Raw genomic sequence first — 57472 nt, 5'->3', positions numbered from 1 at the left:
CGAGACCCGTGGCGATGTCACGCTTCCCGCCTACCGCGGCGACATCGTGAACGGCTACGACTTCACCGAGGCGTCCCGCCGCGCCGATCCCGGCCGCCTGCTGCAGGGATACCACACGGCCGCGTCGACGCTGAACCTCATCCGCGCGTTCACGCAGGGTGGCTTCGCCGATCTGCGCGAGGTGCACTCGTGGAACAAGGGCTTCGCGCAGAACCCGGCGAACCAGCGCTACGAGCGCATGGCGGCCGAGATCGACCGGGCCATCAAGTTCATGGAGGCGGCCGGCGCCGACTTCGACGAGCTCACCCGCGTCGAGTTCTTCACCGGGCACGAGGGCCTGCTGATGGACTACGAGCGCCCGATGACCCGCATCGACTCCCGTACGGACACGCCGTTCAACACCTCGGCGCACTTCCTGTGGATCGGGGAGCGCACGCGCGAGCTCGACGGTGCGCACGTCGACTACTTCTCGAAGATCCGCAACCCCATCGGCGTGAAGCTCGGTCCGACCACGTCACCCGAGACGGCGCTCGCGCTGATCGACAAGCTCGACCCCGACCGCGAGCCGGGCCGTCTGACGTTCATCACGCGCATGGGCGCGGGCAAGATCCGCGACGCGCTGCCGCCGCTGCTCGAGGCCGTCCGCGACTCGGGCGCGCAGCCGCTGTGGGTCACCGACCCCATGCACGGCAACGGCATCACGACGCCCACGGGGTACAAGACGCGTCGCTTCGATGATGTCGTCGACGAGGTCCGCGGCTTCTTCGAGGCACACCGGGCCGTGGGCACGTTCCCCGGCGGCATCCACGTCGAGCTCACCGGTGACGACGTCACCGAGTGCCTGGGCGGATCCGAGCACATCGACGAGGCCGCCCTCGCGACCCGCTACGAGAGCCTGTGCGACCCGCGTCTCAACCACATGCAGTCGCTCGAGCTCGCCTTCCTCGTGGCCGAAGAGCTCGAGAAGCGCTGACCACGATCCATCAGACAGAAAGGGTCCTCTCCGTAGTCGGAGAGGACCCTTTCTGTGTGGCGGCGGCGGCGACGGGCGGCCGGCGTGCGGCCGCGCGCGATAAGCGCGGGGACCGCCCGCCTCCTAGAACGCGCTGCTGCGGATCTGGAGGGTGATCTCGGTGCCCTTCGGGCGCTGCGCGCCGGCACCCGGATCGGACCCGCTGACCTCGGTGAAGTCGTTGGGGAACGCGTTCCAGATGCCGTTCCAGGTCGGTTCGAAACCGGCATCCCGGATCACCTGGGCGGCCTCGTCGCGGCTCATCCCCTCGACCTCGGGCACGGGGAACAGTTCGGGTCCCTTCGAGACGATCAGCTGAACAGTATCGCCGGGGCGCCGATTGCCCTCTTCGGCGCGGTCGGTGACGCCGATGACGACATCCTTCGCGACCGAGTCGCTGAAGACGAACTGCGAGTCCGGGTTGACCTCGACGCCCTTGTCGCGCAGCGTGTTCGTCGCCTGATCGACGCTCATTCCCGCGACATCGGGGAACGCGCCGGCGGAGACGTACAGCTCGACCGTGTCGTCCTCGCGCAGCTCGCAGCCCTCGGCGCACGCATAGACCTCGCCGCCGTCGCGAGGCGTCACGAAGGCGTTGATCACGCGCCCGGCCTCGGCGTCGGAGAAGAGCTGCAGGGAGGTCTCTGTGACGTTGATCCTGATGTCCGCGAGGTAGTCGCGAGCTTCCTGCTCGGTCTTGCCGTTGAGGGTCTCCACCGTGTGCGACGCCGGACCCGAGGACACGAAGACGGTGATCTCGGTGCCCTTGTCGAGGCGTTCGCCCTCGCCGGGGTCCGTACGGATCGTCTCACCGGCGGCGATGTCGATGGAGCTCTCCTCGCCGCGCACCGGCACGAACCCCTCTGCAGTCAACGCCGATGCGGCGTCGTCGTACGACAGACCGGCCACCCCGGGGACGGCGACGAGTGAACCAGGACCGGACCCGAACCACCAGCCGACACCACCGGCGACGGTCGCGAGAAGCAGCACCAGCGTCAGAAGGAACGCTCCGCGCGCGCGACGTCGTGATGAGCGGCGACGCAGGAGCGTCGCGTTGTCGACGGCAGCCGTGACCGGGGCGGTCGGGTCGGCGATGACCATCGTGCTCGGCATGACCTTGGTGAGGTCCGCGGAGTCGGCCTGCGAGCGCTGCGACGTCGTCGCAGCGGCGACGGCGGGTGCGATCCCGAGCCCGCGCTCGATCTCGCGCAGTCGCTCCAGCATCTGCTGCGCATCGTCGGGACGCTCATCCGGCGATTTCTCCGTGGCCCAGAGCACGAGTTCGTCGAGCTCCTCCGGCACGCCGGGATTGCGCACGCTCGGGCGCGGCACGGACTCGGTGGCGTGCTGGAAGGCGATCTGCATGGGCTGCTCGCCCTTGTACGGCTGTTCGCCGACGAGCATCTCGTACAGCATGATGCCCAGCGCGTAGATGTCGCTTCTGGCGTCGGCAGTGCCGCGAGTGACGAGCTCGGGTGCGAGATAGGCGATGGTTCCGAGCAGCTGCTGTCCGGTGGCCGTGTTCGCGGTGGTCGCACGGGCGAGACCGAAGTCGCCGATCTTGATGCGTCCGTCTTCGGCCAGCAGCACGTTCTCGGGCTTCACGTCACGGTGCACGATCCCGGCGCGGTGCGCTGCGGAGAGGCCGGCGAGGACGGCATCCATGATGGTGATCGTCTGCGGGATCGTGAGCCGCTTCTGCTCGCGCAGCAGTTCGCGCAGCGTGATGCCGGGAAGGTACTCCATCACCAGGTATGCGAGTTCGCCGTCCTGGCCCTGGTCGAACACGTTGACGACGTGGGGATCGGCCAGCCGCGCGGCAGCACGTGCCTCTTGGATGAACCGGCTCTGGAAGGCGGAGTCGTCGCTCAGGTGCGCGTGCATGACCTTCAGAGCGATGCGCCGCTCGAGGCGGAGATCGGTGGCGACATAGACGGTCGCCATGCCTCCACGGGCGATTCGGGCGCGCACGCGGTACCGACCGTCGACAAGCCGCCCGATGAGGGGGTCGGCCTGCTGATTGGTCGTCACGTCAAGATTCTATGGAGAACTGCCTGAAAGCCCCGGGAGCGGCTCGCCCCTTGCACCTGCGGGTTTGCCCGGAAGCGCGTCACCCGTGGACACCGAGCCACTGGTGGGCCTGCGTCTCCCACTGGCCGTAACGATCGGGGTACGCCGAGATCTGGACGGCCTGCGCGGCATCCGTGAACGACATGCTCTCCCAGCCTGAGATGTCGAAGAGCCCCCGCGAGGCCTGCCCGTTCGGATCCGACGAGCCGCCGAAGAAGACGCGGGTGCTCCGGTCGGCGTCGACCGCCTGCTCGGGCGAACCCCAGCCCATGCTGGGGCGCTGCTGGAAGAGGCCGAGGGAGTCGCGGTCACCCCACGACAGATTGCGCATGTTGGATTCGACCATGGCGGTGGCGAGAGCGATCGCGATGGCGCGGTCGGGCGCGCCGAGCTCGCGTCCGACGCGGATGATGAGCGAGGCGTTCGCGGCCTGTTCGGCGTCGAGGTTCGCGAACAGCTGGGGAGGGGGCGTGGCCGCCGCCGGGGCGGGCGTCGGAGCCGGAGCCGGCGCCGGCGCGACGGTCAGCGACTGGCCGGGGTAGATGATGGCTCCGGAACCCAGGCCGTTCAGCGCGAGGAGCTGCGCGACGGTCGTGCCGTACTTCTTCGCGATGGCGAACAGGGTGTCTCCTGCGGCGACAGCGTGCGCCTGGCCACCGGTCGCGGTCGGAACGGGGGCGGCTGTCTGCGCGGGGGATGCCGGTGGTGCGGCCGACGGAGCTGACGCGCCGCTGAGCGCGAGCTGCTGGCCGGGGTAGATCACGGACGACCGGTCGAGGCCGTTCGCGGCGAGAACAGCGTCGACGCTCGTCCCGTGCTTCTGCGCGATGCCGAACACGGTCTCGCCGGCGACGACGGTGTGCGTCGCCGTCGGTGCCGCCTGAACCGGGGCCGGGGCCGGCGAGGGGGCACTCGCTCCTGCCAACGACAGCGTCTGCCCCGGGTAGATCACCGAACGCCAACTGAGTCCGTTCCAAGCCAGGACCTCGACGGTGCGCAGACCGAACCGGTTCGCGATCGACGAGATCGTGTCGCCCGGCCGCACCGTGTACACGGCAGGAGGCGCCTCGGTCGGCGCGATCCGCGTCGGCGTCGACTGCAGTCGTTCGATCGGAGATGAGACCGCGTCGGCGGATGCGGGGGTGGCAGCGATCCCCGCAGACAGCGTGCCCAAGAGGGCGGCGGGCACCCCGAGCTGAAGAGTGCGCGTTCGTCGCGCGACGGCAGGCGTTCTCACGGGGATCCCCCTTGTTCGGCGTCCGCCCACGCTGACACGGATGTAAACGGATGTCAACAGGAGTGACGGATGGTGCGGATGGTGCCGATGTGAACCGAAGCCCCGATGCGGAAAGTGCGATCGGCGCTCAGAGGTGAGATAGTTGCAACGTGTCTGTGCCGTCTGAAAGCAACCCGTCTGAAACCTCGCAGCCCGAGGCTGCGTCCGCGAACGCTGTGAGCGCCGCCGGCGTCACCGCCACCGAGTGGCTCACGATGCCCGACCTCGTGGAGGTCCTCGACGAGGCCCTGGGACGTGTGCGCAGGCTCATCGACGAGCACTACCTCGTCGGCTCGCGCCGCTCCGGCGTGTTCGCGGTTCCGTCGGTGTTCATCGTCGACAACCACCCGCTGCCCTCGCTGCGCGGCACGATCATCGTGCTGCAGGATGCAGGCTTCTCCGACGACGAGGTCATCGACTGGCTCCTCGCTCCCGAGGAGGAACTGGGTCGCTCGCCGATCGATGCGCTCCTGGCCGGACACAAGAGTGCTGTCCGCAGGGTCGCCCGCACCCTCGCCTGAACCGAGGTCTCTGAAGCGGTTCGCGCTCAGGCCGAGCGCACCGTCGCAGCGCGTGCGAGGTCGCGCAGGTCTCCGACAGCGGTGGTGTCGAGCCGCGCTCCGGAGAGAGCGCGATCTGCTTCCCGCGCATAGTCGTCGATCATCCGCTCCACGCGCTCCAGGGCGCCGGAGGCCGTGATCGTCGCCTGAAGGAATGCGACCTGCTCGCTAGTGAGGTCGGGATCGCCGAGCATCTCATCGAACAGGGTGCGAGCGGACGCGTCGAGAGTCTGCCTCGTCAGAGCGACCAGCACGGTGCGCTTGCCCTCGCGCAGGTCGTCACCGGCAGGTTTGCCGGTCACGGCGGCGTCGCCGTAGACGCCGAGCAGGTCGTCGCGCAGCTGGAAGGCCATCCCGACCGGATGGCCGAACTCGCGAAGCGCCAGAAGCTGGTCCTCGTCGGCATCCGCGATCGCTGCTCCGAGCACGAGGGGCTGCTCGATGCTGTACCTCGCGGATTTGAGGGAGACGACGCGAAGCGCACGCTCGACGTGCGAGTCCGTGGCGTGGACGCTCCAGGCGGACTCCTCCGCGATGTCGAGGAATTGGCCCACGGTGACGTCCCGGCGCATCCGTCCGTATTCGCGGCGGACCGCCGAGGCATGGGGGAGCGGCTCGATCGCATCCTCGAGGAGGTCGTCGCTCCAGGCCACCAGCAGGTCACCGAGCAGGATCGCCGACGAGCGGCCGAAGGCGGCGGGGTCGCCTCGCCATCCGGCTGCGACGTGCGCGCCTTCGAGCGCGCGGTGGGCCGCCGGACGTCCCCGCCTCGTGTCGGAGTTGTCGATCAGGTCGTCGTGCACCAGTGCGGCCGACTGGAAGATCTCCAGAGCCGCGCAGACATCCCAGAGGCCCGTCGATTCTTCGGCGTCGCGGTCGCGGAAACGTGCGACCGACTGCCATCCCGCGTGGCAGAAACGGGCCCGCAGGCGCTTGCCACCCACCAGGGTGTCGGCTGCCGAGTCGATCAGGCCTTCGGCATCCGGGCCGTATTCGGCCGACTCGCCTCGCATCCGGTCGAGGAAGAGGCGCAGGCGTGCGGCGACGGCGTCGGAGACAAATGAGGGGGACGGCACGACTCCCAGCATACGTAAAGCCAACGGAGGCCCTTGAAGCTAGCCCGCAGCGGCATACCGCGCGTAGAATGGACGGACGAATACCCGAGGGGGACGAAATGCCACTCTCCGAACAGGAGCAGCGTCTGCTCGACGAGATGGAACGCCATCTCCTCCACAACGACGCCGATGTCGTCACTGCGCCGTCTGGTGACCGCGCTCTCAGCTACCGCAACCTCGTGTACGGAGCCCTTCTGCTCCTCGCCGGTGTGGGCGGGCTGATCGTCGGAGTCGTCCTCGGGGATGTCTGGGGAGTCGTGGTCGGAGTGATCGGATTCGCCGCCATGCTCGGCGGCGTCATGATCGCTGTGACCCCCGTCCGCAAGCCCCTCTCCGCTGCACCCCGCGAACGCGCGGCGAAGCAGCAGAGCTCAGCGTCCTTCATGGATCGCATGAACGATCGATGGGACCGCCGCCAAGACGGCAACTGACCCACACACCTTCACGAAGGCCCGGATGCTCTGAGCATCCGGGCCTTCGTGCGTTCGGACCCGTATGCCGGCCCGGGGCTGCGTCGTGATGCCGGGCTCCGTCCTCCACTCACGCTCCACCGTCCTCCACCGCCCTTGAGCCGCGGAATTCCGCGGCCCTTTGTCGTACGCGAACTCACAGGAGCGGTCTGGACAGCGATTGACCGTAGGTTTGTGGAGGAAAGTGGAGTAAAGTGGGGCGCACCTCGAGTTGGCCGGACGGAGAGGGGGTGATGGCTGATGTTGCTGGGAACGCATTCTCCGAAGTTGGACGACAAAGGACGGGTCATCCTTCCTGCGAAGTTCCGCGAAGACCTCGGTGGCGGCATCGTCGTCACCCGAGGGCAGGAACGCTGCCTCTACGTCTTCAGCACGGCCGAGTTCGAGACGATGCACGAGCGGATCCGCCAGGCGCCGCTCGCGAACAAGCAGGCGCGTGACTTCATGCGCCTGTTCCTCTCCGGTGCGAGTGCGGAGATGCCCGACAGTCAGAACCGCATCACCATCCCCGTGCACCTCCGTCAATACGCGGGGCTGCAGAAGGAGCTCATCGTCACCGGAGTCGGCGCCCACGCCGAGATCTGGGATGCGGAGAGCTGGAACACCTACCTCGCAGCAGGCGAGGAGACCTACGCAGATCTCGAGCAGGAGGTGATTCCGGGCCTCTTCTGACCACGGCTGTGATGCCCCGCCGCTCCTGCCCCGACACACTTCCCCGGTGCCGGGTCGTGAAGCGGAGGGGGATCAGGGCCCTGGTCACCGAGATACAGAGATCACCCGAGAAAAGATCATGAACCTCCGCGACATCCACACCCCCGTACTCCTCGAACGCTGCGTCGAGCTTCTCGCCCCTGCGCTGCAGGCGGACGGAGCGGTGCTCGTCGATGCCACCCTCGGCATGGGCGGTCACTCCGAAGCGCTGCTCGAGCGGTTCCCGAACATCCGCCTCGTCGGCCTCGATCGCGACACCGACGCTCTGCGCATCGCGGGGGAGCGTCTCGCTCGTTTCCGTGATCGGGTGACGCTGGTGCACACGGTCTATGACGAGATCGGACTGCACGCTCAGGGCGCCTCGGGCATCCTCTTCGACCTGGGCGTCTCGTCGCTGCAGCTCGATGAAGCCGAGCGCGGCTTCGCCTACTCGAAGGATGCGCCGCTGGACATGCGGATGGATCAGACGAAGGGCGTGACGGCCGCCGAGGTGATCGCGACCTACACCGAAGGCAACCTGCGTCGCATCTTCGAGCGCTATGGCGAGGAGAAGCTCGCGGGACGCTATGCGCGCTTCATCATCGCCGCACGCGAGAAGAAGCCGATCACGCGCTCCGGCGAACTCGTCGAGATCCTCCAGGCGGCGACGCCCGCAGCTGCTCAGCGGGCCGGGCACCCGGCCAAGCGCGTCTTCCAGGCGCTGCGGATCGAAGTGAACACCGAGCTCAACGTACTCGCGGATGCGATTCCCGCAGCCATGGATGCGCTCGCGGTCGGCGGACGCATCGTGGTGATGTCATACCAGTCTCTCGAGGACCGACTCGTGAAGCAGGCCTTCGCCGCCGGTGCAGCCTCCACCGCACCGCGGGGACTCCCCGTCGAGCTGCCGGAGCACGCGCCGCGTTTCCGCATCATCACCAAGGGTGCGGAGCTCGCCGACGACGCCGAACGCGCTCGCAACCCCCGCGCCATCCCCGTCCGACTGCGTGCCGCAGAGAAAGTGCGTGAGAGCTCATGAGTCTGAACGTCGCAGCGCCGAGGCCGAGGGCGCTCCCCGAGGCACCCGAACGCGCACCGCGTCGGCGTCTCGAGCCGGTGACGGGAACCCCCGTCCGCCGCAAGCCGAAGCTCGCCTACGCGCTGGTGGCGCTCGCAGGAGCCATGGCCATCGGAGGCGTGCAGATCGGCCTCTCGCTGGCGATCACCCAGGACTCCTTCGTGCTGGCAGGCCTCACGTCGCAGCAGCACGAACTGGATCTGCGGACGAACGCGCTGCAGGAGGATCTCACCGGGATGAGCTCTCCCCAGTCGCTCGCCGCCAGTGCCGCATCCCTGGGCATGGTCGTGGCAGGGGCCCCGTCCTACCTCCGCCTGAGCGATGGAGCCGTCTTCGGCCAGGGAACCGGCGCGACCGGCTCGTCGACCATCGATCCGAACGGCGCCGGCGCGGTGAGCAACTCTCTGCTGAACGACGTGCCGGTGAACGCCTCCACGGCAGACGACCCCGCGCCCGACGGAGCGGCCGGGCACTCTGCGCAGGAGCTTCCGCCGGCGATCACCGACGGACTCCCGAGCCCCAGCACTCGCTAGACGACCACACCCACCATCGAGACCTGACGGAGAGAGTCCATGACGACACGAGCCACCCGGACACCCCGGCGACGCACGGTCGTCGCTCTCGCGGTGATCCTGGCGATCCTGGCCGCCTTCGTCGTGCGGCTCGTCGACATCCAGGTGGTGAAGGCCGACGAGCACGTCGCACAGTCGCTCGAGTTCATCGCGCACCGCACCGCGATTCCCGGTGAACGCGGCTCGGTGGTCGACAGCGACGGATCCGTGCTGGCCGAGAGCGTCATGGTCTACGACGCGCAGCTCAGCCCCCAGGTCATCCGCCTTCTGGAGGAGGACGAGAAGAACCCGCCGCCACTGCCCTGGGCTGAGGCGTCGACGCGCATCGCCGAGATCATGGGGCTGGATGCGGACGAGCTGCGTGCCGATGTCGCCGCTGCCCTCGCCGAGAACCCCGATTCGCAGTACCTGCCGCTGGTCAAGGGCCTCAGCACCGAGAAGTACATCGAGCTGCGCGACCTCAAGGTCGGCTCGTATCTCGTGATGAAGCCGCGCGAGGTCAGGGTCTACCCGAACGGCGCCGTGGCGGGAAACCTGCTCGGATACCTCGACGGGACCGGCACTGCGCAGGCCGGCATCGAGAAGATGGACGAGAAGTGCCTCGCCCCCACGGACGGCGAGGAGTCGTACCGCACCGGCAAGAACTCGGTCGTCATCCCCGGCAGTGAGAGCAGGGTGGACGCGGTCGACGGCGGCACCGTGCAGCTCACGATCAACAGCGACCTGCAGTGGTACATGCAGCAGATGATCGCCGAAGAGGCGCAGGCCCAGGGCGCCAAGGGCGGCACCGTCACCGTCGTCGAGGTGGGCACCGGAAAGATCCGCGCCGCGGCCGAATGGCCGACCATGGACCCGAACGATCTCGACGCCTCAGCGCCCGAGACGTGGGTGAGCAAGCTCTTCACCTACCCGTTCGAACCGGGATCGACGTTCAAGGCCGTGACGGCCGCTGCGGTGATGGAGAACGGCGGTGTGACGATGACGAGTCCCACGGTGTCGGCCTCCTCGCACGAGAAGTTCGACAACGGCGCCGTGATCAACGACGCGTTCGTGCACCCGACCTTCCAGTACACCCTCGCCGGCGCGCTCATCGATTCATCGAACGTCGCGCTGTCGAAGTTCGGCACGATGGTGAGCCCGGATGTCCGTCACGACTACCTCGAGCGCTTCGGCGTCGGCGAGACGACGATCGGCTTCCCCAGTGAGACCTCGGGGGAGATCCACCCCACGAGCGAGTGGGACAACCAGTCGCTCTACACCACCACGTTCGGTCAGTACTTCACGGTCACGGCGCCGCAGCTCGCCGGCGCCTACCAGGCGATCGCCAACGGCGGCGAGAAGATCGGTCTCTCGCTGATCGAGTCCTGCACGGCCGCTGACGGCACGGTGGTCACGCCGGGTGCTCCCGAGTCCGAGCAGATCATCAAGCCCCAGACCGCGGCCGACCTCACGCGGATGCTCGAGAACGTGGCCGTCCAGGGCGGCAATGCCGACCGCATCCAGGTTCCCGGCTACCGGGTGACCAGCAAGACGGGTACCGCGCAGATCCCGGACGGCAAGGGCGGCTACAAGTCGGGCGTCTACTACACGAGCATGGTGGGCTTCGCGCCGGTCGACGATCCGCAGTACGTCGTGGTGGTGACTCTCGACGAGCCGACTAGAGTTACATCGTCTGCTGCTACCGCTTCTGCCTTCCAGAAGGCGATGACCCAGACCATGAAGACCTACCGCGTGATGCCGTCCTCCAGCCCGATGGACGCACTGCTTCCGAAGTTCGAATAGACGGCGCCCCGCCGCGCCTGGAGACGTCATGATCGCCCTGTCGCTTGCTGAGATCGCCGCCGTCCTCGGGGGTGATCTCCGCCTCGCCGGTTCTGCCACCGCCGACACCGTCATCGACGGTGTCGTGGACACGGACTCGCGCACCATGGCCCCCGGCTCCGTGTTCGTCGCGAAGCCGGGCGCGGAGACGGACGGACACCGGTTCGTCGGCGCTGCGCTCGCTGCGGGGGCAGCGCTCGCGATCGTCGAGCACCCGGTCGACGAGGAGATCACCCAGATCGTCGTCCCTGACGTCATCGTCGCCCTCGCCGATCTCGCCCGCGAGGTCGTCGCCCGCGTTCGCGCAGCCGGAGACCTCAAGATCGTCGGGATCACGGGGTCGAACGGCAAGACGACGACGAAGAACTTCCTCGCCCGCATCCTCTCCGACGAAGGCGAGACGGTCGCCCCCATCAACTCGTACAACAACGAGGTGGGCGCGCCCGTCACCATGCTGCGCATCACGTACGGCACGCGGTTCCTGGTCAGCGAGTTCGGAGCCGACGGGCCCGGCAGCATCGCCCGCCTCGCCGGACTCGTCGAGCCGGACGTCGCTGTGGTGCTGATGGTCGGCATGGCGCACGCGGGCGGCTTCGGCGGCATCGAGGCGACGGCCAAGGCCAAGTCCGAGCTCGTCGCCGCCGCGAGGCCCACGGGTACGGCGGTGCTCAACGTCGACGACTCACGCGTCGCGGCGATGGGCGCGCTCGCGACGTCCCGCGGGATGCGGGTCGTCGGCTTCGGTCAGAGCGACGCGGCCGATGTCCAGGCGCACGACCTCGAGGTCACGGCATCCGGCACCTCGTGCATCATCGAAGCGGCGGGGGAGCGTCTTCCCCTCCGCCTGCAGGTGCTCGGCGCCCACCACGTCGGCAACGCCCTGGCGGCCATCGCCGCCGCAGGCGTTCTCGGGGTGTCGACGGCCGACGCGATCGACCGTCTCGAGACGGTCGAGATCGCGGAGCGCTGGCGTATGCAGCCCATGGGCAACGACCGCGTGCGCATCATCAACGACGCCTACAACGCCAGCCCGGACTCGATGGCCGCAGCCCTGCGGACTCTCGCGCAGATCACCGGTCCCGGCGAGCGGACGGTCGCCGTGCTCGGCGCCATGAGCGAGCTCGGCGAGACCGCGGGCGAGGAGCACGACCGGATCGGTCTGCTCGCCGTGCGTCTGAACATCCAGCGCATCGTCGTCGTCGGCCCCGAGGCCCGCCGCCTCTTCATCTCCGCGATCGGCGAAGGATCCTGGGACAGCGAGGCCGTGTTCTTCGCCGACCAGGATGCCGCGTTCGAGTACCTGCGCTCCGAACTCCGCGACGGCGACCGGGTGCTCGTGAAGTCCTCCAATTCCGTAGGGCTCCGGCACCTCGGCGATCGTCTGGGAGAATTGTTCTCGTGAGATCTCTCATCATGGCGGCGGCCATATCGCTCGCCTTCACTCTTTTTCTTACTCCCGTCTTCCTCCGGCTCTTCCGGAAGTGGGGCTGGGGCCAGGTCATCCGCACCCCGGAGGCCATCGAGAACCCGAACCACGAAGCCAAACGCGGCACGCCGACCATGGGCGGCGTCATCTTCATCGTCGGCACGATGGTCGGCTACTTCACGGCCACGTACGTCGGAGGCGGAACTCCCGCGCTGTCCGCGCTTCTCGTGATCTGGCTCATGGTCGGCTTCGGGGCAGTGGGCTTCATCGACGACTACATGAAGGTGCGCAGTCAGCGCAGCCTCGGGCTCTCGGGGTGGCGCAAGATCATCGGGCAGCTCGTCGTGATGATCCCGTTCGGCATCGTCGCGCTGAACTTCCCGAACGCGTTCGATCAGACTCCGGCATCCGGCTCGATCTCGCTCTTCCGCGACATCCCGTGGTTGAACCTGTTCGCGTTCACCGCGATCCTCGGCTGGGCGCTCTATCTGCTGTGGATCTCGATCATCGGCGTCGCGACCTCGAACAGCGTCAACCTCACCGACGGGCTCGACGGTCTCGCAGCCGGCGCCGGGGTCATCGTCGTGGGGGCGTACAGCCTCATCGCGTTCTGGCAGTTCAAGCAGTCGTGCGTGGGCGAGGGTGTCGAGACCGCCGCGCTCGGCGGATGCTACGAGGTCCGCGACCCGTTCAGCCTGGCGATCATCGCGGCCTCCTTCGCCTCGAGCCTGATCGGCTTCCTGTGGTGGAACGCTCCCAAGGCGAAGGTCTTCATGGGCGATGTCGGCTCGATGGCGATCGGAGGCGTCATCACAGCGATGGCGATCCTCACCCGCACCGAGCTGCTGCTGTTCGTGATCGCCGGCGTCTTCGTCCTGGCCTCCGGATCGGTGATCCTGCAGCGCGCCTACTTCAAGATCACGCGCGGAAAGCGACTCTTCCTGATGAGTCCGTTCCACCATCATCTCGAGATGCGCGGATGGTCCGAGGTCACGATCGTGGTCCGCATGTGGATCATCGCGGGCCTGCTCGCGATCTCAGCAGTCGGACTCTTCTACGTGGAGTGGCTGACTCGTGTCGACTGACGAGAGGCTCGCGACTCTGACGAGCTGGAACGCCGACTGGTCGGGCCTGCGCGTCGCCGTTCTCGGGCTGTCCATGACCGGCTTCTCGGTGGCGGACACGCTCACCGAACTCGGTGCGGACGTCCTGGTGTTGACCGAGTCGGCGGAGGAGGAGTATGCCAAGCTCCTGCCCGTGATCGGTGCTCGTCTGGAGCGGGGAACGCTGGACCGGGTCCCTGAAGCTCTGACCGAGTTCGCGCCGGAGGTCATCATCGCCTCGCCGGGATTCCCTCCCTCGCACACCGTGATCCGCTGGGCGCAAGATGCCGGCATCGCGCTCTGGGGCGATGTCGAACTCGCCTGGCGTCTGCGCGACAAGGTGACCCGCGCCGACGGCTCCCCGGCCGACTGGGTGCTCATCACGGGCACCAACGGCAAGACGACGACGACGCAGCTGACCGCGTCGCTCCTCGTCGAGGGAGGTCTGCGTGCGGCGCCGTGCGGCAACATCGGCGTGCCCGTTCTCGACGCGGTCCGCGACCCCGCCGGTTTCGACGTGCTCGTCGTCGAGCTCTCCAGCCACCAGCTCTGGTACCTCGGACTCTCCGAGACCGAAGGCGAGCTGTATCCGCACGCCTCGGTGTGCCTGAACCTCGCGGACGACCACCTGGTGTGGCACGGCAGTGCGCAGGCGTACCGCGATGCGAAGGCCCTGGTGTACCGCAACACGAGAGTCGCCTGCGTCTACAACAAGGCCGACGAGGCGACCAGGCTCATGGTCGAGGACGCCGAGGTGGTCGAGGGTGCCCGCGCGATCGGATTCGATCTCGGCATCCCCGGCCCCAGCGATGTCGGCGTGGTGGAGGGGCTGCTCGTCGATCGTGCGTTCTTGGACGACCGGGCCAGCAGCGCACTCGAGCTCACGACCGTCGCCGACCTGCGAGAAGCCGGCCTGGCCGCCCCGCACATCGTGCAGAACATCCTGGCGGCGAGTGCGCTCGCTCGCTCTCTGGGCGTCGAGCCGCGCGCCATCCACTCGGCTCTGCAGTCGTTCCGTCTCGACGAGCATCGGATCCAGGTCATCGCCCGCCATCGCGGCATCACCTGGGTCGACGACTCCAAGGCCACCAACCCGCACGCTGCCGCGTCATCGCTCCGCGCATACCCCGGTGCGGTCTGGGTGGTCGGCGGCGACCTGAAGGGCGTCGACATCGGCGAGCTGGTCGCCACGGCCGGGACCACCGCCCGGGCGGCGGTCGTCATCGGAGTCCAGCGCTCAGCCGTCGTCGCCGCATTCGAGCGACACGCGCCGGGGGTTCCGGTGTTCGAGGTGGATGCTGGCGAGACTGGTCAGGTCATGAATCGCGTCGTGCAGATCGCCGCGGGAATCGTCGATGGCGAGGGAACAGTCCTGCTGGCCCCCGCCGCCGCGTCCTTCGATCAGTTCTCCAGTTACGCGGATCGAGGACACCGCTTCGCCGAAGCGGTGCGGGACTGGATAGACCGGGGGAGCACCGATGACGCAGGTCGAACGCCCCCCGCGCTCTGATCCCGGCAGCCCCGGCTCCCGCGGTCTCGCGGCGAGAGTGTCGCTCGGGCGTCGTTTCACCCCCGTGTCGACCGAGTTCCTGATGATCGCATCGGCGGCGCTGATGCTGACGATCTTCGGCCTCGTGATGGTGCTCTCGGCGACGAGCGCGACCGCGGTCTCGAAGGGCGAGAATCCGATGGACGGCGCGCTTCGGCAGGGCATCTTCGCCGTGCTCGGCGTGCCGCTGATGTTCCTGATCTCCCGACTCCCGATCCCGTTCCTCAAGCGCATGGCGTGGCCGGCACTGTTCGGATCCATCGCGCTCCAGCTGCTGGTCTTCACCCCGCTCGGCATCGAGGACGGCGGAAACCGCAACTGGATCATGATCGCCGGGTTCACCCTGCAGCCGTCGGAGTTCCTCAAGCTCGCCCTCGCGCTGTGGATCGGCTACGTCCTGATGCGCAAGCAGACCATGCTCGGCACCTGGCATCAGGTCTTCATCCCCGTGGTGCCCGTGGGAGCCCTGGCGATCGGGACGGTGATCGCAGGCAAGGACCTCGGCACCGCGATGGTGCTGGTCATCATCCTGCTCGGCTGCCTCTTCTTCTCGGGGGTGAAGCTCCGGCTGTTCATCCTGCCGGTGCTGCTCGGCGTCGTCGCCGTCATCGCGCTGGCCGTCACGAGCCCTGACCGCATGCGTCGCATCACGGCGACGTGCTCCGACATGTCGGCGTACACCGGCGACTGCTACCAGTCGATCCACGGAATCTGGGGAATGGCGTCGGGAGGAATCTTCGGCGTGGGTCTCGGTAACTCGCAGGAGAAGTACGGCTGGCTGCCCGCCGCCGGCAACGACTTCATCTTCGCCATCGTCGGCGAAGAGCTCGGCCTGATCGGCTGCATCGTCGTGCTGGCCCTCTTCACGCTGTTCACCATCGGTGCCTTCCACATCATCCGCAAGACCGCCGATCCGTTCATCCGGGTCGCAGCCGGCGGGATCACCGTCTGGATCACCGGTCAGGCCGTGTTCAACATCGGCGTCGTGATCGGACTGTTCCCCGTCATGGGAGTGCCGCTGCCGTTCATGTCGCAGGGAGGCACGGCTCTCCTCGCCGTCCTCATCGCGTGCGGAGTGCTGCTGTCGTTCGCGCGCACGATCCCCGTCGCCGAGGGTCGTTCGGCGGCACGGACCCCTTCAGCAGGGCGGGGTAAGGTCACACGGTGACCACGTACCTTCTCGCCGGCGGTGGAACCGCCGGTCACGTCAACCCCCTGCTCGCCGTCGCCGATGCGCTGCGCGCCCGGGACGCCGATGCCTCGATCCTGGTGCTCGGAACGGCCGAGGGGCTCGAGTCCCGACTCGTGCCGGCTCGAGGGTATGAGCTCCTCATCGTCGACAAGGTGCCGTTCCCGCGTCGGCCCGACAAGCAGGCCGCGTTGTTCCCCGCCAGGTTCCGCCGCGCCGTCGCCCAGGTGCGCGATCACATCCGCGCTCACCGCGTCGACGTCGTCGTGGGCTTCGGCGGCTATGCCTCCGCCCCGGCCTACGTGGCAGCAGGCCGTGAGCGCGTGCCGTTCGTCGTGCACGAGGCCAACGCGAAGCCGGGCCTCGCGAACGTGCTGGGTGCTCGACGCGCCGCGGCCACGGGAGTCGCATTCGCCGGAACCCCCCTGCGCGGCGGCGAGGTGGTCGGCATGCCGCTGCGTCGAGAGGTCATCGAGCTCGACCGCGCGGCCTCTCGCGATGAGGCCGCCGCGCACTTCGGGCTCGACCCGGCGCGCCCGGTCCTTCTCGTCTTCGGCGGGTCGCTGGGGGCCCAGAGGCTGAACGAGGCCATCGCAGACTCCTGGGGCGACATCCTGGCCGCCGACTGGCAGCTGCTGCACGTCACGGGCGAACGCAGTGATCTGGCCGACCCCGAGGTGCCGGGATACACCATGCGCCGATACGTCGACCGGATGGACCTCGCCTTCGCGCTCGCCGACCTCATCGTGTCCCGTTCCGGCGCAGCCACCGTGAGCGAGATCAGCGCCCTGGGGATCCCCGCGCTGTACGTGCCGTACTCCGTCGGCAACGGGGAGCAGCGACTGAACGCGGCGTCCGCCGTGGCAGCCGGGGCCGCTCGTCTTCTCGACGACGCCACCTTCGACGGCGACGCGGTGCGCCGCCTCGTGATCCCCGTCATGAACGATCCGCAGCAGCTCACGGCCATGCAGTCCGCCGCCGAGCAGGTGGGCACCCGCACCGGCACGGAGAACGTCGTCGCACTCGTGGATCGCGCCCTCCGGTCCTCCTGATCTCACCGTCGACACGGCTCCTCGACGCCGAATCGTCCTCACCGAAAAGTAGACTGAAACCGACATGATCAGACCTGACCTCTCCCTCCCGATCCCCGAGTCGATCTCCTCCGCGCACTTCATCGGCATCGGCGGATCCGGCATGAGCGGCCTCGCCAAGATGTTCCTCGACGCGGGGATCCGCGTCTCGGGAAGCGATCGAGCCGACAGCGACAACCTCCGCGCACTCGCGGCCGCCGGAGCGGATGTGCACGTCGGGCACGACGCGGCGCATCTCGGCGATGCCGACACGGTCGTCCACACCGGAGCGATCTGGCCGGAGAACCCCGAGTTCGTCACGGCGAAGCAGCGCGGGGTGCACGTGATCCACCGCTCACAGGCCTTGCACTGGCTGATCGGATCGCGTCGACTGGTCTCCGTGGCCGGCGCGCACGGCAAGACGACGTCGACGGGCATGATCGTGACCGCGCTGCAGCAGCTCGGAGCCGACCCGAACTTCGTCAACGGCGGTGTGATCGAGCAGCTCGGCGTCTCGAGCGCCACCGGATCGGGTGAGCTCTTCGTGATCGAGGCGGATGAGTCCGACGGCACGTTCCTGCTCTACGACACGGCTGTCGCGCTGATCACCAATGTCGACCCCGATCACCTCGACCACTACGGGTCCGACGACGCGTTCCACGACGCGTTCGTGCGGTTCGCCGACGCGGCCACGGAGGCGGTCGTGATCTCCAGCGACGACGCCGGCGCCCTGCGAGTGCGAGCGGGGCTCTCGCACCCGAACGTCGTGACGTTCGGGCAGGCGGAGGATGCCGATGTCAGGGTGACCGACATCGTGGCGGCCGGGCCCGTCTCGGCCACCGTCAGCTCCGGAGCCGAGAGCGTGCGCCTCCAGCTCGCCGTGCCCGGCGTGCACAACGCCATCAACGCGGCAGGCGCCATCGCGGTCCTCCTCTCGGTGGGCTTCGGCCTGACCGAGTCCGCCAGGGCCGTCGAGGGCTTCGCCGGCACGGTCCGCCGCCTCGAGCAGCACGGCGTCGAGCGCGGCGTCACCGTCTACGACGACTACTCCCACCACCCGACCGAAGTGCGGGCGGCTCTCGAGGCGATGCGATCGATCGCCGGCACGGGCAGGATCATCGCGATCCAGCAGCCCCACACCTACTCGCGAACGCAGCACATGTTCCGCGAGTTCGCGGACGTGCTGGAGACGTATGCAGACCACACGGTCGTGCTCGACGTCTACGGTGCTCGCGAGGATCCGGTCCCGGGCGTCACGGGAGAGCTCGTGAGCGGGGCGTTCCACGACCCGTCGCACGTCCACTTCGTCGCCGACTGGCAGCAGGCAGCCGATTACACGGCGTCCGTCGCTCGCGACGGCGATTTCGTCGTCACGCTCGGCTGCGGCAACGTCTACCAGATCATCCCGCAGGTGCTCGAGTCTCTGCGGACCACCGAGGTCTGACGCATGCGTCGTCCGCCTCCGCTTCCCACGCCTCCCGCGGGCACCGCGGAGGACACGCCCAGGCGACGGGAGGGTCCGGCGACGCGAGGGCGCGCGCGGGACGTCGAGCAGGACGAACGCACAGGTCCGCAGGCCGCGGCGGTCGGCCTCGACTCCGACGTCCGTGCGGACATCGACGGGGATGCCGGGGTGCGGCCGACATCGACGCGGGACGTCTGGCGGGCGGCGCGAGCGAGACGCAAGGCGCTGCGGGCCGAGATCCGACGGTTCACGCAGCGCTCCCGACGGCGTCGCATCATCTGGCTGAGCGCGGTCGGTGCTGTCGTCCTGCTGATCGGTGGCACCACCGCCGCGGCGTACAGCCCGCTGTTCGCCGTGGAGAAGATCACGGTCGTGGGCGCGACGACGCTGGATGCCGCGGCGGTGGAGGCCGCCCTCGGCGAGCAGGTGGGCACCCCCTTGGCGCTGGTCGACTCGAGCGAGGTCAAGGCCGCGCTGCTGGGATTCCCGCTGATCGAGACCTATGCGCTCGAGGCGAAGCCGCCGCACGATCTCACGGTGCGGATCGTCGAGCGCACGCCGGTCGGCGTGATCCGCTCGGATGCGGGCTATACGCTCGTCGACGCCGCGGGCGTCGCGCTGGCGACGACCTCCGATCAGCCGGCGGGACAGCCGGTGCTCGACATCGACGGCGGCACCGACTCGGTCGCGTTCGAGAGTGCGGGTCTCGTGGTGCGCTCGGTGCCCGCTGATCTGCGCGCGCTGCTGACCGGAGTGCAGGCCACGACAGCTGATGACGTGACGTTGACGCTCAGCAGCGGGCTGACGGTCGTCTGGGGCAGCTCGGATGACTCCCCGATGAAGAGCGAAGTGCTCACGAAGACGCTGCTCAGCAATCCTGAGGCGTCGACGATCGATGTCACATCGCCGCATGCGGTGGTCGTGGGCTGAGGTTTCGACGGCAAACGGGCGACACGCCCGTGTCGCTGCGTGTGCGCGGGGACGTGACGCTTACCTTCGAACAAGAGAAACCAATACCGGGAAATACTTTACACCTCTAGTTGAGGTTTAAGGTTCGGCCCACGGAATCTCACCCCAGACAGGCTCGACTATTCGGAGGCCGGCCATGAGCCAGAACCAGAACTACCTCGCCGTGATCAAGGTCGTCGGCGTCGGCGGTGGCGGCGTCAACGCCGTCAACCGCATGATCGATCTCGGGCTCCGCGGAGTCGAGTTCATCGCAGTGAACACCGACGCGCAGGCGCTGCTCATGAGCGATGCCGACGTCAAGCTCGATGTCGGTCGCGAGCTCACTCGCGGACTCGGCGCCGGCGCTGACCCCGAGGTCGGCCGTCGCGCCGCCGAGGATCACGCCGAGGAGATCGAGCAGGCGCTCACCGGTGCCGACATGGTCTTCGTGACCGCAGGCGAGGGCGGTGGAACGGGAACGGGTGGAGCCCCCGTCGTCGCGCGCATAGCGAAGTCGATCGGTGCACTGACCATCGGCGTCGTGACGAAGCCCTTCTCGTTCGAAGGCCGTCGTCGTCAGAGCCAGGCTGAAGCCGGTGTGGTGAAGCTGAAGGAAGAAGTCGACACCCTCATCGTGGTGCCGAACGACCGTCTGCTCGAGATCAGCGATCGCGGCATCTCGATGATCGAGGCCTTCGCGACCGCGGACCAGGTGCTCCTCGCCGGTGTCCAGGGCATCACTGACCTCATCACGACTCCCGGTCTCATCAACCTCGACTTCGCCGACGTCAAGTCGGTCATGCAGGGCGCCGGTTCGGCACTGATGGGAATCGGATCGGCACGCGGTGCCGACCGTGCCATCAAGGCCGCCGAACTCGCGGTCGAGTCGCCGCTCCTCGAGGCCAGCATCGAGGGTGCTCACGGAGTCCTGCTCTCGATCCAGGGTGGTTCGAACCTCGGCATCTTCGAGATCCACGACGCTGCGGATCTCGTGAAGGAAGCCGCGCACCCCGAGGCCAACATCATCTTCGGTACGGTCATCGACGACACGCTCGGCGACGAGGTGCGTGTCACCGTGATCGCGGCCGGCTTCGACAGCGGTGAGCCTTCGCTGCGCCTCGACCCCATGGTCGTCTCGCGGCCCGCCGCGGCCAGCACGCTGCCCGAGGTGGCGCTCTCGAACGGCGAGGAGAGCAAGCCCGCTGCCGAGGCGCCCGCGCCCGAGAAGCCGCAGCAGCGCGTCCCGGCGACGAGCATCGAGCCTGCTTTCGCGGACGACGACATCGACATCCCCGAATTCCTGAAGTGACGCAGGCGCAGGGCCAGGCCGGGTCCGGTCTGGCAGCGCGGCTGTCGGCGATCGATCATCGGATCGCCGACGCCGCGCGCCTGGCCGGCAGGGACCCGGCGGAGATCTCCCGCATCGTCGTGACCAAGTTCCACCCGTCGTCGCTCGTTCGCGAGCTGCACGCGCTGGGTGTGCGCGACGTGGGGGAGAACCGCCAGCAGGAGCTCTCGTCGAAGACCGCCGAGCTGACGGACCTCGACCTCCGGTGGCACTTCATCGGGCAGGCGCAGACCAACAAGGCCGGTGCGATTCGCCGCAGCGCGGATGCCGTGCACTCGGTAGACCGCGACCGGCTGGCCGACGCACTGCATCGGGCGGCCGACGGGGATGACCTTCTCGACGTGCTCGTGCAGGTCAATCTCACCGATGATCACGGACGCGGCGGCGTCGCGCCCGCCGAGGCGGCCTCTCTCGCCGAGCACATCATGACGCTGCCCTCGCTGCGGCTTCGCGGTGTGATGGCGGTCGCGCCGCTCGATGAGGAACCCGCTTCCGCGTTCGCGCGCCTGCACTCGATCGCAGAGAGCGTGCGCGCAGTCGAGCCGTCGGCGACCTGGATGTCCGCAGGGATGACGGGCGATTTCGTCGAGGCCATCGAGGCCGGCGCGACACACCTGCGGATCGGCTCCGCAATCACGGGACCCCGCCCCGACCGGGGTTAACCTGTGAACAGACCAACCCGACACGTTCGAACCGGAGGACACGATGGGTAACCCGCTGAAGAAGACCATGGTGTATCTCGGCCTCGCTGACGAGGAAGAGGTCTACGAGGAGGAGCCGACCCCGGCCCGCTCGCACCGCGAGCGCGAACGCGAGGAGCCCGCTCCCGCGCCCGTGACCCCGCTACGGCGCCCCGTCGCCGTGCGCCAGCCCGCAGGAGGGGCAGTGAACGAGATCCTCACCGTGCACCCGAAGCAGTATCGCGATGCTCAGCTCATCGCGGAGAGCTTCCGCGAAGGTGTGCCGGTCATCATCAATCTCTCGCAGATGAGCGACGCAGACGCCCGCCGTCTGATCGATTTCGCCTCCGGACTCTCGCTCGGCCTGTACGGCCGCATCGAGCGGGTCACGTCGAAGGTCTTCCTCCTGTCGCCGGAGAACATCGCGGTCTCGGGTCACGGGGGAATCGCGCACGCGGACGCCGAGTCCGCGGGCTTCGACCAGTCGTAGACCGTGGGGTTCGTCGTCTCCATCGTCGCCAGCATCGTACATCTGGCTTTGCTGCTGTACCTGCTGGTGCTCTTCGCCCGACTCATTCTCAGCTACATCCCGATGTTCAATCGGGAGTGGCGACCGAAGGGCGCCGGACTCGTCGCGGCTGAGCTCGTCTACACGGTGACCGATCCGCCCGTCCGGTTCTTCCGGCGGATCATCCCTCCTCTGCGAATCGGCTCGCTCTCCCTGGATTTCGGCTTCTCGATCACCATCCTGATCGTGCTGATCCTGATGAGTGTCGTCCGAAGCTTCATCTGAGACCCCTGGGACTTCGGCGCTCTGGAGTGTCGCGGGATCGCGACTGACAGGCTCGGGGACTATGCTTGGCTCCCAGGTGCGCGCCCCGGGTTCGCGCCGAATCTCGACCACGCCATTCCAAACTGGCAACCGAACTCATCGAAGGAGCCACCATGGCACTTACCCCGGATGACGTCGTCACCAAGCAGTTCCAGCACGTCCGCTTCAAGGACGGCTTCGACCCGGACGAGGTCGACGACTTCCTCGACGAGATCGTCATCGAGTGGCGCAAGGCCCTCGAAGAGAACGTCGAACTCAAGGCCAAGCTGGCCGCGTACGAGTCCGGCGATGCACCGGCCGCTCCCGCAGCCGCTGCAGAGGCGCCCGCCGCCGTGGTCGAAGAGGCCGCTGCGCCTGCTGCTGCTCCCGCGGAGCCCGCTCCGTCGGGTTCGGCGACTGCGACCGCCGGCATCATCGAGCTCGCTCAGCGCCTTCACGACGAGCACGTCGCCGAGGGTGAGGCCAAGCGTGCCCAACTCATCGCCGAGGCCGAAGGCGAGGTCAACCGCATCCGCACGGAGGCCGAGGCCAAGCAGCGCGAAGAGTCGGCTCGTCTCGAGCGCGAGCGCAACGCCCTCGAGGCCCGGATCACCGAGCTCCGCAACTTCGAGCGCGATTACCGCTCGCAGCTGCGCGGCTACATCGAGGGTCAGCTCCGCGATCTCGACGAGAAGTCGGCGTCGACGGACTCGACTCCGGTTTCCGCGATCGGACTGTAGGTCGTCCTTTTGCCAGGACGCCGTCCCCTTCGTCGGTCGGCGGCCGGCGCGATAGTTGCGGTTCTCGCAGCGATCGTGCTGGCCGCCGATCAGTTTGTGAAGTACCTCACGACCGAGAACCTGCCGCTCCAGCAGCCGGTGCCGGTGCTCGGTGAGTTCCTTCAGCTGTACTACGTGCGCAACCCCGGCGCAGCGTTCTCGCTCGGATCCGATGTCACATGGATCTTCACCATCGCTCTGGCGGTGGTGGCCGGTGTGATCGTGTGGAAGGCCCTGGGTCTTCAGTCACGCCTCTGGGCCGTCGTCCTGGGCTGCCTGCTCGGTGGAGTGCTCGGAAACCTCACCGATCGTCTCTTCCGCGATCCTGGTTTCCCCATGGGGCACGTGGTCGACATGATCTCGATGCCGTGGATGATGCCGGCGATCTTCAACGTCGCCGACATCTTCATCGTCACCGGGATGATCTCGGTCGCGCTGCTCGTCGTGCTGGGACTCCGCTTCGACGGCACCCGGGAGCGTGACCACGCTCCTGTGGAGACCGATGACGAAGCCGAGGCTGCCGCGTTGGCCGAGGAGACCGGAGGCGAGACCTCTCGCCCGGGTACCGCCTCTCCGGATGCCGCCGCCGCGGACGGACGCTGAGCATGGAATTCCGCACCCTCCCCGTTCCTGACGGGCTGGACGGGACGCGCGTCGACGCGGCACTCGCGAAGATGCTGGGCTTCTCGCGCACCTTCGCCGCCGAGGTCGCCTCGGCGGGCGGCGTGCGCGTCGACGGGGTGACGCTCGACAAGTCCGATCGCCTGCGCGGCGGAGGGTGGCTCGAGGTGGAGTGGCAGCCGAAGGAGGAGCCGCGGATCATCCCGATCGCGGTTCCGGAACTCGGAATCGTCTACGACGATGACGACATCGTCGTGGTCGACAAGCCCACGGGCGTCGCCGCTCATCCCTCGCTCGGATGGGAGGGGCCGACCGTCGTCGGCGCTCTCGCAGCGGCGGGGTTCCGGGTCGCCACCAGTGGCGCTCCGGAGCGGCAGGGGATCGTGCATCGTCTGGATGTCGGCACCAGCGGGCTCATGGTCGTCGCCAAGAGCGAGACGGCGTACTCGTCGCTGAAGCACGCGTTCAAGGAGCGCACGGTGGAGAAGATCTATCACGCCGTCGTCCAGGGGCACCCCGACCCGCTGACGGGGACGATCGATGCTCCGATCGGCCGGCATCCGAATCACTCCTGGAAGTTCGCCGTCGTTCCCGACGGCAAACCGTCGGTGACCCACTATGAGACCCTCGAGGCCTTCCCGGGAGCCTCGCTGCTCGAGATCCATCTCGAGACCGGACGCACGCACCAGATCCGCGTGCACATGGCGGCCCTGCGGCACCCGTGCGCGGGCGACCCGCTCTACGGAGCAGATCCGACGCTGTCGGCACGGCTCGGACTCACCCGACAGTGGCTGCACGCGCACAAGCTCGCCTTCACCCACCCGGCGACGGGGGAGTGGGTGCAGTTCGAGTCGGGGTACCCCGCGGATTTCGAACGTGCCCTGGAGATTCTGCGCGGCGAGTGAATCGACGCCGTCGATGTCGGCGGTGTGGGTCAGACTGAGCCCATGAGCATCGAGGTGCGACCCGCTACCGAATTCGACGACGTGGCGGCTCTCGTCGGCCCCAAGAAGCCGACGTCGAACGTGTGCTTCTGCCTGAGCTACCGCATCGGCAGCGCCGAGAACAGGGCGCTGCGAGGCGAGAAGCGAGCGGAGCGCGTGCGTGAGCTCTGCCACCAGGATCCGCCTCCAGGCGTGATCGCGTACCTCGACGATGAACCGGTGGGCTGGGCGGCGGTGCATCCGCGCAGGGAGACGAGCTTCGCGCGCAACAGACTGATCCCGCATGTCGACGATCTCGATGTGTGGTCGCTCTGGTGCATCCGCGTCCGTCCAGGCCATCGGAAACAGGGCATCTCGCACGCTCTGATCGACGGAGCGGTGGCTCATGCGAAGAAGAGCGGCGCCCCCGCGATCGAGGGGTATCCGGTCGACAACCGTGGCGAGACGGTGAATCTCACAATGGCCTACGTCGGCACGATGGGGCTCTTCGAGAGTGCCGGATTCGCGAAGGCGGCCGACACCGGCTCGACGCTCGACGGCTTCCCGCGGGTGCTCATGCGACTCGATCTGCGAGATCCGCGCAACGGATCGAAGAAAGCGTGAACCCGACTGCACGTCAGAGGCAATACATAGTGTGAGCACAGACAGTGAGATCATCCGGCGGTCGCTGAGTCGGCCTGAGGCGTTCGCCGAGCTGTTCGACCGACATGCACGTGCGGTGGACGCGTTCGCGACATATCGGGTGGGTGCCCATGCCGCCGAGGACGTGCTCAGCGAGACCTTTCTCGTCGCCTTCCGCCGTCGAGGGGACTTCGACCTGAGCAAGCACTCAGCCTCTCCCTGGCTGCTCGGAATCGCCTCGCGGCTCATCCGTCGGCACAGAGCCGTCGAGGCACGGCATTGGCGCTCGTTCGCCGCGGTCGTCGGGGAGGACCATACGTCGCTCGGTGGACTCGATGACGCGATGCGGCGCGTGGACGCCGAGCGCGAAGTGCGTGCCCTGCGGAAGAAGATCGCGGCGTTGTCCCCCAAGGATCGGGAGACGCTTCTGCTCTACGCCTGGCAGGGGCTGAGCTACGAAGACATCGCGGAGACTCTCGGTGTGCCTGTGGGCACCGTGCGCTCCCGGTTGAATCGCGTTCGCACGCGACTCGATCCGGCGCGAAAGGCCCGTTCGTTCGAGATGCAGCAGGAAGGAGAAGTCCGTGGACGTGTTTGAGAAGGTTCAGAAGACCAAGCCGGATGTCGATGGTGTGGACTCGCATCTCGACTCGGCCCGCGCTCGACTGATGAGCGAGATCGCCGCGGGGAAGACCTCGGTGTCCGCTCGCCCTGCCGCACCGAAGCGGCTCGTGGCCGGCGTGCTCGTGGGCGCCGCACTGGCGGCGACGGCGGGCGTGCTGGTGATCACGGGACTCACCGAACAGCCGAAGCCCGTGATCGAGGCCGTTCCGACGCGGGAGCCAGGACAGACGCTGAAGCCGTCGCCGACGCCCGCGCCGACACAGGAGCCGATGACGGCTGCGGGGGCCTTCGGCGCCGCCGCGACTGCGGCTCGGTCGTTCACCGGCCTGACGTTGGCACCGGGACAGTACCTGCGCGTGCACACGCAGTCGGAGCAGATCGTCTATCACCAGCCCGATCCGAACGGCGGGCAGTATCAGGCGGATCGGTCGAACGCTCAGAACGCCTGGCGCGGAAGCTCCTCCTGGAACTCCTATGCGCCGGCCGACCCGACGCAGCAGTGGTTCTTCGCCACCGATCAGCCCTGGACAGTGAGCGACACCTTCGGGCCGGACGCCGCGGCGCTCGCCCAGGCGCACAAGGAGGCGATGGCCTCGGGCGGCGATCCGTACTTCTCGAACGGGCCGTCAGCACCCTGGGCCACCCCGGACGGGTACGGGCTCGTGGCGTTCTTCTCGGCGATGCCCACGGACCCGGCGGCGCTCATCGCGTGGATCCGAGAGAATCAGGGGATCGTCGCGGGCGATCAGGACTACAAGGTCGGGTGGGTCCTCATCGAGCTTCTGTCGTACAACATGGGGTCGGGGGCTGAGCGGGCGACGATGTACGACGCCCTCAGCATGCTTTCCGGGTCTGAGATCGTGTCCGCCGATGCGACCTCGGCGACGCTGCGGTTCTCGGCGTCGACAGAGGCTCTGTCGGGTCAGCCAGCGGTTCAGCGGCGCTCGATCACGATCGACACGACCACGGGGCTCGTCACGGAGACGACCGCGGTGCTCGACGTCGCCTCTTCGCTGATCCCCGCCTCCCTGGCAGACGAGAGGCACGTCTTCACCGTGAGCATCGTGGACTCGCTCCCCTGAAGCGATGCGGGACCCCGGAGCGGCAGGTGCGGCGACGCTCGATGTCGGATGCCGAAAGTAGACTCGAAGGCATGGCATCCGACTCCTTCGTCCACCTGCACGTGCACAGCGAGTACTCGATGCTCGACGGGGCGGCGAAGATCGCGGCGATGACGCAGGCGGCGGCAGATTACGACATGCCGGCCATCGCCGTGACCGATCACGGCAACACCTTCGCGGCGTTCGAGTTCTACAAGGCGGCGAACGCCGCGGGCGTCAAGCCGATCATCGGTCTCGAGGCCTATGTGACTCCCGGCACGCATCGCAGCGACAAGACGCGTGTGCAATGGGGCTCCCCGGATCAGAAGAGCGACGATGTCTCCGGCTCCGGTGCCTACACCCACATGACGATGTGGAGCGAGAGCACGCAGGGGATGCACAACCTGTTCCGTCTCAGCTCGCTGTCGAGCATGGAGGGCTACTACTTCAAGCCCCGCATGGACCGGGAGCTCCTGCAGACATACGGCAAGGGCCTGATCGCCACCACAGGATGCCCCTCGGGTGAGATCCAGACGCGACTGCGCCTCGGCCAGTACGACGCCGCACGTGCGGCGGCCGCCGAGTTCCAGGACCTGTTCGGCAAGGAGAACTACTTCGCCGAGATCATGGATCACGGTCTCTCCATCGAGCGCAGGGTGATGACCGATCTGATCCGGCTCGCCAAGGATCTGAACATCCCGCTCGTCGGCACCAACGACTCGCACTACACGCACCAGCATGAGGCCGATGCCCATGAGGCGCTGCTGTGCGTGCAGTCCGGTTCGACGCTCGACGATCCCAACCGGTTCAAGTTCGACGGCGACGGGTACTACATCAAGACCGCCGCAGAGATGCGTCAGCTGTTCCGCGACCACCCCGAGGCCTGCGACAACACGCTGCTCATCGCCGAGCGGTGCGAGGTCGAATTCAACACGGCGGCCAACTACATGCCGCGCTTCCCCGTGCCGGACGGCGAGACGGAGGACAGCTGGCTCATCAAGGAGGTCGAAGCGGGCCTCCACTACCGATACCCGAGCGGCATCCCCGACAAGGTGCGCAAGCAGGCCGAGTACGAGACCGGAATCATCCTGCAGATGGGGTTCCCCGGCTACTTCCTCGTCGTCGCCGACTTCATCAACTGGGCGAAGGACAACGGAATCCGTGTCGGTCCGGGCCGTGGCTCGGGCGCCGGGTCGATGGTCGCCTATGCCATGAAGATCACCGACCTCGACCCGCTCGAGCACGGTCTCATCTTCGAGCGCTTCCTCAACCCCGACCGCGTCTCGATGCCCGACTTCGACGTCGACTTCGATGACCGTCGCCGCGGCGAGGTCATCGACTACGTGACGAGGAAGTACGGCTCCGAGCGCGTCGCTCAGATCGTCACCTACGGCACGATCAAGTCGAAGCAGGCTCTGAAGGATGCGGGGCGTGTGCTGGGATTCCCGTTCAGCATGGGCGAGCGGCTGACGAAGGCGATGCCGCCGCCCGTCATGGGCAAGGACATGCCTCTCGACGGCATGTTCGACTCGGCGCACCCCCGCTACAAGGAGGCGAGCGAGTTCCGTGCGCTCATCGAGACCGATCCCGAGGCGAAGACGGTCTTCGACCGCGCCCTCGGCCTCGAAGGTCTGAAGCGCCAGTGGGGCGTGCACGCCGCCGGTGTGATCATGTCGTCCGAGCCCCTGCTCGACATCATCCCGATCATGCGCCGCGAGCAGGACGGCCAGATCGTCACCCAGTTCGACTACCCGTCCTGCGAGTCGCTCGGGCTGATCAAGATGGACTTCCTGGGGCTCCGCAACCTCACGATCATCTCGGACGCTCTCGACAACATCCGCACCAACCGCGGGGAGGAGCTCGACCTCGAACACCTCGCCCTGGATGACCGCGGCGCCTACGAGCTGCTCGGTCGCGGCGAATCGCTCGGCGTCTTCCAGCTCGACGGCGGGCCGATGCGATCGCTGATGCGCCTGATGCGTCCGGACAACTTCGGCGACATCTCCGCGCTCATCGCGCTGTACCGCCCGGGTCCGATGGGTGCGAACTCGCACACGAACTATGCGCTGCGCAAGAACGGCCAGCAGCCGATCACACCGATCCACCCGGAGTTCACCGAATCGCTCGCCGACATCCTCGACGAGTCCTACGGCCTGATCATCTACCAGGAGCAGGTGATGGCCATCGCCCAGCGCGTGGCCGGGTTCTCGCTCGGCCAGGCCGACATCCTGCGCCGAGCGATGGGCAAGAAGAAGAAGTCCGAGCTCGACAAGCAGTTCGAGGGCTTCCAAGCCGGCATGCACGCGAACGGGTACTCCGACGGTGCCGTCAACGCGATCTGGGAGATCCTCCTCCCGTTCTCGGACTACGCCTTCAACAAAGCGCACTCGGCGGCATACGGGGTCGTCTCGTACTGGACCGCCTACCTCAAGGCGCACTATCCCGCCGAGTACATGGCCGCGCTGCTCACCAGCGTCGGCGACTCGAAAGACAAGATGGCGCTCTATCTCAACGAGTGCCGTCGAATGGGCATCAAGGTGCTCCCGCCCGATGTCTCAGAGTCGATCAAGTACTTCGCCGCTGTCGGCGACGACATCCGATTCGGGCTCGGTGCCGTCCGCAACGTCGGCAGCAACGTGGTCGAGGGCATCATCGCGGCCCGCAAGGATGAGCGATTCTCCTCGTTCCATCACTTCCTCGAGAAGGTCCCGCTGCACGTCTCGAACAAGCGCACGGTCGAGTCTCTGATCAAGGCCGGCGCGTTCGACTCGATGGGCGACTCGCGCCGTGCGCTGCTCGAAGTCCACGAGGATGCCGTCGAGGCGGCTGTGGATCGCAAGCGGAACGAAGCACAGGGTGCGATCGGCTTCGACTTCGACAGTCTGTACGACGGAATGGAAGAGGCGCCGCCTGCCAAGGTGCCCGCCCGCCCCGAATGGATCAAGAAGGACAAGCTCGCTTTCGAGCGCGAGATGCTCGGGCTCTACGTGTCGGACCACCCCCTGGCCGGGCTCGAGGTGCCTCTGGCGAAGCACGCGTCGATCTCGATCCACAACCTCATCAACTCGGAGGACATGCAGGACGGTGAGCAGGTCACCGTCGCCGGTCTCGTCACGAGCGTGCAGCATCGCGTCGCGAAGGCCAGTGGCAATCCGTACGGAATGATCACCGTCGAGGACTTCAACGGCGAGGTGACGGTCATGTTCATGGGCAAGACGTACACCGAGTTCCAGCACATCCTGCAGCAGGACTCGATCCTCGCCGTGCGCGGCCGGGTGTCGAAGCGTGATGACGGACTCAACCTGCATGCGCAGTCGGCGTTCGCGCCGGATGTCGGTTCCTTCGACGCCGCGGGTCCGCTCTCGCTCGTGCTCGCCGAGCAGAGGGCGACGGAGCGGGTGATGCACGAGCTCGCCGACGTGCTGCGCCGTCACAACGGGGACACCGAGGTCGTGCTGCGGGTGCACCGCGGCGGCACGGCGAAGGTCTTCGACGTGCCGATGCCGGTCAAGGTCTCGGCCGATCTGTTCGGAGATCTCAAATCGCTGCTCGGGCCGACCTGCCTGGGCTGAGCACCAGCGGACGCTGCCGCTCGATGGGTCCTCACGGACGCACCGGGTAGTATCGGGACGCGTTCGGGTGCACGACGACTAAGGCTCTGCACCGTGGCGAAAGGACCCTCCCCATGAGCACGGAATCACCCTTCCTGAACAGTGACGACTCAGCTGCAGACCGGTCGTCGGCGTCAGACGAGTCACCTCTCGACGAGGACTTCTCCGATGACGACGGCGTGCTCTATGACGATGAGGTGACGCCGGAGTACGGCATCCTCGGATTCACCTTGCGGGAGCTGCTCATCGTCGGCGTGTGGCTGATCGCCTTCATCGCGTCGTTCTTCCCGTACGTCGGAGACTCGTCCATCTGGGGTGCCGGAATCCAGTGGGTCCTCCCGATCGGCGTGCCGACGGTCGCCGTGTTCCTGCTGGTCCTCCGCCGTTTCTCACCCGACGGCATCCGCCGGGTCGGCTCGCTGGGGATCGACCAGTTCGCTTCCGTGGCGTTCTCCGTCTCAGCGGTCTTCTGGCTCGGCGCACTCTGGAACGCCGTCGCGTTCGCGATCGAGTTCGGTGTCTTCGGGCTGCCCTGGAACGGCGTCGTTCAGCTGCTCGCAGCGCTCGCGCTCGTCGTCCTCACGGTCTTCGCTCCGCTGGTGCCCGGCCTCAAGGAAGATTTCCAGGGCCGACTCGTCACGCTCGCGCACCGCAACGCCAATCCGGTCCGACCGGTCATCGCGCGTCCTCGCCCCGAGCCTGCCGCCCCGGGCGCCGACGCTCCCGTCGCCGTCGAGGCCGATACTTCGGCCGACACGGACCTGCGACCTGCGTCGTACGCATCGCCCGCCTCGTCGAGCGATGTCGCTCCTGAGGCCCACACCGCCGCGACGGATGCCGCGCCGACGGCCTACGCGACGGACGCTGCACCGACGGCCTACGTGACGGACGCCTACGGGACGGACGCCGCGCCGACGGCCTACGGGACGGACGCCGCACCGACGGCCTACGCGACGGACGCTGCCCCGACCGCCTACACGACACCCTCGGCGGAGGGGATCGACGTCGAACTGTCCCGTGAGCAGGCGACCGATGAGGTCGCCCGTCTCGATGTCGCCGAGCAGGTGCCGCTGTCCTCCCACGCGTCGGGCGGGGGGACCGGGACCGAGGAGACGACCTCCGATGAGGAGTACACCCCGGCGTACTCGCGCCGGTCGCGCGGCCAGGAACCCGAGATCGTGTCCGACACCGGAAGCATCGAGTCGCTTCTCGGTGCGACCGCGCGCGATGTCTCGTCGCCCGAGACGACCGCGTTCCCCGCCGTCGAACACGACTCGGACTTCGCCGCGACGAGCCCTCAGGACGCCTACTCGACCCCGCAGCCCTTCTGGATCCTCGCGCCGACCGAGCGGGACGTGCATGACGAACGCGGCGAGGTCATCTTCCGAATCGGACCGAATGCGTGGGCGCTCGTCATCGAGGACCGCGGTGGCGCCTATGTCATCCGACACGACGACGGTCGCATCGGCTACCTGCACGACATCTCAGACATCACGAAGGGCTGATCTTGCGCACGATCGATCTGCGAGGGCGCACGCTCTCGCCGGCTGACATGCTCGCGGCCGTGCCGCGAGCCACCCAGGCACGGGCCGAGGCTCTCGACACCGCCACGCGCATCGTCGAGGACGTGCGCGAGCGCGGCGAAGAGGCGCTGCGCGAGCAGGCTGAACGCTTCGATCGTGTCACGGGTCATGAGATCCGCGTGCCCGCGCAGCACATCGCCGATGCTCTCGAGACCCTCGCGCCTGCTGTCCGCGATGCCCTCGACGAGGCGATTCGCCGGGTGCGCATCGCCTCCGAAGCCCAGGTTCCCGAACGTCGGATCACCCGGATCGGCGCCGGCGCGACGATCGCCCAACGCTGGCAGCCTGTGCACCGCGCGGGCGTGTACATCCCCGGCGGCAAGGCGGTGTATCCGTCCAGCGTCATCATGAACGTCGTCCCCGCCCAGGTCGCGGGCGTCGAGCAGATCGCGCTCGCTTCACCGCCCCAGGCGGATCAGGGAGGTCGCGTCCACCCCACGATCCTCGCCGCGGCAGGCCTCCTCGGCATCACGGAGGTGTACGCCATCGGCGGCGCCGGCGCCATCGGTTCCTTCGCGCACGGCGTCGCCGGCATCGGACTCGACCCGGTCGACGTGCTGTCAGGGCCCGGCAACAACTACGTCGCCTCCGCCAAGCGGGCGGTGGCCGGGGTCGTCGGCACGGACTCCGAGGCGGGGGCCACCGAGATCCTCGTCGTCGCAGATGCCGCCGCCGACCCGCGTCTCATCGCCGCCGACCTCGTCAGTCAGGCCGAGCACGACGAGCAGGCTTCGGCCGTCCTCGTCACCGACTCGCCTCAGCTCGCCGATCGTGTCGCCGAAGAGGTGGCGCGGCAGGCCGGCGCGACCCGTCATGCGACCCGGGTGGCCGCAGCTCTCGACGGACCGCAGTCCGCGATCGTGCTCGTCGACGACCGTGCCATGGCCACGGCGTTCAGCAATGCGTACGCTCCCGAGCACCTCGAACTGCACCTCGAGGATGCCGAGGACGCCGCCGGCAGCTTCACGAGCGCAGGTGCGGTGTTCGTCGGCGACCACACGCCGGTGAGTCTGGGCGACTACATGGCGGGCAGCAACCATGTTCTGCCGACCGGGGGACAGGCGCGCTATGCGCCGGGACTCGGCGCCTACACGTTCCTTCGTCCGCAGCAGGTGATCTCCTACGATCGGGCCGCCCTGGCCGAGGTCCGTGAGGGGGTCGTCGCCCTCGCCGAGACCGAAGTGCTCCCCGCGCACGGCGAGGCGATCGAGGCGCGTTTCACCGCGTAGGATCGGTCAGATGCACTGCCCCTTCTGCCGTCACTCGGACTCTCGCGTCATCGATTCCCGCACCAGCGACGACGGTCTCTCGATCAGGCGCCGTCGTCAGTGCCCTGAGTGCGGCGGGCGTTTCACGACCACCGAGACGGCCAGCCTCAACGTCATCAAGCGTTCGGGCGTCATGGAGCCGTTCAGTCGCGAGAAGGTGATCTCCGGCGTGCGCAAGGCGTGTCAGGGGCGCCCCGTGACCGAGGCCGATCTGGCTGTCCTCGCTCAGCGTGTCGAGGAAGCCGTGCGGCAGACAGGTGTCTCGCAGCTCGATACGAACGAGATCGGCTTGGCCATCCTCGGACCCCTCCGCGACCTCGATGAGGTCGCATACCTGCGGTTCGCGAGCGTGTATCAGGCTTTCGACTCGCTCGAGGATTTCGAGAGCGCCATCACGGATCTGCGTGCCGACCACGTCAAGCCGGAGCCTGCCGACCGGTAATCTGGCAGGGATGTATCCGCTGCTCTTTCGCGCTGTCCTGTCGCGCTTCGACCCCGAGTTCGCCCACCACGCCGGTATGGCGGTGATCCGCGTGCTCGGAGTGCCTCCGCTCTCCTGGGCGACGCGGGCACTGACGAAGCCGGACCCGTCGCTGCGGGTGGACGCACTCGGACTGAGCTTCTCCTCGCCCTTCGGCATCGCCGCCGGGTTCGACAAGAACGCGATCGGTGTCCGCGGCCTTGCAGCGCTCGGCTTCGGCCACGTCGAGGTCGGCACCGTCACCGCGATCCCGCAGGAGGGCAACCCGAAGCCCCGACTGTTCCGGCTGATCGCCGATCGTGCGGTCATCAACCGCATGGGATTCAACAACGAGGGCGCGGATGCTGCGGCCCGGCGCCTCGCGCGGTTGCGTCGCGGCGCCCCTGACACGGTCATCGGAGTCAACATCGGCAAGAGCCGTGTCGTCGACGTCGAGGACGCCACCGCCGACTACGTCGCTTCGGCGACGCGGCTGGCCCCGCTGGCCGACTACCTGGCCGTCAACGTCTCGTCCCCGAACACCCCGGGTCTTCGGGGACTGCAGGCGGTGGAGACGCTGGCTCCGCTGCTCAGGGCGGTGCGCGCGGCATCCGGAAAGACTCCGCTGCTCGTCAAGATCGCCCCCGATCTGGCTGACGACGAGATCGCCGCGATCGCGAAGCTCGCCGTCGACGAGGGCCTCGCCGGCATCATCGCGCACAACACCACGATCAGCAGGGATGGACTCACGACGGACGCGGCGACGGTCGCGGCCATCGGAGCGGGCGGCCTCTCCGGCGCGCCCCTCAAGGAGCGCTCGCTTCAGGTGCTGCGTCTGGTTCGCTCGACCGTGCCCGCAGAGTTCTGCGTCATCGCCGTCGGGGGAGTGGAGACGCCCGCGGACGTTCAGGAGCGACTCGAAGCGGGCGCGACGCTCGTGCAGGGCTACACGGCGTTCCTGTACCGCGGTCCGTTCTGGGGACGCGAGATCAACCGGGGCCTCGTCGCACGCTGAGAAGCTGCGCGTACGAACAAGAGAGGCGCCTCGTGCTCATAGAGCACGAGGCGCCTCTCTCGATGATTCAGGGGATCAGGCGGGGCGGTCGCCGCGCTTGACCTGCGGCTTCGGCAGACGCATGAACCGCATCTGCAGCGACCGCATCGCGGCGTACCAGCCGAGACCGCGCTCCATGCGGTCCTTGCCGAACTTCGCGGCGACCTTGCGCTTGACGCGCATCCCCAGCAGGATCATGCCGCCGATCGCGAGGATCAGGTACGCCATCATGACCAGGTACGCCCAGCCGGCGATCGCGAAGCCGCCGATGGCGAGGTTGGCCGGAAGGAGCGAGATGAGGATGACGAGCACCATGACGCCCATCACGAACTCGGCGGGGTGCCATCCGGCGTCCACGTAGTCGCGGACCCAGCGGCGCTGCGGGCCCTTGTCGCGAGCCGGGAGGTACTTCTCCTCGCCAGCCGCCAGACCGGCCTGCGCGCGGTTGCGTCGCTCGCTGAGCTCGGCGCGCGCTGCGGCCTTGGCCTCCTTGGTGTTCGCGACCAGAGGACGGCGGCGGGCCGCTTCCTGCTCGGCCCGGGTCGGCGTCGCGCGTCCCTTGCCCGACGCGGTCGTCTCGGCGGCGTCGTCGTTCGTCGAAGGGGGGACAGGGGTAGTGGCCACGAGGTTCCTCGGTTCAGTGAAGGCGGATCACCTTAAGATTACTCGCATGACATCTCCTGCCCAGCCCGGTGACCAGAATCTGTCCAGCGAACGCGAGCCGGCCGTCCTCGAGGCCGCAGCCACAGGGTTCCCGGCCGCGCTGAGCGACCTGGGCGCACTCGTCCGCATCCCCGGCATGGCCTGGCCCGCGTTCGACCAGACGCAACTCGAACGCAGCTCGGAGGCGGTCGCCGCGCTCGCGACGGCGACGGGGGTCTTCGACGACGTGCGGGTGCTGCGCGCCGCGATCCCGGGCACCGACGAGCACGGGCAGCCTGCCGTGCTCGCGACGCGTGCTGCGCGCAACGGCAAGCCGACGATCCTGCTCTACGCGCACCACGACGTGCAGCCTCCGGGAGACGACGCGCTGTGGGAGACGCCGCCGTTCGAGCCAACGGTGCGCGACGGACGCCTTTACGGGCGCGGAGCCGCCGATGACAAAGCGGGCATCATGGCGCACATCGCCGCGATCCGCGCTGTGGCCGAGGTCGTCGGAGATGACCTCGAGCTCGGGATCGCGATGTTCATCGAGGGGGAGGAGGAGTACGGATCGCGCTCCTTCGCTCAGTTCCTCGCGGACAACAAGGAAGCGCTCCGGGCGGATGCGATCGTGGTCGCTGACTCGGGCAACTGGGATTCGGTCACCCCCGGCCTCACCGTCTCGCTCCGTGGCAATGCGCGCTTCACCGTGCGCGTGCGCACCCTCGACCACGCGTCCCACTCGGGCATGTTCGGCGGAGCGGTTCCGGACGCCATGATGGCCACGGTGAGGATGCTCGCCACGCTCTGGAACGAGGACGGCTCCGTCGCCGTCGAGGGGATGACCGAGCGCGACGCGCCGACGCCGGAGTACACCGAGGAGACGCTCCGCGATGAAGCGGGTCTTCTTCCTGGCACGTCTCCGGTCGGCGGCGGCAGCATTCTCAGCCGGATCTGGAACAAGCCGGCGGTCACGGTCATCGGGATCGATGCGACGAGCGTCGCCGCGGCGTCGAACACCCTCCTTCCCGAGGTGACGGTGGTCGTGAGCGCGCGCGTCGCGCCAGGTCAGACGGGGGAGGAGGCGTATGCCGCCCTCGAGGCGCATCTGCGCGCGAACGCGCCGTTCGGTGCGGAGCTGACCTTCACCGACGTCGACCTGGGAAACGGCTTCCTCGTCGACACCAGCGGCTGGGCGGTCGCCCTCACCCGCGATGCGATGCGCGACGGGTACGGTGTGCCGCCGGTCGACCTCGGCGTCGGCGGCTCGATCCCGTTCATCGCTGATCTGGTGCGGGAGTTCCCCGACGCGCAGATTCTCGTGACCGGCGTCGAGGACCCGCACTCGCGTGCCCACAGCCCGAATGAATCGCTGCACCTCGACACGTTCCGCCATGCGGTCGCGACCGAGGCTCTGCTGCTCTCGCGCATGAACGACATCATCATCTGAGCCGCATCCGCGAGCCTGAGGGTAAAATCGAGATACCAGCCGTGCGAGCGCGGCCCGTCACAAGGAGCGACATGAGCGACACCACACTGACTTCGGCAGAGACCACCCAGGCGCACGGCGTGAAGCTGACCGATGCCGCGGCCACGAAGGTCAAGAACCTTCTCGAGCAGGAGGGCCGCGATGACCTGCGTCTGCGCGTAGCCGTTCAGCCCGGCGGATGCTCCGGCCTGATCTACCAGCTGTACTTCGACGAGCGATTCCTCGAGGGCGACGAGACCGTCGACTTCGACGGCGTCGAGGTCATCATCGACAACATGAGCGTCCCGTACCTCGACGGCGCCTCCATCGACTTCAAGGACACGATCTCGGAGCAGGGCTTCACGATCGACAACCCCAACGCCGCAGGCAGCTGCGCCTGCGGAGACAGCTTCCACTGATCCGAACCCCTCCGCCAACCTGCGTGGTTGGCATGAATCAGGTGTGAGGTTGCCCTAGACTTGGGTGTGCCCTGTCCGCAATCTGAAAGGTGCATCGTGCCCTCGAAACGCCGCCTTCGTTGGGCCGCTCTCCCCCTGGGAGTAGCGGCAGCCGTGGCCCTGGCGGGATGTACTGCCACTGAGCTGAACGGTTACCTCCCGGGCTTCGTGGAGGGTGAGCCTGCGGCCACCAACCAGACCGAGCGCGTCTCGTCGCTCTGGGTCAACTCCTGGATCGTCCTCCTCGCCGTCGGCGTGATCACCTGGGGCCTGATGGCCTGGGCCGCGATCGCCTACCGTCGCCGGAAGGGTCAGACCGGACTGCCCGTGCAGATGCGGTACAACATGCCGATCGAGATCTTCTACACGGTCGTACCGCTGATCCTCGTGCTGGGCATGTTCTTCTTCACCGCGCGTGACCAGTCGGCGATCGAGACGAAGTGGGACGAACCCGACGTCGAGATCACGGCCATCGCCAAGCAGTGGGCGTGGGACTTCCAGTACGACGGTGAAGAAGAGGACAACTCCGACGCCGTCTGGACGATGGGAATCCAGGCCCAGCCGGACGCGGACGGCACCATCGATCAGGCGCAGCTCCCGACGCTGGTGCTGCCGGTCGACCAGAAGGTCACGATCAACCTGCAGTCCCGCGATGTCATCCACTCGTTCTGGATCATCGACTTCCTGTACAAGAAGGACATGTACATCGGGAAGGACAACTCCTGGTCCTTCATCCCGACCCGAGTCGGCGAGTACGCCGGCAAGTGCGCCGAGCTCTGCGGCGAGTACCACTCGATGATGCTCTTCAACGTCAAGGTCGTCGAGCAGGACGAGTACGACGCCTACCTCCAGACTCTCGAGGAGGAAGGCAACACGGGAGACATCACGGACGCGTACGACCGTCTGTCGAACTACCCGGGGACCACCGCCCCGACCTCCGAGGAAGGAGAGGAGTAAGCCATGTCGACCACTGAAGCCCCCCGCACCGACGAGGCCCCTCGCTCTCGACCCACCACCCTGCCCGCACGTCAGGCTGCTCTCATGAGCTCGTCGCGTGTCGAGCAGAAGGGCAACATCGTCGTCAAGTGGATCACCTCCACCGACCACAAGACGATCGGGTACATGTACCTCATCGCCTCGGTGCTGTTCTTCCTCCTCGGCGGCGTGATGGCACTCGTCATCCGTGCTGAGCTCTTCGCTCCGGGAATGCAGATCATCCCGACCAAGGAGCAGTACAACCAGCTCTTCACGATGCACGGCACGATCATGCTGCTGATGTTCGCGACACCGCTGTTCGCCGGCTTCGCCAACGCGATCCTGCCGCTGCAGCTCGGCGCCCCGGACGTCGCCTTCCCGCGTCTGAACGCGTTCGCGTTCTGGCTGTTCCTCTTCGGCTCGACGATCGCCGTCGCCGGCTTCCTCACCCCGCAGGGTGCGGCCTCGTTCGGATGGTTCGCCTATCAGCCGCTCGCCAGTGCGTCCTTCTCTCCGGGTGCCGGTGGAAACCTCTGGATGCTGGGTCTCGGCATCTCGGGCTTCGGAACCATCCTCGGCGCCGTGAACTTCATCACCACGGTGATCACGATGCGCGCACCGGGTATGACGATGTGGCGCATGCCGATCTTCTCGTGGAACACGCTCATCACGAGCCTCCTCATCCTGATGGCCTTCCCGGTGCTCGCCGCCGCGATCTTCGCCGCAGGTGCGGACCGCGTGCTCGGCGCTCACATCTACGACCCGGCCAACGGCGGTGTCCTGCTCTGGCAGCACCTGTTCTGGTTCTTCGGTCACCCTGAGGTCTACATCATCGCTCTGCCGTTCTTCGGCATCGTCTCCGAGATCTTCCCGGTCTTCAGCCGCAAGCCGATCTTCGGATACAAGACGCTCGTGTACGCGACGATCGCGATCGCCGCACTGTCCGTCGCCGTCTGGGCTCACCACATGTACGTGACCGGCTCTGTGCTGCTGCCGTTCTTCGCCCTCATGACGATGCTCATCGCAGTGCCGACGGGTGTGAAGATCTTCAACTGGATCGGCACGCTGTGGCGTGGATCGGTGACCTTCGAGACCCCGATGGTGTTCGCACTGGGCTTCCTCGTGTCGTTCGTCTTCGGTGGCCTGACCGGTGTCATCCTCGCGGCTCCGCCGCTGGACTTCCACCTGTCCGACTCGTACTTCGTGGTCGCGCACTTCCACTACGTCGTCTTCGGCACCGTCGTGTTCGCCATGTTCGCCGGGTTCTACTTCTGGTGGCCGAAGTGGACCGGACGCATGCTCAACGAGCGCCTGGGCTACGTGCACTTCTGGATGCTGTTCATCGGCTTCCACATGACGTTCCTCATCCAGCACTGGCTGGGCGTCGACGGCATGGTGCGTCGCTACGCCGACTACTCGCCGGAAGACGGATGGACGTGGGGCAACCAGGTCTCGACGATCGGCGCGATCATCCTCGGTGCCTCGATGCTGCCCTTCTTCCTGAACGTGTGGATCACGGCTCGCAAGGCTCCGAAGGTCACGGTGAACGACCCGTGGGGCTACGGCGCTTCGCTCGAGTGGGCGACGTCCTGCCCGCCGCCGCGTCACAACTTCACGTCGATCCCGCGTATCCGCAGTGAGCGTCCCGCGTTCGACCTGAACCATCCCGAGGCTGCGGAGTTCACGCCCGCTGCGCCCGGCGAGCGAGAGGGCCACTGAGCCATGCGCGACAATGTCATCCTCTGGTGGGTCCTGACCGCCTTCTTCGCCCTGGTCGGCGTCGTCTACACCGGCTGGCACATCCTCGCCACGCCGTCGGACAACTTCGCCGCGCGGATCGAATGGGTCGGCACCGTGGCGCTGTTCTTCGCCGCGTTCATGGGCGCGATGATCGCGTTCTACCTCGACCGCACGCACAAGGCTCAGAACGGCGAATTGCCTGAGGACATCCTCACGAGCGACATCGACGACGGAGACCCCGAGCTCGGCGAGTTCAGCCCCTGGTCCTGGTGGCCGATCGTCCTCGCGGGTTCCGCTGCCGTCTTCGTCGTGGGACTGGCCGTCGGACACTTCCTGCTTCCGATCGGCCTGGCGATCTTCGTCGTCGCGATCGTCGGCTGGGTCTACGAGTACTACCGCGGGAACTTCGCCCGCTGATCTGCATGCAGAAAGCCCCTGGGATCTCCATCCCAGGGGCTTTCTGCATGTCCTGTCGCTACGCGCGGCTGCGGACACGGGCGATGCCCGTCAGCGGGTCGACAGGGCGACGGTGGACGCCGTCGGCCTCCTCCACGGGATAGCCCTCCCTGACCCAATACTCGAACCCGCCGATCATCTCGCGAACGGCGTAGCCGAGCTTCGCGAACTCCAGAGCGCCCTTCGCGCCGGCGTTGCACCCCGGGCTCCAGCAGTAGACGACGACGGCGGCGTCGAGGGGGATCTCGGCAGGAGCGCGGCTCGCGATCTCGCTGTAGTGCATCTGTGTCGCTCCAGCGACGCGTCCCTGCGCCCACGCTTCCTCTGAGCGGACATCGATGATGACGATGTCGTCTTCGGAGCGAAGAGCGGGATACACATCGCTCGCATCGGTCTCGTAGGCGAGCTTGGCGGCGTAGTAGTCAGCGCGATCGATCATGCGCTCAGCCTAGGCAACGGCGCGAGGTCCCGCCGTCATCATCCGGACGGCGGCGCACTGGAATCCGCCAATGTGGAGTGCAGGCTCAGAGCTCCACTGTCATCTGGACGCGGCGTCCGTATCGGTCGAGGCCGAGGGAGGCCTCGGTCTCCACCAGGCCGCGCTGGAACGGCGTCTCGGGGATGCTCTCGAGGAACCCGCACGACGCGTAGAAGGGCGCGTTCCACGGGATCTCGGCATAGGTCCGCAAGGTCATGCGCGTGTAGCCGCGATCCCGCGCCTCATCGAGTGCAGCGCTCACAAGGCGGCGTCCGAATCCCTGTCGTCCCACGGTGGGGAGGACAGACAGCTGTTCGAGGTGCGCATGACCGTCGGAGTCCAGGACATGGACGAAACCCACAGGGGAGGAGCCCTCTGACTCTTCCAGAACGAGAACGAATCCCGGCTCGGCGAGGCGTTCGGCACCGTTCGCAGCGGGAGGCCATACTGGCGCCCCCAGACTGTCGATCAGGAGAGCGTCAGCCTGGGCCTCGATGGCGGTCAGGAGCTCCGCATCCTCGGACGTGGCGGGCCTGATCGCAGCGCTCATCGGTTCGTCTCCGCGATCGCAGCGACCGCTTCGATCTCCACCAGCTGGTCGTCGTACCCCAGCACGGTGACGCCCATGAGGGTGCTCGGTACGTCGTGCTCCGCGAAAGCCTCGTGAACGACGTTCCATGCCGTGACCAGATCAGCCTGAGACGACGACGCCACGAGGACCCGCGTGCTGATGACGTCGGCGATCGTGGCGCCACTGGCGCGCAGCGCGAGATCGAGGGTCTCCAGGCAACGTGACGCTTGCGCGGCGTAGTCGCCGGGGGCCGTGGTGGTTCCGTCGTCCTCGAGCGGGCAGGCGCCCGCGAGGAAGATGAGTCGGGAGCCCGCCGGAGCAGTGGCGGCGTAGGCATAGGGGGCGGCAGCGAGATCGGCGGATCGGATGAGTTGGACTGCGGAGCTCATGGCACGATCCTTCCACGTTCACTTGAGAGCCTCCCGGACATGAAGAAGGCCCTGTCCGAAACGGACAGGGCCTTCTTGTGGGGGAGCGGCGATGTTACTCGTCGTCCTCGGACTTCTTCTTGCGAGGCTTCTTCACCGGCTCGGTCGCGATGACCGTGCTGGGAGTGTTCGCCGTCTCGTCGACGTGCGTCTCGCTGACTGTGATCGGAGCGTCGGGGACGCCGGCGCGCTCATGGGCGCCCTGGATCTCCGCCGCCTCGGTCTCATCGTTCTGAGCCGTGACGTGGTGCTGGTGAGCGTCCGCAGCTTCGATCTCCGCCTGCGTGAGCGGCGCGAGCCGGTCCTCGAAGAACCACCGTGAGATGGAAGAACGGAGGTTCTCCGTCCACGAGATTCGTCCCTTCGCGTTCGGACGCACGACCAGAGGCTCGTAGTTGTCCACATCGATGAGCTTCCAGCGGTCGTACGTGTCGACCGGCTGGTGCACCTCGATGAACTCGCCGCCGGGAAGGCGGACGATGCGGCCGGACTCGAAACCGTGCAGCACGATCTCGCGGTCCTTCTTCTGCAGCGCGAGGGCGATCCGCTTGGCGATGAAGTAGCCGAGGACCGGTCCGACGAACAGCAGCGCCTGGAGCGCGTGGATCACGCCCTCCATGGTCAGCATGAAGTGCGTCGCGATGAGGTCGGAGGATGCTGCAGCCCACAGGACGGCGTAGAAGATCACGCCGGCGACGCCGATCGCGGTGCGGGTCGCCGCGTTGCGCGGGCGCTGAGCGATGTGGTGCTCGCGCTTGTCTCCCGTGATCCACGCCTCGATGAAGGGGTAGATCGCGACGAGCACGATGAAGAGCCCGAGGACGACCAGCGGCAGCAGGATTCCGAACGACCAGGTGCGATCGAGGAAGACCACGTCGAGGTTGGACGGAGCGAGACGCAGGGCGCCGTCCGCGAATCCGATGTACCAGTCAGGCTGAGTACCGGCGGAAACGGGGGAGGGGTCGTACGGGCCGTAGTTCCAGATCGGGTTGATCTGGAAGAACGTCGCGATCAGCACGATCGTGCCGAAGACGATGAACAGGTAGCCGCCCATCTTCGACATGTACACCGGCATCATCGGGTAGCCCACGACGTTGTCGTTCGTGCGGCCGGGGCCGGCGAACTGCGTGTGCTTGTTGACGATCATCAGCATGAGGTGCACGGCGATGAGGCCGATCACCAGCAACGGCAGCAGCAGGATGTGCAGCGTGTACAGGCGTCCGACGATGTCCGTACCCGGGAACTCGCCGCCGAAGAGGAGGAACGAGGTCCAGGTGCCGATCAGGGGGATGCCCTTGATCATGCCGTCGATGATGCGGAGGCCGTTGCCCGAGAGCAGGTCGTCGGGAAGCGAGTATCCGGTGAAGCCCTCGGCCATCGCCAGGACGAACAGCACGAAGCCGATCACCCAGTTGAGCTCGCGGGGCTTGCGGAACGCGCCGGTGAAGAACACGCGCAGCATGTGCACGCCGATTCCCGCGACGAAGACGAGTGCGGCCCAGTGGTGGATCTGGCGAACCAGGAGACCACCGCGGAGGTCGAACGAGATGTGCAGCGACGACTCGAGTGCCGCCGACATCTCGATGCCGCGCATCGGAGCATAGGCGCCCGTGTAGTGCGTCTCGACCATGGAGGCCTGGAAGAAGAACGTCAGGAAGGTTCCGGACAGGAACACGACCACGAAGCTCCACAGCGCGATCTCGCCGAGCATGAACGACCAGTGGTCGGGGAAGATCTTGCGGCCGAGCTCCTTGACGAAGCCGGAGATGCTGGTGCGCTCATCGATGTAGTTCGACGCGGCGCCGACGAATCGGCCGCCGAGAGGCGCCTTGTTGTCCTTGTCCTCTTTGGACAGCGTTGCGGTGCTCAATGGCGCTCCCAGAAGCTCGGGCCGACGGGCTCGGTGAAGTCACTGCGTGCGACGAGGTAGCCCTCGTCGTCGACGGTGATGGGCAGCTGCGGCAGCGGACGCGCGGCAGGTCCGAAGATGACCTTGGCGTGATCCGTGACGTCGAACTGCGACTGGTGGCAGGGGCAGAGGAGGTGGTGCGTCTGCTGCTCGTAGAGTGCCACCGGGCATCCGACGTGCGTGCAGACCTTCGAGTACGCGACGATGCCGTCGTACGACCAGTCCTTGCGGTCTTCGGCCTCGATGAGCTGCTCGGGGCGCAGGCGCATCATCAGCACGATGGCCTTGGCCTTCTCCTCGAGGTAGCCGTCGTGGTGGCTGAGCTCTGCGAGATCCTCGGGGATCACGTGGAATGCGGATCCGAGGGTCACATCCGCTGCGCGGATCGGGGTGCCGTCGGGGTCGCGCACGAGACGCTGGCCCTTCTCCCACATGGTGTGCTTCAGCAGCGTGACCGGATCGCCCGCGGTGGGGTCGTCGGGTGTGCTGTGCGGAGCGAGACCGCGGAAGAGCGTGACACCGGGGATGATCGAGGCCACGATCGCCGCGAACAGCGAGTTGCGGATCATCGTGCGTCGTCCGAAACCGGACTCCTCGTTGGCCGTGGCGAATGCCTCGACGACGGCCTCTCGCGTCGAGTCCTTGCCCCGGGTGGGGTGACGGTGCTCGATGTGCTCCTTGTCGCTCATCAGCGCCTTGGACCAGTGGATCGCGCCGATGCCGATCGAGAGCAGCGCGAGTGCGATGCCCAGACCGATGAAGAGGTTGTTCTGACGGATGTCGATGAGCGCGCCGCTCTCGATGGGGAAGAGCATGTAGGCGGCGACCGCCCAGATGCTTCCTGCCAGCGAGAGATAGAACAGCGTGTAGACCGTGCGCTCTGCAGCCTTCTCAGCGCGCGGGTCCTTGTCGGTCATCCGCGCGCGGTGCGGCGGCAGCCCCGGGTTCTGCACGGGATCGCTGACTGCGACACCCAGCCCCGGAGAGGGCTGGTAGGCCCTGTCAAGAGCCTGCGAGTCGTCGTCGTGTGCCATGGTGCTCCTCGTACGTTCCTCTTCGATGAATAAGCGTCAGTTGGACTTCGCCGTGATCCACACGGTGATGGCGACGAGCGCGCCGATGCCGAAGATCCAGACGAACAGGCCCTCGGAGACGGGACCGAGCGAACCGAGCGAGAAACCGCCGATCTGCACGGACTGCTGCTGGTAGAGCAGAGCCGAGATGATGTCGCGCTTGTCTTCGTCCGACAGGTTCATGTCGCCGAAGACGGGCATGTTCTGGGGGCCGGTGACCATGGCCGCGTACATGTGCAGCGCGCTGGTCTCGGTCAGTGCGGGGGCGTACTTGCCCTCGGTGAGTGCTCCTCCGGCGGCCGCCACGTTGTGGCACATCGCGCAGTTGACGCGGAACAGCTCCGCGCCGTTGGCGACGTCGCCTTCACCGTCGAGGATGTGGTCCTCGGGGAAGGTGGGGCCGGGAGCCGACTCCTGCACGAAGGAGGAGATCGCGAGGATCTGCTCCTCGGTGAACTGCGGCTCCTTCTGCGGCGCCTGGGGCCCCTGCATCTGCAGCGGCATGCGGCCGGTCGACATCTGGAACTCGACCGCGAGCTCGCCGACGCCGTAGAGGCTCGGTCCGTTCGCCGTGCCCTGCAGATCGAGACCGTGGCAGGTGGCGCAGTTGGCCGTGAACAGCTTCTCGCCGTCCTCGACGGTGAGCGTGCTCGCCGCGGTGGTCTGGGTGTCGGTCGCAGCGAAGGCTGCGGACGTTCCGGCGTACACGGCGCCGGTGATCATGAGGCCTGCTCCGATGAGGGCTGCCGCAGCCAGGGGACTGCGACGGCCATTCGAACGGCGCTTCTTCTCTCGTGCCATCTCGGGGATCAGCTCCGCTCTTATTTCAGGAAGTAAATGACGACGAACAGCACGATCCAGACGACGTCGACGAAGTGCCAGTAGTAGGACACCACGATCGAGGAGGTCGCCTCCTTGTGCCGGAAATTCTTGACGGCGTACGCACGGCCGATGACGAGGAGGAAGGCGATCAGACCGCCGGTGACGTGCAGGGCGTGGAAGCCGGTCGTCAGGTAGAACGCGGATGCGTAGGAGTCAGCGCTGATCGGCATGCCTTCTGCGACGAGCTGCGCGTACTCCCAGACCTGCCCGGAGACGAAGATCGCGCCGAGGGCGAAGGTGAGGAAGAACCACTCGACCATGCCCCAGCCGAACAGGCGACGGCGGCCGGCGCCGTTCTTCTGTCCCTTGGCGATGCGGTACGGCTGCAGGTCCTCGGCCGCGAACACGCCCATCTGGCACGTGAACGAGGAGAGCACGAGGATCGCCGTGTTCACGAACGCGAACGGGACGTTCAGCAGTTCGGTGCGGTCGGCCCAGAGCTCGGGGGAGGTGCTGCGGAGCGTGAAGTAGATCGCGAAGAGTCCCGCGAAGAACATCACCTCGCTGCCGAGCCACACAATGGTGCCGACAGCTACCGGGTTGGGGCGCTTGATCGTTCTTGCCGCCGGGGCATACGTCGCTGAGGTCGTCACCATTCCATTATGGCCGATCTCCGGGCGTGATTCTCGCACCGGAGGCCCTCGTTTCGCCCACGAACGACTTAGGGGACCCTAAGAAAACGCTGCGAATCCTCGGTGAATACGCGGGAAACGAGGGATGATCGACGTCCGGCGCCCGTTCCGCAAGAGTCTGCACGTTTTCCCTGCGCCGATAGGATCGCACACATGGCTGATTCCCTGACCTGGTCCGACGTGCTCACCACTCTTCTGGAGCGTCGCGACCTCAGCGTCTGGGAATCGACGTGGGCGATGCGTCAGATCATGCGCGGCGACGTCACACAGGCGCAGCTCGCCGGTTTCCTCGTCGCCCTCCGCGCCAAGGGAGAGACGATCGATGAGATCGTCGGATTCCGTGATGCGATCCTCGAGGCGGCGGTCCCGCTGCCCGTGTCGCCCGACGTCCTCGACATCGTCGGCACCGGCGGTGACCGTGTCGGCACGGTCAACGTGTCGACCACCGCGGCGGTCATCATCGGGGCGACCGGCATCCCGGTGGTCAAGCACGGCAACCGCGCAGCCAGCTCCGCCTCCGGCTCATCCGACGTGCTGAGCGCGCTCGGGCTGGAGCTCACCCTCGATCCCGCGGCGGTGTCGTCGATCCTCGACCGCACGGGCATCACGTTCGCCTGGGCGGGCGCCTTCCACCCCGGGTTCAAGCACGCGGGCGCCGTCCGTGCCGAACTCGGCGTCCCCACCGTCTTCAACATGCTCGGCCCCCTCTGCAACCCGGCTCGGGCCGAGGCGAACGCCGTCGGGGTGGCGCAGCTCGAGCGCGTCCCCCTCATCACGGGAGTGTTCCGGACGCGGGGCGCCACGGCCCTGGTGTTCCGCGGAGACGACGGCCTCGACGAGCTGACGACCACGGGGCACAGCCGCATCTGGGAGGTCACGCGCGGTGACATCCACGAGCACGATCTCGATCCTCGAGATCTCGGGATCCCGATCGCGGACCTCGCGGATCTGATCGGCGGAACGCCCGACCACAACGCGGCGGTGCTGCGCCGGACGCTCGAGGGGGAGACGGGCGCGGTGCGAGACATCGTGCTCCTCAACGCGGCGGCCGGGATCGTCGCCTTCGAGCTGTCCCAGGACGCGACTCAGGTACAGCGACCGATCCTCGAGCGTCTCCGCGAGGGCTACGAGCGGGCAGCCGCGGCGGTCGACGACGGTCGCGCCATAGCGAAGCTCGACGAATGGATCGGCGTCAGCCGCGAGCTGGCATCCGCGTAGGAGATGTGATGGACCCGATCGCCGCCCTGCTCGAGATCGCCTCGCTGCTGGAGCGGGAACGCGCGTCGCGGTACCGGGCGAAGGCCTTCCGTCAGGCAGCTGCGACCCTGCAGCAGCTGCCGGAGGACGTGCGCTCGGATCCGACGAGGCTGCGCGCGGCGAAAGGGATCGGCGAATCGACCTTCGGAGTCATCCGACAGGCGCAGAGCGGAGAGGTTCCCGACTATCTCGTGGAGCTCCGAGGCGACGTGGAGCCCGAGCGCGTGTCGGCCCTGAGAGCGAAGCTCCGAGGGGACCTGCACGCGCACACCGACTGGTCGGACGGAACCACGCCTATCGGCGTGATGGCGTCAGCGGCGCGGGCTCTCGGTCACGAGTATCAGGCGATCACAGATCATTCCCCGCGTCTGCGGGTCGCCCGCGGACTCTCCGCGGAGCGGCTGCGCGAGCAGATGCCGCTCGTGAGGGCGGAATCGGGTGACGGGTTCACGCTGCTGGCGGGGATCGAGGTCGACATCCTCGAAGACGGCGCGCTGGATCAGGAGGACGCCCTCCTCGGGGAGCTCGACATCGTGGTCGCATCCGTCCATTCGAAGCTGCGGATGGACGCCCGGCCCATGACCGCACGGATGATCGCCGCCGTGAGCCACCCGCGCGTGAACGTGCTCGGGCATTGCACCGGACGGCTGGTGCAGGGGGACCGAGGCACTCGTCCGGAATCGCAGTTCGATGCCCGTGCCGTCTTCTCCGCATGCGCCGAGAACGGCGTCGCGGTCGAGATCAACTCCCGGCCGGAGCGTCAGGACCCGCCCGACGATCTGATCGCGATCGCCCTCGAGGCCGGCTGCCTCTTCTCGATCGACTCGGATGCGCACGCACCGGGTCAGCTCTCGCTCCTCGATCACGGTGCCGAGCGTGCCGAGAAGGCGGGGGTGCCTGCCTCCCGCATCATCACGACCTGGGGTCTCGACCGACTGCTGGCCTGGGCGAGCTGAGTCAGGCGTCGATCGTCGCGATCGCGGCGACGGCCCTGGTCATCGAGCCGCCCAGGTTCCACCGCTCAGCCAGTGCGGTCGCAGCATCAGCCTCGGACGGGTCGAGCGGACGCAGCGGGTCGCTCGGCGAGGCGATCGGGAGGTCGGTCGCGACGGCGACGACGGTGGGGGCGACCTCGAGGTACGTCGCGGCGGCGAGCACCTTCGCCCGGACCCCGGCGCTCATCCCCTCACCCGCCTCGGCAGCCGCGCGGATGCCGGCGAGATCGCCATGGGCCTGCAGGAGCGTGGCCGCGGTCTTCTCGCCGACGCCGGCCACGCCGGGAAGTCCGTCCGATGCGTCGCCGCGCATCGTCGCGAAGTCGGCGTACTGGCTCGGCAGCACGCCGTACTTCGCGACGACCACGGCATCCGTGACGATCTCGAGATTGCTCATGCCTCGTGCGGTATAGATGACGCGCACGTTCCTCGCGTCGTCGACGAGCTGGAACAGGTCTCGATCGCCCGTGACGATGTCGACCGGCATGGTGGCGTGCGTCGCGAGCGTGCCGATCACGTCGTCCGCTTCGTGCTCCGCGACGCCGATGATCGGGATGCCGAGCAGGGCGAGAGTCTCGCGGATCAGCGGGATCTGCGCCTCGAGGGGGTCGGGGACCTCCTCGACGTCGGGCCCCGCGGGCACGACCTCGACGACACGGTGCGCCTTGTAGCTGGGGATCAGGTCGACTCGCCACTGGGGTCGCCAGTCGTCGTCCCAACACGCGACCACATGGGTCGGCTCGTACAGCGTCACCAGCTTCGCGATGATGTCGAGGAGTCCTCGTGCGGCGTTGATCGGGGAGCCATCCGGCGCCGTGACCTTGTCGGGCACCCCGTAGAACGCACGGAAGTAGAGGCTTGCGGTGTCGAGCAGGAGGAGCTTGTCGGCGCGGGGCATGCAGACAGTCTGTCAGCGCGCCGAACGCGGATGGTATCGAGTCCGTCATATCGTCTCGGGATCTGATAACCTTGACTGTCACTCGTGGCGTGCCTATGCATGCCCGGGAGGCAGAATCCAATCAATCGCTGCAGAGCTCATGATCGGCCGTGCGCGGCCGGAGCCCTCAGCCCGAGTCTCCATTCACAAGGACAACCCACTACATGACTACCGCAACGACCGCCCCGGCCACCAAGCAGGTCGCCATCAACGACATCGGATCTGCTGAGGACTTCCTGGCCGCGGTCGAGAAGACCCTGAAGTTCTTCAACGACGGCGACATCATCGAAGGCACGATCGTCAAGATCGACCGCGATGAGGTCCTCCTCGATGTCGGATACAAGACCGAGGGCGTCATCCCCTCGCGCGAGCTCTCGATCAAGCACGACGTCGACCCGAACGAGGTCGTCAAGGTCGGCGACGAGGTCGAGGCCCTGGTTCTCCAGAAGGAGGACAAGGAAGGCCGTCTGATCCTCTCCAAGAAGCGTGCTCAGTACGAGCGTGCCTGGGGAGACGTCGAGAAGATCAAGGAGAACGACGGCGTCGTCACCGGTACGGTCATCGAGGTCGTCAAGGGTGGACTCATCGTCGACATCGGCCTCCGCGGCTTCCTGCCGGCCTCGCTCATCGAGCTGCGCCGCGTCCGCGACCTCACGCCGTACCTCGGCCAGGAGATCGAGGCCAAGATCCTCGAGCTCGACAAGAACCGCAACAACGTCGTGCTCAGCCGCCGTGCGCTGCTCGAGCAGACGCAGTCGGAGTCGCGCACCACGTTCCTGAACAACCTGCACAAGGGTCAGGTCCGCAAGGGTGTCGTGTCGTCGATCGTCAACTTCGGTGCATTCGTCGACCTGGGCGGCGTGGACGGCCTCGTGCACGTCTCCGAGCTGTCCTGGAAGCACATCGAGCACGCCTCCGAGGTCGTCGAGGTTGGCCAGGAGGTCACCGTCGAGATCCTCGAGGTCGACCTCGACCGCGAGCGCGTCTCCCTGTCGCTGAAGGCTACGCAGGAGGACCCGTGGCAGGTCTTCGCCCGTACCCACGCGATCGGACAGGTCACGCCGGGTAAGGTCACCAAGCTCGTTCCGTTCGGTGCGTTCGTTCGCGTCGCAGACGGCATCGAGGGCCTCGTCCACATCTCCGAGCTCTCCAGCAAGCACGTCGAGCTGGCCGAGCAGGTCGTGTCGGTCGGCGAAGAGGTCTTCGTCAAGGTCATCGACATCGACCTCGAGCGTCGTCGCATCTCGCTCTCGCTGAAGCAGGCGAACGAGGCAGTCGACGTCAACGGCACCGAGTTCGACCCGGCGCTCTACGGAATGCTCGCCGAGTACGACGAGGCCGGCGAGTACAAGTACCCGGAGGGCTTCGACCCCGAGACCGGTGCGTGGAAGGAAGGCTTCGACACCCAGCGCGAGGCATGGGAGCAGGAGTACGCTGCAGCCCAGGCTCGCTGGGAGGCGCACAAGGCTCAGGTTGCCAAGGCAGCCGAGGCCGAGGCGGCCGCTGGCGACGACTTCGGTGGTCAGGTCTTCTCGAGCGAGGCCGCAGGCGCGGGCACGCTCGCGGATGACGAGGCTCTCGCGGCTCTCCGCGAGAAGCTCTCGGGCGGCAACGCTTAAGCATCACGCTCTGAACGGGCCGTCATCCTTCGGGATGGCGGCCCGTTCTGCGTCTCGACGCGTCCTCGGATCTCCATGACCGATCATTACGCTCGCATTCGTCACATTCCGGCGGGTTGGACAGCATGGGGACATGACCTCTCTGCTCTCGGCGCCCTCGACGGCCGGCGCGTCGGCGATCGCCGGCACCGCACAGCCGGTGCGCCTGCAGGGGGTGGAGCGCAGCTTCACGCTCTCCCGCGGCCGGCGCGACGTCCTCCGCGCGGTCGACGTCGACGTCGCCGCCGGTGAGATCGTCGCCATCGTCGGTCCCTCCGGGTGCGGCAAGTCGACGTTGCTGCGGCTCGTCGGGGGACTGGATGCGCCGACCGGCGGCAGCATCCGCATCCAGGACACGCGCGTGGCCGACGTCGACGAGCGCACCGCCGTCGCGTTCCAGGAGCCCCGCCTGCTGCCATGGCGGACCATCGCCCAGAACATCGAGCTCGGTCTGCCCCGCGGCACCGCGCGCCGCGAAGGCCGGGAACGTGTTCGGGAGCTCATCGAGCTCGTCGGCCTCGAGAAGGCCGCTGATCAGCGGCCACGCGAAGTGTCGGGTGGCATGGCGCAGCGCGCCTCGCTCGCACGCGCCCTCGCTCGCAATCCCGGCGTGCTGCTGCTCGACGAGCCGTTCGGTGCGCTCGATGCGCTCACCCGCCTGCGGATGCACGATCTGCTCCTCAAGATCCATGCGGCTGAGCCGACCACCGTCCTCCTCGTCACGCACGATGTCGAAGAAGCCCTCTATCTCGCCGATCGTGTGCTGCTGCTGCGCACGCTCGGCGACGCCGACACGGAAGCGCCGTCCATCGTGCGCGCGATCACCGTCCCCGGCATCCGACCCCGGGACCGCGCCGATCGCGGTCTCGCCGACCTCCGCGCAGAGCTCCTCGAAGGACTCGGCGTGGACACCCACCACCGCACCGCCACCGAGGAGACCCGATGAGCACCATCACCCGACGAATCATCCCCGCGATCACGATCGCAGGGACGATGATGCTCGTCGCCACCGGCTGCGTCGCCGGTGAGAACGCCACCGCCTCGGACTCGTCGTCCGACGACGCGGCAGCCTCGGGGGAGTGGTCGGCGGACACTCTGTCCATCGACTTCGCGACCTACAACCCGCTCAGCCTCGTGATCCGCGACCAGGGGATCCTCGAGGAGATCCTCGGCGACGATGTCGAGGTCGAGTGGGTACAGTCCGCGGGATCCAACAAGGCGAACGAGCTGCTGCGCTCCGGCTCGATCGACGTCGGCTCCACGGCCGGCTCGGCGGCACTGTTCGCCCGATCGAACGGCTCACCGATCCAGGTCATCGACATCTTCTCGCAGCCCGAATGGTCGGCGATCGTCGTCGGCCCCGACAGCGACATCACCTCGGTCGAGGACCTCGCGGGCAAGTCGGTCGCGGCGACGAAGGGAACGGACCCCTATTTCTTCCTGCTCCAGTCTCTTGAGGAAGCAGGCCTCTCGGTCGACGACGTCGAGGTCCAGAACCTCCAGCACGCCGACGGCCGTGCCGCTCTCGACAGCGGCTCGGTAGACGCCTGGGCGGGCCTCGATCCCATCATGGCCGCGGCCGAGGTGGAATCGGGCGATGAGCTCATCTACCGCAACGTGGACTTCAACACCTACGGCTTCCTCAACGCCACCGAGGACTTCATCGAGAACCACGCGGACCTCGCGCAGGCGGTCGTCGACGCATACGAGCAGGCGCGCGAGTGGGCCCTCGAGAACCCCGACGAGACCGCGGCGCTGCTCGCCGAGGTCGCAGGGATCGACCCCGCGGTCGCGACGACCGTCATCGAGGAGCGGTCGAACCTCGACGTCAGCGGCATCCCCGGTGAGGCGCAGATCGCCGTGCTCGAGAAGATCGCGCCGGTGCTGGTCGAATCCGGAGATGTCCAGGGTGGCGAGGCTTCGGTCGAGAAGGCTCTCGACTCCCTCATCAACGCCACCTTCGCCGAGAAGGCGGTCGGCGGCGAGTGATCACTCCCGACCAGCGCGTGGTGGTGCCCGCGGATGCGCAGGATGCGATCGACGCGGCGCGCGGAGTCCGGCGTCGTGACGAGGCCGGTGCCCGTCATGCCTGGGATCGACCCGCGGTGCGTCTCGTCGGCGGACTGCTGCTTCCGCTCATCATCGTCGGTGCCTGGCAGCTGGTCACGACCACCGGGCTCGTCGCGCCCTACCTGCTCCCTTCGCCGGCATCCGTCTTCACCGCGGGGGTCGAGCTGGCCGAGCGCGGCACGCTGTGGACGCACGTCGCCATCTCGGTGCAACGGGTCCTGCTCGGGTTCGCGGTCGGTTCTGTCATCGGACTCGCGGTGGCCGGCATCGTCGGTCTGTCACGGGTCGGCGACGTGCTGCTCAGTCCGACGCTCTCCGCGATCCGAGCGGTGCCGTCGCTCGCCTGGGTGCCGCTGCTGATCCTGTGGATGCAGATCGGCGAGGAGTCCAAGGTGACGCTGATCGCCATCGGCGCCTTCTTCCCGGTCTACACGACTGTCGCGTCCGCACTCCGCCACGTCGACCCGCAGCTGGTGGAGGCGGGACGCTCGTTCAGTCTTCGCGGATGGTCTCTCTTCCGCACGGTGCAGCTGCCGGCCGTCGTGCCGTCGGTCGCCGCGGGGCTCCGGCTGGCGCTCGCGCAGGCGTGGCTGTTCCTCGTCGCCGCCGAGCTGATCGCGTCGTCGATGGGACTCGGCTTCCTGCTGACCGACTCGCAGAACAGCGGCCGCGTCGATCGGATCATCCTCTCGATCGTCCTGCTGGCGCTGCTCGGCACGATCACCAATGCGATCCTCGTGGTGGTCGAGAAGTACCTGCTCCGCCGGTGGATGTGACGATGGCCGAGGCGCGCCTGCACGAGACCCGTGCGTACCCGGCCCCTGCTGCGTTCGCCGCTCAGGCGAACGTCGCCGACGAGGTGTATGCGAGGGCCGCCGCGGACCCCACGGCCTTCTGGGAGCAGGCCGCGTCCCGACTCGACTGGGCAGAGCACTGGCACACGGCCCACGAGTGGGATCCGCCTGCGGGCGATGACGTCCCGGCGGCGCGCTGGTTCGTGGGCGGGCGCCTCAACGTGGCATACAACTGCGTCGACCGTCATGTCGACGCCGGGCGCGGGGACAAGATCGCCCTCCACTTCGAAGGAGAGCCGGGGGACAGGGCTTCGGTCACGTACGCGGACCTCCAGCGTCGCGTCTCGCAGGCGGCGAACGCGCTGACCGCGCTCGGCATCGAACCGGGCGACCGGGTGGTCGTCTACCTGCCCGTGCTGATCGAGACGGTCGTGATCACGCTCGCATGCGCACGGATCGGCGCCGTGCACTCACTGGTGTTCGGCGGCTTCTCGGCCGAAGCGGTGCGCTTCCGTCTGATCGACACCGGCGCCAAGCTGCTCGTCACGAGCGACGGGCAGTTCCGCCGCGGCACCGCGACCGAGGTGAAGTCGACGGCCGACATCGCCGTAGCGGATCTGCCGGACCTCGAGCATGTGCTGGTCCTGCGGCGCACCGGCCAGGACGTGCCGTGGACCGACGGCAGAGACGTCTGGTGGCACGACACGGTCAGCACAGCCTCGTCCGACCACATCGCGCAGGCGTTCGACTCCGAGCATCCGCTGTTCATCATCTACACATCGGGGACCACCGGAAAGCCCAAGGGCCTCGTGCACACCTCCGGTGGCTACCTGACGCATGCGAGCTGGGCACACTGGGCGCACTTCGACGCGAAGCCCGACGACGTGCACTGGTGCACGGCGGATCTCGCGTGGGTGACCGCTCACACCTACGAGATCTACGGGCCTCTCTCCAACGGGCTGACCCAGGTGATCTACGAGGGAACGCCGGACACCCCCGATCGCGAACGTCATCTCGAGATCATCGAGCGGTACGGCGTGACGGTGTACTACACGGCGCCGACGCTGATCCGCACCTTCATGACCTGGTTCGGGCCCGAACTCCCGTCGGGTCACGATCTCTCGACCCTCCGTCTGCTCGGGACCGTCGGCGAGGCGATCAATCCGGAGGCTTGGATCTGGTTCCGCCGGAACTTCGGGCGCGATGAGCTGCCGGTCATCGACACCTGGTGGCAATCCGAGACCGGGGCGGCGATGATCGCGCCGCTGCCCGGAGTCACGACCCTCAAGCCGGGGTCCGCGTCCGTGCCGCTGCCCGGCATCGATGCGACGGTCGTCGACGCGGACGGCCACGAGGTCGCTCCCGGCCGGTCGGGCACGCTCGTGGTGCGCCGCCCGTGGCCGGGTATGGCGAGGACGGTGTGGGGCGACCCTCAGCGCTACCGCGATGCGTATTGGTCCGCCTACGCCGGGCACGGCGAACACGGCAGCTACTACGTGGCGGGCGACGGTGCGACGAGAGACGCCGACGGCTACATCTGGATCCTGGGGCGGCTCGATGACGTGGTGAACGTGTCGGGCCACCGGCTGTCCACGATCGAGATCGAGTCGGCGCTGGTGGCGCACGAGACGGTGGGCGAAGCGGGAACGGCCGGCGTCGCAGACCCCATCACAGGCCAGGCGGTGGTCGCCTTCGTGACTCCCTCCGGACGATCCGAGGTGTCGGTCGCCGCGCTGCGGTCGCAGGTGGCGGCTGCCATCGGTCCTGTCGCCAAGCCGAAGCACATCGTCGTGGTCGCCGACCTGCCGAAGACCCGCTCGGGAAAGATCATGCGCCGACTTCTCGCCCAGCTGTGGGAGGCCGAGCAGGATCGTCGCTCGGGACGAGCCCCAGCTCCGCTGGGAGACACGACATCGCTGCAGAATCCGTGGGCCGTCGGCGAGATCGCCGCCGTGCTCGAGAACGCTGAACTGAGGACATCATGACGGAAGAACATCGCTTCGGGTTTCGCACGAGGGCGCTGCATGCCGGCGGGACTCCCGACGCAGCGACCGGCGCCAGGGCCGTGCCGATCTACCAGACGACGTCGTTCGTGTTCGACGACGCGGCGGACGCCGGCAACCTCTTCGCCCTCCAGAAGTACGGGAACATCTACTCGCGCATCGGCAACCCCACCGTCGCCGCGCTCGAGGAACGTCTGGCCTCGCTCGAGGGCGGCATCGGCGCGGTCGCGACCGCCTCGGGGATGAGCGCGGAGTTCATCACGTTCGCGGCGCTCGTCGGAGCGGGCGACCATGTGGTCGCCGCGGCGCAGCTGTACGGGGGCACGGTGACCCAGCTCGACGTGACCCTGCGTCGTTTCGGCGTGGAGACGACGTTCGTCGCGTCGACCGATCCCGCCGACTACGCCGCCGCCATCCGTCCGGAGACCAAGGTCGTCTACGTGGAGATGATCGGCAATCCCTCGGGTGAGATCGCCGACATCGAGGGCCTGGCCGAGGTCGCTCATGCCGCAGGTGTGCCGCTGGTCGTGGATGCCACGCTCGCCACCCCGTACCTCGCGCGCCCTCTGGAGCACGGCGCGGACATCGTCATCCATTCGGTCACCAAGTTCCTGGGCGGACACGGGACGACGCTCGGCGGCGTCGTCATCGAGAAGGGCACCTTCGACTGGGGCAACGGCCGCTTCCCGCAGATGACAGAGCCGGTCGAGTCGTACGGCGGCATCAAGTGGTGGGACAACTTCGGCGAGTACGGCTTCCTCACCAAGCTCCGCACCGAGCAGCTGCGTGACATCGGTCCGGCGCTGAGCGCGCAGTCGGCGTTCAACCTCCTGCAGGGAGTCGAGACGCTGCCGCAGCGGATCGATGCGCACCTTGCGAACGCGCGGATCGTGGCCGAATGGCTCGACTCCGACCCCCGGGTGGAGTATGTGACGTGGGCGGGTCTCGAGCATCACCCGCACCACGAGCGCGCAGCGAAGTATCTGCCGCTCGGTCCTGGTTCGGTGTTCGCGTTCGGGGTCAAGGCCGACGACGGTCGCTCGGCGGGCGAGACGCTCATCGAGAATCTTCAGCTGGCATCGCACCTCGCGAACATCGGGGACGCGCGCACGCTCGTCATCCACCCGG

Annotated in this window: 54 protein-coding genes (2 of these 54 running past the window's edge); 42 read left to right on the top strand and 12 right to left on the bottom strand. The window is 67.5% G+C overall.

Translation table 11 applies throughout. From position 1 onward, the window contains the following. On the top strand, positions 1-973 hold the 3' portion of the coding sequence (locus QRN21_RS05515; RefSeq protein WP_056278966.1) for a class II 3-deoxy-7-phosphoheptulonate synthase. 368 nt of this gene lie to the left of the window's left edge; 973 of the gene's 1341 nt are visible here — the last part of the coding sequence; its start codon lies beyond the left edge, outside the window; it ends in the stop codon at positions 971-973. Positions 974-1096: 123 nt separating this feature from the next. Here QRN21_RS05515 and pknB read toward each other — a convergent pair whose 3' ends face one another. Both pknB and QRN21_RS05505 read right to left on the bottom strand, forming a co-directional pair. Continuing rightward, on the bottom strand, positions 1097-3043 hold the full coding sequence (pknB, locus tag QRN21_RS05510) for a Stk1 family PASTA domain-containing Ser/Thr kinase (RefSeq protein WP_072591464.1): 1947 nt from the start codon (positions 3041-3043) through the stop codon (positions 1097-1099). A gap of 79 nt (positions 3044-3122) precedes the next feature. Then, positions 3123-4319 carry a LysM peptidoglycan-binding domain-containing protein gene (locus QRN21_RS05505; RefSeq protein ID WP_285363356.1) on the bottom strand — a complete coding sequence of 399 codons (1197 nt, stop codon included), beginning with the start codon at positions 4317-4319 and terminating at the stop codon, positions 3123-3125. Positions 4320-4468: 149 nt separating this feature from the next. Between QRN21_RS05505 and QRN21_RS05500 the strand changes: the two genes are divergently transcribed. Next, on the top strand, positions 4469-4879 hold the full coding sequence (locus QRN21_RS05500) for an Rv2175c family DNA-binding protein (protein WP_502883083.1): 411 nt from the start codon (positions 4469-4471) through the stop codon (positions 4877-4879). A gap of 26 nt (positions 4880-4905) precedes the next feature. Here the strand turns inward: QRN21_RS05500 and QRN21_RS05495 are convergent, their stop codons facing one another. Further along, positions 4906-6006, bottom strand: coding sequence for a polyprenyl synthetase family protein (locus QRN21_RS05495; RefSeq protein ID WP_372983371.1), 1101 nt, complete (start codon positions 6004-6006; stop codon positions 4906-4908). Positions 6007-6092: 86 nt separating this feature from the next. Here QRN21_RS05495 and QRN21_RS05490 point away from each other — a divergent pair, with 86 nt between their 5' ends. The 27 genes from QRN21_RS05490 (at position 6093) to QRN21_RS05360 (ending at position 34879) form a co-directional block, all read left to right on the top strand. Continuing rightward, on the top strand, positions 6093-6464 hold the full coding sequence (locus QRN21_RS05490) for an SCO2097 family morphological protein (protein ID WP_053096778.1): 372 nt from the start codon (positions 6093-6095) through the stop codon (positions 6462-6464). Between the two features lie 279 nt (positions 6465-6743). After that, positions 6744-7175, top strand: a complete 432-nt coding sequence (gene mraZ, locus QRN21_RS05485) for a division/cell wall cluster transcriptional repressor MraZ (RefSeq protein WP_053096776.1) — start codon at positions 6744-6746, stop codon at positions 7173-7175. A 118-nt stretch (positions 7176-7293) separates the two neighbouring features. Then, on the top strand, positions 7294-8232 hold the full coding sequence (gene rsmH, locus QRN21_RS05480; protein ID WP_053096775.1) for a 16S rRNA (cytosine(1402)-N(4))-methyltransferase RsmH: 939 nt from the start codon (positions 7294-7296) through the stop codon (positions 8230-8232). Continuing rightward, positions 8229-8804 carry a cell division protein FtsL gene (gene ftsL, locus QRN21_RS05475; RefSeq protein WP_053096773.1) on the top strand — a complete coding sequence of 192 codons (576 nt, stop codon included), beginning with the start codon at positions 8229-8231 and terminating at the stop codon, positions 8802-8804. The genes rsmH and ftsL overlap by 4 nt, the downstream gene beginning before the upstream one ends. Positions 8805-8843: 39 nt before the next feature. Then, the gene (locus QRN21_RS05470) at positions 8844-10625 is read left to right on the top strand and encodes a peptidoglycan D,D-transpeptidase FtsI family protein (RefSeq protein WP_056278962.1); all 1782 of its coding nucleotides are present in this window, start codon (positions 8844-8846) and stop codon (positions 10623-10625) included. A gap of 28 nt (positions 10626-10653) precedes the next feature. Continuing rightward, positions 10654-12066 carry a UDP-N-acetylmuramoyl-tripeptide--D-alanyl-D-alanine ligase gene (locus QRN21_RS05465; RefSeq protein WP_053096769.1) on the top strand — a complete coding sequence of 471 codons (1413 nt, stop codon included), beginning with the start codon at positions 10654-10656 and terminating at the stop codon, positions 12064-12066. Then, the gene (mraY, locus tag QRN21_RS05460) at positions 12063-13175 is read left to right on the top strand and encodes a phospho-N-acetylmuramoyl-pentapeptide-transferase (RefSeq protein WP_053096767.1); all 1113 of its coding nucleotides are present in this window, start codon (positions 12063-12065) and stop codon (positions 13173-13175) included. The genes QRN21_RS05465 and mraY overlap by 4 nt, the downstream gene beginning before the upstream one ends. Continuing rightward, a complete protein-coding gene (gene murD / locus QRN21_RS05455; RefSeq protein WP_285363354.1) occupies positions 13165-14703 on the top strand; it encodes a UDP-N-acetylmuramoyl-L-alanine--D-glutamate ligase in 1539 nt (512 codons plus the stop codon). The genes mraY and murD overlap by 11 nt, the downstream gene beginning before the upstream one ends. After that, positions 14672-15910: a putative lipid II flippase FtsW gene (ftsW, locus tag QRN21_RS05450; RefSeq protein WP_285363353.1), complete on the top strand. Its 1239-nt coding sequence runs from the start codon at positions 14672-14674 to the stop codon at positions 15908-15910. The genes murD and ftsW overlap by 32 nt, the downstream gene beginning before the upstream one ends. Further along, the gene (locus QRN21_RS05445; protein WP_053096761.1) at positions 15907-16983 is read left to right on the top strand and encodes a UDP-N-acetylglucosamine--N-acetylmuramyl-(pentapeptide) pyrophosphoryl-undecaprenol N-acetylglucosamine transferase; all 1077 of its coding nucleotides are present in this window, start codon (positions 15907-15909) and stop codon (positions 16981-16983) included. The genes ftsW and QRN21_RS05445 overlap by 4 nt, the downstream gene beginning before the upstream one ends. Before the next feature lie 64 nt (positions 16984-17047). Then, the gene (murC, locus tag QRN21_RS05440; protein WP_285363352.1) at positions 17048-18445 is read left to right on the top strand and encodes a UDP-N-acetylmuramate--L-alanine ligase; all 1398 of its coding nucleotides are present in this window, start codon (positions 17048-17050) and stop codon (positions 18443-18445) included. A gap of 3 nt (positions 18446-18448) precedes the next feature. Continuing rightward, the gene (locus QRN21_RS05435) at positions 18449-19396 is read left to right on the top strand and encodes a cell division protein FtsQ/DivIB (RefSeq protein ID WP_056278957.1); all 948 of its coding nucleotides are present in this window, start codon (positions 18449-18451) and stop codon (positions 19394-19396) included. Between the two features lie 175 nt (positions 19397-19571). After that, the gene (ftsZ, locus tag QRN21_RS05430) at positions 19572-20723 is read left to right on the top strand and encodes a cell division protein FtsZ (protein ID WP_056278956.1); all 1152 of its coding nucleotides are present in this window, start codon (positions 19572-19574) and stop codon (positions 20721-20723) included. Continuing rightward, positions 20720-21424, top strand: coding sequence for a YggS family pyridoxal phosphate-dependent enzyme (locus QRN21_RS05425; protein ID WP_056278955.1), 705 nt, complete (start codon positions 20720-20722; stop codon positions 21422-21424). Before ftsZ ends, QRN21_RS05425 begins: the two co-directional genes overlap by 4 nt. Before the next feature lie 43 nt (positions 21425-21467). Then, positions 21468-21932, top strand: a complete 465-nt coding sequence (locus QRN21_RS05420) for a cell division protein SepF (RefSeq protein WP_053096751.1) — start codon at positions 21468-21470, stop codon at positions 21930-21932. A 3-nt stretch (positions 21933-21935) separates the two neighbouring features. After that, positions 21936-22235, top strand: a complete 300-nt coding sequence (locus tag QRN21_RS05415; RefSeq protein WP_053096749.1) for a YggT family protein — start codon at positions 21936-21938, stop codon at positions 22233-22235. 152 nt (positions 22236-22387) lie between these two features. After that, a complete protein-coding gene (locus QRN21_RS05410) occupies positions 22388-22993 on the top strand; it encodes a DivIVA domain-containing protein (RefSeq protein WP_285363351.1) in 606 nt (201 codons plus the stop codon). 51 nt (positions 22994-23044) lie between these two features. Further along, on the top strand, positions 23045-23635 hold the full coding sequence (lspA, locus tag QRN21_RS05405; RefSeq protein WP_072592313.1) for a signal peptidase II: 591 nt from the start codon (positions 23045-23047) through the stop codon (positions 23633-23635). Between the two features lie 2 nt (positions 23636-23637). Further along, complete coding sequence (locus tag QRN21_RS05400; RefSeq protein WP_053096743.1) at positions 23638-24558, top strand: RluA family pseudouridine synthase; 921 nt, start codon at positions 23638-23640, stop codon at positions 24556-24558. A gap of 42 nt (positions 24559-24600) precedes the next feature. Beyond that, a complete protein-coding gene (locus QRN21_RS05395; protein ID WP_285363350.1) occupies positions 24601-25200 on the top strand; it encodes a GNAT family N-acetyltransferase in 600 nt (199 codons plus the stop codon). Positions 25201-25231: 31 nt separating this feature from the next. After that, the gene (locus QRN21_RS05390; RefSeq protein ID WP_285363349.1) at positions 25232-25816 is read left to right on the top strand and encodes an RNA polymerase sigma factor; all 585 of its coding nucleotides are present in this window, start codon (positions 25232-25234) and stop codon (positions 25814-25816) included. Beyond that, the gene (locus QRN21_RS05385) at positions 25803-26924 is read left to right on the top strand and encodes a hypothetical protein (protein ID WP_285363348.1); all 1122 of its coding nucleotides are present in this window, start codon (positions 25803-25805) and stop codon (positions 26922-26924) included. Before QRN21_RS05390 ends, QRN21_RS05385 begins: the two co-directional genes overlap by 14 nt. A gap of 71 nt (positions 26925-26995) precedes the next feature. Next, entirely contained in the window at positions 26996-30514 is a 3519-nt protein-coding gene (dnaE, locus tag QRN21_RS05380; RefSeq protein WP_053096735.1) for a DNA polymerase III subunit alpha, read from the top strand. Positions 30515-30627: 113 nt separating this feature from the next. After that, positions 30628-32058, top strand: coding sequence for a hypothetical protein (locus tag QRN21_RS05375; protein ID WP_230100720.1), 1431 nt, complete (start codon positions 30628-30630; stop codon positions 32056-32058). Then, entirely contained in the window at positions 32058-33365 is a 1308-nt protein-coding gene (gene hisD / locus QRN21_RS05370; protein ID WP_285363384.1) for a histidinol dehydrogenase, read from the top strand. Before QRN21_RS05375 ends, hisD begins: the two co-directional genes overlap by 1 nt. 10 nt (positions 33366-33375) lie before the next feature. Next, entirely contained in the window at positions 33376-33846 is a 471-nt protein-coding gene (gene nrdR, locus QRN21_RS05365) for a transcriptional regulator NrdR (protein ID WP_053096729.1), read from the top strand. Positions 33847-33856: 10 nt separating this feature from the next. Continuing rightward, positions 33857-34879 carry a quinone-dependent dihydroorotate dehydrogenase gene (locus tag QRN21_RS05360; RefSeq protein WP_285363347.1) on the top strand — a complete coding sequence of 341 codons (1023 nt, stop codon included), beginning with the start codon at positions 33857-33859 and terminating at the stop codon, positions 34877-34879. Positions 34880-34954: 75 nt separating this feature from the next. Here QRN21_RS05360 and QRN21_RS05355 read toward each other — a convergent pair whose 3' ends face one another. Next, positions 34955-35542, bottom strand: a complete 588-nt coding sequence (locus tag QRN21_RS05355) for a DUF3043 domain-containing protein (protein WP_053096724.1) — start codon at positions 35540-35542, stop codon at positions 34955-34957. Positions 35543-35588: 46 nt separating this feature from the next. On the opposite strand from QRN21_RS05355, the gene QRN21_RS05350 reads away from it, so the two are divergent. The 5 genes from QRN21_RS05350 to QRN21_RS05330 all read left to right on the top strand — a co-directional run bounded on the left by QRN21_RS05350 (position 35589) and on the right by QRN21_RS05330 (position 40618). Further along, entirely contained in the window at positions 35589-37010 is a 1422-nt protein-coding gene (locus QRN21_RS05350) for a dipeptidase (protein ID WP_053096722.1), read from the top strand. Between the two features lie 71 nt (positions 37011-37081). Further along, positions 37082-37447: an iron-sulfur cluster insertion protein ErpA gene (gene erpA, locus QRN21_RS05345; RefSeq protein WP_053096720.1), complete on the top strand. Its 366-nt coding sequence runs from the start codon at positions 37082-37084 to the stop codon at positions 37445-37447. A gap of 96 nt (positions 37448-37543) precedes the next feature. Continuing rightward, positions 37544-38443, top strand: coding sequence for an aa3-type cytochrome oxidase subunit II (ctaC, locus tag QRN21_RS05340; protein ID WP_053096718.1), 900 nt, complete (start codon positions 37544-37546; stop codon positions 38441-38443). 3 nt (positions 38444-38446) lie between these two features. Further along, positions 38447-40180, top strand: coding sequence for an aa3-type cytochrome oxidase subunit I (ctaD, locus tag QRN21_RS05335; RefSeq protein ID WP_053096716.1), 1734 nt, complete (start codon positions 38447-38449; stop codon positions 40178-40180). A gap of 3 nt (positions 40181-40183) precedes the next feature. Beyond that, the gene (locus QRN21_RS05330; protein WP_053096714.1) at positions 40184-40618 is read left to right on the top strand and encodes a cytochrome c oxidase subunit 4; all 435 of its coding nucleotides are present in this window, start codon (positions 40184-40186) and stop codon (positions 40616-40618) included. Positions 40619-40676: 58 nt separating this feature from the next. On the opposite strand, the gene QRN21_RS05325 is transcribed toward QRN21_RS05330, so the two are convergent. The 7 genes from QRN21_RS05325 to ctaE form a co-directional block, all read right to left on the bottom strand. Then, positions 40677-41096: a rhodanese-like domain-containing protein gene (locus QRN21_RS05325; protein WP_285363346.1), complete on the bottom strand. Its 420-nt coding sequence runs from the start codon at positions 41094-41096 to the stop codon at positions 40677-40679. An 85-nt stretch (positions 41097-41181) separates the two neighbouring features. Next, positions 41182-41685, bottom strand: coding sequence for a GNAT family N-acetyltransferase (locus QRN21_RS05320; protein ID WP_285363345.1), 504 nt, complete (start codon positions 41683-41685; stop codon positions 41182-41184). Beyond that, positions 41682-42095, bottom strand: a complete 414-nt coding sequence (locus tag QRN21_RS05315) for a RidA family protein (RefSeq protein WP_053096708.1) — start codon at positions 42093-42095, stop codon at positions 41682-41684. The genes QRN21_RS05320 and QRN21_RS05315 overlap by 4 nt, the downstream gene beginning before the upstream one ends. Before the next feature lie 94 nt (positions 42096-42189). Further along, complete coding sequence (qcrB, locus tag QRN21_RS05310) at positions 42190-44004, bottom strand: cytochrome bc1 complex cytochrome b subunit (protein WP_053096706.1); 1815 nt, start codon at positions 44002-44004, stop codon at positions 42190-42192. Next, complete coding sequence (qcrA, locus tag QRN21_RS05305) at positions 44001-45077, bottom strand: cytochrome bc1 complex Rieske iron-sulfur subunit (RefSeq protein ID WP_042538395.1); 1077 nt, start codon at positions 45075-45077, stop codon at positions 44001-44003. The genes qcrB and qcrA overlap by 4 nt, the downstream gene beginning before the upstream one ends. Positions 45078-45113: 36 nt before the next feature. Next, positions 45114-45917, bottom strand: a complete 804-nt coding sequence (qcrC, locus tag QRN21_RS05300; protein ID WP_053096702.1) for a cytochrome bc1 complex diheme cytochrome c subunit — start codon at positions 45915-45917, stop codon at positions 45114-45116. Between the two features lie 20 nt (positions 45918-45937). Next, positions 45938-46594 (bottom strand): aa3-type cytochrome oxidase subunit III, encoded by a 657-nt coding sequence (gene ctaE / locus QRN21_RS05295; RefSeq protein ID WP_053096700.1) that lies wholly within the window; start codon positions 46592-46594, stop codon positions 45938-45940. Positions 46595-46783: 189 nt separating this feature from the next. On the opposite strand from ctaE, the gene trpD reads away from it, so the two are divergent. Together trpD and QRN21_RS05285 are read left to right on the top strand one after the other, a co-directional pair. Then, positions 46784-47848 (top strand): anthranilate phosphoribosyltransferase, encoded by a 1065-nt coding sequence (gene trpD, locus QRN21_RS05290; RefSeq protein WP_053096699.1) that lies wholly within the window; start codon positions 46784-46786, stop codon positions 47846-47848. An 8-nt stretch (positions 47849-47856) separates the two neighbouring features. Then, complete coding sequence (locus QRN21_RS05285) at positions 47857-48843, top strand: PHP domain-containing protein (protein WP_285363344.1); 987 nt, start codon at positions 47857-47859, stop codon at positions 48841-48843. 1 nt (position 48844) lies between these two features. Here QRN21_RS05285 and QRN21_RS05280 read toward each other — a convergent pair whose 3' ends face one another. Further along, positions 48845-49780, bottom strand: a complete 936-nt coding sequence (locus tag QRN21_RS05280; RefSeq protein WP_285363343.1) for a 5'-3' exonuclease — start codon at positions 49778-49780, stop codon at positions 48845-48847. 203 nt (positions 49781-49983) lie between these two features. Between QRN21_RS05280 and rpsA the strand changes: the two genes are divergently transcribed. The 6 genes from rpsA to QRN21_RS05250 form a co-directional block, all read left to right on the top strand. Further along, entirely contained in the window at positions 49984-51438 is a 1455-nt protein-coding gene (gene rpsA / locus QRN21_RS05275) for a 30S ribosomal protein S1 (RefSeq protein WP_053096692.1), read from the top strand. A gap of 133 nt (positions 51439-51571) precedes the next feature. Next, on the top strand, positions 51572-52423 hold the full coding sequence (locus tag QRN21_RS05270; RefSeq protein ID WP_053096690.1) for an ABC transporter ATP-binding protein: 852 nt from the start codon (positions 51572-51574) through the stop codon (positions 52421-52423). Further along, entirely contained in the window at positions 52420-53466 is a 1047-nt protein-coding gene (locus QRN21_RS05265; RefSeq protein ID WP_056278943.1) for an aliphatic sulfonate ABC transporter substrate-binding protein, read from the top strand. The genes QRN21_RS05270 and QRN21_RS05265 overlap by 4 nt, the downstream gene beginning before the upstream one ends. Then, positions 53463-54323 carry an ABC transporter permease gene (locus QRN21_RS05260; protein ID WP_150115086.1) on the top strand — a complete coding sequence of 287 codons (861 nt, stop codon included), beginning with the start codon at positions 53463-53465 and terminating at the stop codon, positions 54321-54323. Before QRN21_RS05265 ends, QRN21_RS05260 begins: the two co-directional genes overlap by 4 nt. 2 nt (positions 54324-54325) lie before the next feature. Then, positions 54326-56326 carry an acetate--CoA ligase gene (gene acs / locus QRN21_RS05255; RefSeq protein ID WP_285363342.1) on the top strand — a complete coding sequence of 667 codons (2001 nt, stop codon included), beginning with the start codon at positions 54326-54328 and terminating at the stop codon, positions 56324-56326. After that, positions 56323-57472 carry the 5' portion of an O-acetylhomoserine aminocarboxypropyltransferase/cysteine synthase family protein gene (locus tag QRN21_RS05250; protein ID WP_056278941.1) on the top strand. The gene runs 155 nt beyond the window's last position, so the window shows 1150 of its 1305 coding nt (coding positions 1-1150); the start codon lies at positions 56323-56325; its stop codon lies off the right edge, out of view. Before acs ends, QRN21_RS05250 begins: the two co-directional genes overlap by 4 nt.

This window comes from Microbacterium sp. LMC-P-041, assembly GCF_030209555.1.
Classification (GTDB): Bacteria; Actinomycetota; Actinomycetes; order Actinomycetales; family Microbacteriaceae; genus Microbacterium.
The sequence above is the reverse complement of the archived record's forward strand: the minus strand, read 5'-3'. Positions and strand labels throughout refer to the sequence as shown.

What these genes read in the sequence shown, in the direction of transcription:
- QRN21_RS05495 (WP_372983371.1), bottom strand. Translation starts at nt 6,006, where the DNA reads ATGCTGGGAGTCGTGCCGTCCCCCTCATTTGTCTCCGACGCCGTCGCC.
- QRN21_RS05490 (WP_053096778.1), top strand. Translation starts at nt 6,093, where the DNA reads ATGCCACTCTCCGAACAGGAGCAGCGTCTGCTCGACGAGATGGAACGC.
- mraZ (WP_053096776.1), top strand. Translation starts at nt 6,744, where the DNA reads ATGTTGCTGGGAACGCATTCTCCGAAGTTGGACGACAAAGGACGGGTC.
- rsmH (WP_053096775.1), top strand. Translation starts at nt 7,294, where the DNA reads ATGAACCTCCGCGACATCCACACCCCCGTACTCCTCGAACGCTGCGTC.
- ftsL (WP_053096773.1), top strand. Translation starts at nt 8,229, where the DNA reads ATGAGTCTGAACGTCGCAGCGCCGAGGCCGAGGGCGCTCCCCGAGGCA.
- QRN21_RS05470 (WP_056278962.1), top strand. Translation starts at nt 8,844, where the DNA reads ATGACGACACGAGCCACCCGGACACCCCGGCGACGCACGGTCGTCGCT.
- QRN21_RS05465 (WP_053096769.1), top strand. Translation starts at nt 10,654, where the DNA reads ATGATCGCCCTGTCGCTTGCTGAGATCGCCGCCGTCCTCGGGGGTGAT.
- ftsW (WP_285363353.1), top strand. Translation starts at nt 14,672, where the DNA reads ATGACGCAGGTCGAACGCCCCCCGCGCTCTGATCCCGGCAGCCCCGGC.
- murC (WP_285363352.1), top strand. Translation starts at nt 17,048, where the DNA reads ATGATCAGACCTGACCTCTCCCTCCCGATCCCCGAGTCGATCTCCTCC.
- QRN21_RS05435 (WP_056278957.1), top strand. Translation starts at nt 18,449, where the DNA reads ATGCGTCGTCCGCCTCCGCTTCCCACGCCTCCCGCGGGCACCGCGGAG.
- ftsZ (WP_056278956.1), top strand. Translation starts at nt 19,572, where the DNA reads ATGAGCCAGAACCAGAACTACCTCGCCGTGATCAAGGTCGTCGGCGTC.
- QRN21_RS05420 (WP_053096751.1), top strand. Translation starts at nt 21,468, where the DNA reads ATGGGTAACCCGCTGAAGAAGACCATGGTGTATCTCGGCCTCGCTGAC.
- QRN21_RS05410 (WP_285363351.1), top strand. Translation starts at nt 22,388, where the DNA reads ATGGCACTTACCCCGGATGACGTCGTCACCAAGCAGTTCCAGCACGTC.
- QRN21_RS05400 (WP_053096743.1), top strand. Translation starts at nt 23,638, where the DNA reads ATGGAATTCCGCACCCTCCCCGTTCCTGACGGGCTGGACGGGACGCGC.
- QRN21_RS05395 (WP_285363350.1), top strand. Translation starts at nt 24,601, where the DNA reads ATGAGCATCGAGGTGCGACCCGCTACCGAATTCGACGACGTGGCGGCT.
- dnaE (WP_053096735.1), top strand. Translation starts at nt 26,996, where the DNA reads ATGGCATCCGACTCCTTCGTCCACCTGCACGTGCACAGCGAGTACTCG.
- QRN21_RS05375 (WP_230100720.1), top strand. Translation starts at nt 30,628, where the DNA reads ATGAGCACGGAATCACCCTTCCTGAACAGTGACGACTCAGCTGCAGAC.
- nrdR (WP_053096729.1), top strand. Translation starts at nt 33,376, where the DNA reads ATGCACTGCCCCTTCTGCCGTCACTCGGACTCTCGCGTCATCGATTCC.
- QRN21_RS05360 (WP_285363347.1), top strand. Translation starts at nt 33,857, where the DNA reads ATGTATCCGCTGCTCTTTCGCGCTGTCCTGTCGCGCTTCGACCCCGAG.
- QRN21_RS05350 (WP_053096722.1), top strand. Translation starts at nt 35,589, where the DNA reads ATGACATCTCCTGCCCAGCCCGGTGACCAGAATCTGTCCAGCGAACGC.
- erpA (WP_053096720.1), top strand. Translation starts at nt 37,082, where the DNA reads ATGAGCGACACCACACTGACTTCGGCAGAGACCACCCAGGCGCACGGC.
- ctaD (WP_053096716.1), top strand. Translation starts at nt 38,447, where the DNA reads ATGTCGACCACTGAAGCCCCCCGCACCGACGAGGCCCCTCGCTCTCGA.
- QRN21_RS05330 (WP_053096714.1), top strand. Translation starts at nt 40,184, where the DNA reads ATGCGCGACAATGTCATCCTCTGGTGGGTCCTGACCGCCTTCTTCGCC.
- QRN21_RS05325 (WP_285363346.1), bottom strand. Translation starts at nt 41,096, where the DNA reads ATGATCGATCGCGCTGACTACTACGCCGCCAAGCTCGCCTACGAGACC.
- QRN21_RS05320 (WP_285363345.1), bottom strand. Translation starts at nt 41,685, where the DNA reads ATGAGCGCTGCGATCAGGCCCGCCACGTCCGAGGATGCGGAGCTCCTG.
- QRN21_RS05315 (WP_053096708.1), bottom strand. Translation starts at nt 42,095, where the DNA reads ATGAGCTCCGCAGTCCAACTCATCCGATCCGCCGATCTCGCTGCCGCC.
- qcrA (WP_042538395.1), bottom strand. Translation starts at nt 45,077, where the DNA reads ATGGCACACGACGACGACTCGCAGGCTCTTGACAGGGCCTACCAGCCC.
- qcrC (WP_053096702.1), bottom strand. Translation starts at nt 45,917, where the DNA reads ATGGCACGAGAGAAGAAGCGCCGTTCGAATGGCCGTCGCAGTCCCCTG.
- ctaE (WP_053096700.1), bottom strand. Translation starts at nt 46,594, where the DNA reads ATGGTGACGACCTCAGCGACGTATGCCCCGGCGGCAAGAACGATCAAG.
- trpD (WP_053096699.1), top strand. Translation starts at nt 46,784, where the DNA reads ATGGCTGATTCCCTGACCTGGTCCGACGTGCTCACCACTCTTCTGGAG.
- QRN21_RS05285 (WP_285363344.1), top strand. Translation starts at nt 47,857, where the DNA reads ATGGACCCGATCGCCGCCCTGCTCGAGATCGCCTCGCTGCTGGAGCGG.
- QRN21_RS05280 (WP_285363343.1), bottom strand. Translation starts at nt 49,780, where the DNA reads ATGCCCCGCGCCGACAAGCTCCTCCTGCTCGACACCGCAAGCCTCTAC.
- rpsA (WP_053096692.1), top strand. Translation starts at nt 49,984, where the DNA reads ATGACTACCGCAACGACCGCCCCGGCCACCAAGCAGGTCGCCATCAAC.
- QRN21_RS05270 (WP_053096690.1), top strand. Translation starts at nt 51,572, where the DNA reads ATGACCTCTCTGCTCTCGGCGCCCTCGACGGCCGGCGCGTCGGCGATC.
- QRN21_RS05265 (WP_056278943.1), top strand. Translation starts at nt 52,420, where the DNA reads ATGAGCACCATCACCCGACGAATCATCCCCGCGATCACGATCGCAGGG.
- acs (WP_285363342.1), top strand. Translation starts at nt 54,326, where the DNA reads ATGGCCGAGGCGCGCCTGCACGAGACCCGTGCGTACCCGGCCCCTGCT.